Below are 57379 nucleotides of genomic sequence, written 5' to 3' on the forward strand. Positions count from 1 at the left end.
CCACGACGAGCTGCGTCGCTGGCCCGCCGTAGGGGGCCATGAGCACGGGCAGCCTGCCCGCGCCCGGCACGTGCCAGGAGGGGAGCAGCACCGCCGTGCGCAGCTCGCGCTCACCGGCCCGCATCAGCGCGACGCGCGGGGTGAGCAGGGGCTTCTCGGCGAGCGAGGCGATCACGGCGACGCGGCGACCCTCGCGGCGCACGTCCACGAGCACGCCGTCGTGGTCCAGCGACCGTGCGGCCACGACCAGCGTGCCGGCGCCGAGCACGCCCTCGTACACGCCCGGTGACGTGGTGACCCGCCGCAGTCCGCCCTCCGTGGAGTACGTCCACAGGTGGCGCTCGGTCGGCTCGTCGGTCGCGGCGAACAGCACCGTGTCGCCGTCCGTGCTCAGCACCTCGCCGACCTGCAGGCCGGGCGGCGTGACCGGCTCGCCGTCCACGAGCAGGCGCCGGGTGTCCTCGGAGTCCGCCGCCCACACCAGCGCGCCGGAGCCGGTGAGCGCCGGGGTGCCGCGCACGATCTCGACCCAGGCGGGGTCGCGGTCCTCGCGGACCACGGTCGTGGCCCCGGTGCCGGGGTCCACGCGCAGGACGCGCGCGGTGCGCTGGTCGCGGCTCTGCACGGTGACCAGCAGGGACGTCCCCCAGAGCACCGAGACGACGTACTCGAACGCCTCCCGGTCCCACGTGACGGCCACGCGCGAGCCGTCGAGGCCGACCAGCCAGAGGGTGACGTCGGAGTTGGCCTTGCCCGCCTGCGGGTAGGCCATGCGGCGCGGCGGCGCGGCCGGGTCGGCGGGGTCGGAGATGTACCAGCGTTCGAGCTCGGCGTCGTCGACCCGGGCGACGAGCAGGCGCGAGCCGTCCGGCGACCACCAGAAGCCCCGGTCCCGGCCCATCTCCTCGGCGGCGATGTGCTCGGCGAGCCCGTAGACCACCTCGTCGCCGTCGGGCGCGGCCAGCGTCCGCCCGCCCGTGCCGTCCAGCTCGACGACCCGCAGCGCGCCCCCGGCCACGTACGCCACGCGGGTCCCCGACGGGTCGGGGCGGGGGTCCACGACCGGGCCGGGCACGTCGAGCTCGGCGGGCACGGCCGCCGGGTCGTCGAGGGCGACCGTGTACAGCCGTCCGGCCAGCGCGAACGCGGCGACGCGCGCGGCGGCGTCGGTCGCGTACGCCACGATGCCCCCGGACTGCTCCCGGCCGCGTTCCCGGCGGATCTTCTCCTCCTCGGGCACCTCGCCGTCGGCCTCCAGCGTCGCCGGGTCGGCGACGAGCCGTTCCTCGCCGGTCGCGACGTCGAGGATCCACAGCCGCTCGACCGGGTCGTCCCCGGCGCCGGTCCTGATGAACGTCACGGCGCCGCCGCCGGGGGAGACGGCGAACCGGCGCGGGGTGCCGAGCCGGAAGCGGCGGGTGCGGGCGAACTGGCGGGGAAAGCTCGGTTCGGTCATGCCTGGCATGCTCGCAGAGGACATGGACGCAGATCTAATGGATTTCGGGCGTTTTCCCAGGTAGGAGCGGATATCAGCCCCTGGTGAGGACGAAGTCGTCCTCGTCGTCGCCCTCGCCGACCGATCCGACCGCCCAGAGCCGGGACGACCCCGGCACGCGTGCGAGCGCCACCCTGCGGATGTGGTCGCTCTTCTCGTACTGCTGATCCTCGCGCCGCTCGCGCAGCGCGGGCCCGTACGACGGCGTCCACGCGCGGCCGTCGAAGTGCAGGAACAGCGGCCGCTCCGGCAGGGAGGCGTCCACGCCGCCGATCCAGACGTCGCGGGGACCGTACGCCGTGACGTCGAGCAGCTGTCCCCTCGAGACCGGGACGTCCACGTGCCGCCAGGACGAGCCGTCGAAGTGGAGCAGCAGCGGGGTTTCGCCCCCGCCGTCCTCGGCGACCACCTTGCCCACCGCCCACACGTCGGACGGCGTGACCGCGGCGACGGCCTGGAGGTACCCGCCGGTGATCTTGGGCACCTGTGCGCGCTCCCAGGACCGGACTTCCGTGCCGGAGACGGCGGTGCCGTGCCAGATCATCGGCGTTTCCTCGCTGATCCGTCCGGAGGCGCCCGGCGCGTTGGAGCCGACCGCCCACACGTGCCCCGGCGCGGTGGTGAGGGCGGTGAAGACGCCGTCGGCGCGCAGCGCCGTGCGGAACCGCGTCCCCGTCCAGCGCAGGATCTGCCCCTGCGTGCCGTTGCGCGCCGTGAACCAGGCGCCGGCCGGGCCGGTGGAGACCCCGGTGAGGAAGTAGTCCTCGGCGACGCCGAAGGGCTGCGATCCGTGCCACCGTGTCCCGTCCCAGCGCGCCGCGTATGGACTGTCGGCGTTCCCGACGATCCACACGTCGCGCGGGCCGGCCGCGCTCACGCCCACCAGATGCCAGGTGTCCTCACTGGCCACCGCCGACTCCGTCCAGCGGGCGCCGTCCCAGTGCACCAGAGCGGGGGCGCCTTCTCTGTCCTCGGCGCTGCGCTGATAGCCGACCGCCCAGACGTCCCGCGGACCGGTCGCCGCGACGCCGAGCAGCGCCGAGGCCCACTCCAACCGGACGTCGTCGGTGAGCCTCCACTCCGAGGGCGGGAGGGACGGCGAGAGCGTGGGTGTGGGGGTGGGTGTGGGCGAGGCGGACGGCGTGGTGGCCATGGGCGGTCTGGGCGCGGAAGACCCCTCGGCAGGGAGGCCGCCGCCGCTGCACGAGGTCACAAGGGCCAGGCAGGCGAGCGCGACGGGCAGGCTTCTCCTCATGTCATGGCATGCTCGCAGGAAGTGACGCGGCCGCGCCAGCGAAACGGGCACCGGTGACTTCGCAGACCCTGCGGGGGTGAACTGCGGGCGACGTGACGGTGAACCGGCTGATCGCGGATGGGAACGCGTACGGCTCGCGTGGTGGGGCTCACGCGAGCCGTACGGGCATGTGGAGGGGATTCCCGTGGCCGCGTGGACACGGTCGGTGCGATGGTCCCGGGAAATGCGGAAATCCCCTGCGAAATGATCACGAAAACCCCCGGGAAAGCCCCGAGAAGGGCGGCCCCGTCAGCGTCGCATTACGTGCAGGACGCTGGCGATGCGCTCGGCCGCGGTGACGATGTCGGAGGCGTGGCCGATGCGGCCGGCCCACGAGAGCCAGAACCACCATTCGCCGTCGGCGGCGTTGGCGGCCAGGACGTCCTCGGTGACGGTGGGGGCCATGGGGTTGATCACGCGGAGTCGGGGATACAGCCCGGTGCGCGCGGTCAGGCGTACCTGGAAGGCGTGGGCCTCCAATTGCGCGGCGAGTCGTTCCAGGTGGTCGAGGGCCGCGGCGGTCTCGCCTGATTGTGCCGTCTTCATCGTGGTCTCCAGCGAGGGACAAGGTGACCGGATGGGGAACAGCCTGAACCCGGTCCCGCGTGGCGGCAATCCGAGCGAATCCACTGATAAGTGGAATAGCGTCGAAACGACGGGTGGTTTACGTGGAAACCACGCGGATGCCCGTGCATCAGTCCTATAACGCTGTGGGGCCGAAGGTGCCGGGTCGTTAACATCGGGGAAACATAAGGCCAGGACTCCAGTGGCGGAGGCAAGGGTATGGCCCGTGGAGAGCACTCCCCGGCATGCGCCAGGCGCTGGCGGGAACAGGCCGCTACGCAGGGGTGGAGCCTGTGGCAGACGGCCCAGGCCGTTCACGGCTGCTGCGGGGTGAGCCTGCTCAAGGCCCACCGTCTCGCGCGCGGCTGGTCGGCGCGCCAGGCCGTCGAAGAGCTGGAGCGCCTCTGCGAGGTCCACTCCCTCGGCCTGCCCCGGGCGAGCATCGACCTGCTCAACGCCTGGGAGAACAACCGCGCCCGCCCCCGCCCGCAGACCATCGACCAGATCGCGCGGCTCTACTCCGCCAACGCCGTGCGCCTCGGCCTCGCCGCCGACTACTGCGACGACGGCGACTCCCAGAAGGTCGTGGTCGTGGCCGCCCACCACGCCGTCCCCGTCGAGGACGCCTTCGCCCACGTGCCGCGCGGCCCGGCCGCCGAGTCCGACGACGAGGGCGAGCGCCGGGCCCTGTTCCACCAGGCGCTGCTCGGCGCCGGATTCCCCCTGAACGGCCGCCTGCTCGCCGAGGTGGAGCGCACCCGCCAGGACATGGACCGCACGCTGGCGTCCGCCACCGTCAGCGAGGACCAGCTCGACCGCCTGGACGAACAGATCCTGCGCTACCGCCGCGAGTACATCAAGAGCGCGCCGCTGCCCATGCTCTACCGCCTCATGCTGGAGATCGGCGACGTGCGCAGGCTGGTCTCCGCCCGCCAGCCCGCCGTCGTCCAGCGCCGCCTGCTCAACGCCACCACGATGCTCGCCCTGCTGTCGGCCGACGCGCTCATGAAGCTCGGCGACACCCGGCAGGCCCACGCCTGGTACGGCACGGCGCGCGCCGCCTCCGACGACGTGGGGGAGGTGCGGCTGCGCGCGCTCGTCCGGGCGCAGGAGGCCATGCTGCCGTACTACTACGGCGACCTGACCGAGACCGTGCGCCTGGCCCGCGAGGCCCGCATGCTCGCCGGGAACGCGCCGAGCTCGCCCGCGGCGCTCGGCGCGGCGGCCGAGGCGCGCGCCCTGGCCCGCATGGGCGAGCACCAGGCCGCCCGGGCGGCCCTCGCCGAGGCCGAGCGCATCTTCGCGCGCATGCCGCACGAGGACACCGACCACCTGGCGTTCCGCTTCTCCGAGCGGCGGCTGCAGTTCTACCGCATGGGCACCCTCATCGAGCTGGGCGAGGCCGCGCAGGTCCAGGAGTGGATCTCCCGCTCCGCCAGCCCGTACACCATCGACCCGGCGCTGGTCCTGCTCGACCAGGCGGCCCACACCGCCCGGCACGGCGGCTTCGACGAGGCCTGCGGGCTCGCCGAGCAGGCGCTCACGCGGGTGCCCCCCGAGCACCGCACCTCGATCGTCGTCACCCGCGCCCGCGCCCTGCTGTCGATGATCCCGCGCGGCCATCGGCGAACACCCGCGGCGCGGCATCTGCACGACCTGCTGGCCGAGAGCGGCCCGCAGCTCGCCCTGGAACGCCGATGAACATCCTGGCCGACGAGGCCACCGCGATCCTCGCGGACGTGTGCGAGACCGTCGGCCTCGACGCCAGGGACGCCCGGCTCCTGCGCGTGCGCAGCAACGCGGTCTTCAAGCTGCGGGACGCGATCGTGGTCCGCATCGCGACCGCGCCCGACGCGCTGACGCGGCTGCCCGTCGTGCTGGCCGTGGCGCGGTGGCTGGCCGAGCGCGGGTTCCCCGCCGTGCGCCCGGCCGACGAGCTGTGCGCGCAGCCGCTGGTCCACGACGACCGCGTGGTGACCTTCTGGCACTACGTCCCGGCGAGCGGACGTCCCACCACCCGTCAGCTCGGCAAGATCCTCCACAGCCTGCACCGGCTGCCGGTGCCGCCGTTCCCGCTCAAGCGGCTCGCCGACCCGCTGGCCGAGGTGCGCCACTCGGTCGAGCACCGCAAGGAGGTGCTGACGCCGTGCCAGCGGGTCTGGCTGCGCGACCGGGTCGACGAGCTGACCACGCGCTGGGAGTCGCTGCAGACCGGCGCCCCGCCGGTGCTGCTGCACGGCGACGCCTGGATCGACAACCTGCTGCGCTGCCGGGACGGCCACGCCGTGCTGTGCGACTGGGACGGGGTGGCGGTCGGCCCCCGGGAGTGGGACCTGGTGCACACCTACCACGGCGAGCGGCGGTTCGGGCTGACCTCGGCGGACGTCGACGAGTTCGCCGGCGCCTACGGGTCCGACCTGCGCGGCTGGCACGGCTACGCGACCCTGATGGAGATCAGGGACATGTACGCGATCGGCATCCACATCCGCAACGCGACCCGTGACCCGTTCTCCCGCAAGGAGCTGCCCCGCCGGCTGGACTCGCTGACCCGCGGGGACGGCCAGGCGCGCTGGTATCTGGCGGAGCCGGCCTGATCCACGGGGTGTCCCCGGGGGCCCGCGGTTTGCGGGACGACAGAACAGGCACAATGGACACTGGCCTATCAACAGGACACCCCCTGAGCGGTCCGCCGAAGCGAGGAGTGGCATGAGCGAGCGCCCTTCCCCGGATGCGGGGCTGCTGTCCCCTGTGCGCGCGGGGACGGCCGTGGAGGCCGTCACCTCCGACGAGGCGTTCCTGCGCGGCATGCTCGACGCCGAGGCGGCGCTGGCCCGCGCGCAGGCGGGGCTCGGCCTCGTGCCCGCGCCCGCGGCCGAGGCCATCGGGCGGCTGTGCGAGAAGATCGAGCCGGACGTGGTGGAGGTGGCCCGGCGCGCCCGGGGCGCGGGGAACCCGCTGGTGCCCCTGCTGGCCGACCTGCGCGCCGCCGCCGACCCCTCCATAAGCCGATATATCCATCGAGGGGCGACGAGTCAGGACATCGTGGACACGGCGGCCATGCTGGTCGCCGCCCGCGCCCGCGAGATCGTCCTGCGCGACCTCGACCGCGTGCTCGGCGCGCTGGCCGGGCTCGCCGCCGCGCACCGCGACACCCCGATGGCCGGGCGCACACTCGGCCAGCACGCCGTCCCGATCACCTTCGGCCTCAAGGCGGCTGGGTGGCTGCTCGGCGTCCTCGAGGCCAGGACCGCGCTGCGGGAGGCCCGTACGCCCGCCCAGCTCGGCGGCGCGGCCGGCACCCTCGAAGGGCTCGGGCCCGCCGGGCTGATCGACGCCTTCGCCGCCGAGCTCGGCCTCGCGCCCGCCGTACTGCCCTGGCACACGCGCAGGACCCCGGTCACCGCGCTCGGCGCCGCGCTGGCCGCGGTCACCGGAGCGCTCGGGAAGATCGCCCAGGACGTCGTCCTGCTGGCCCAGAACGAGGTCGGCGAGGTCGCCGAGCCGTCGGCCCCCGGGCGCGGCGGGTCCTCCGCCATGGCGCACAAGCGCAACCCCGTGCTGTCCATCATGATCCGCTCGGCCGCCGCGCAGGCGCCCGCCCTCACGGCGATCCTGCACTCCTGCGCCGCGACGGCCGAGCACGAGCGCCCCGCGGGCGGCTGGCACGCCGAGTGGCAGCCGCTGCGCGAGTGCCTGCGCCTCGCCGGAGGGGCGGCCGAGACCGCGGCCGAGCTCTGCGAGGGCCTGGAGGTCTTCCCCGCGCGCATGCGGGAGAACCTGGAGACGACGGGTGAGCTGTCCGGCGGCCTCGGCGCGTCGGCGGACCTCGTCGAGCGCGCCCTGGAGGCCTACCGCCGGGACCGGTGAGCCGGACGGCGGGGGCGGGCGCACGGCCGAGTACAGAAAGCGGAGAGACGGCGTGGAGCTGCGATATCAGGTGACCGGGCCCGAAAACGGGCCGCTGCTGGTGCTGGGGCCCTCCCTGGGCACCACCACCCACATGCTGGAGGCGCAGGCCGCCGACCTGAGCCGGTCGTGGCGGGTCCTGCGCTACGACCATCCCGGCCACGGGAGCTCTCCCGCGGCCAAGAGCCCCTTCACGGTCGAGGACCTGGCGAGGGCCGTGCTCGCGCTGGCGGACGAGGACCGCTTCGCCGTCGGGGGCGTGTCCCTCGGCGGCGCGGTGGCGCTGGCCGTCGCCGCGCTGGCCCCCGAGCGCGTCACCGACCTGGTGCTCTGCTGCACCGCGGCGCGGTTCGGCGAGCCGGGGCCCTGGCGCGAGCGGGCCGCGCGCGTGCGCGCCGAGGGCATGGGCTGGCTGGCGGGCATGGTCACCGCCCGGTGGTTCACGCTGGGCGTGGACCCGGAGGTCGCCGAGCCGGTGCAGTCCACGCTGCTCGGCACCGACCCGGAGTCGTACGCGCTGGCCTGCGAGGCGATCGCGGGGTTCGACCTGCGGGACGCGCTGCGGGACGTCAGGGCCCGCACGCTGGTGATCGCGGGGGACCAGGACCCGGCCACGCCCGTGGAGTACGCCGAGGTGATCGCCGACGGGATCCCCGGCGCCCGCCTGGCGGTGGTCCCCGGCGCGGCGCACCTGGCGAACGTGGAGCAGGCCCCGGTGGTGGGCGGGCTGATGACGCGGTTCCTCGGGAACGGCGTGGGCCTGAAGACCCGCAGGGAGGTGCTCGGCGACGCCCACGTGGACCGGGCGCGCGCGGCCGTCACCGACTTCACCGCCGACTTCCAGGAGTTCATCACCCGCTACGCCTGGGGCGAGATCTGGACGCGGCCCGGCCTGGACCGCAGGACCAGGAGCTGCATCACGCTGGCCGCCCTGGTCGCGCGGGGGCACCTGGAGGAGCTCGCCATGCACGTGCGGGCCGCGCTGCGCAACGGCGTCACGCCCGACGAGATCAAGGAAGTGCTGCTGCACAGCGCGATCTACTGTGGCCTGCCCGCCGCGAACGCGGCGTTCGCGGTCGCCCAGACGGTACTAAACGAGGACATATAACCGTCATCCCGACACGCCCGACATAAACATTTTAAAAATAAACTGTCCGCCCGTTTACCGGGCGATGACCCGCCAACTCGAAGGCGCCCCGCGACACGCCGGGGCGCTTTTGAGTTCCGCGCGGACGGCATGTAAGGTCGGCTGTGTCGTGGCGCAGCCTCGCCACCTCGTGGTCTCCGGGAAAACATCCGACCGTTTGTTTTCCCACCGGCGGTCGTAGCGCTTCTCCCGTGGTTTTCCGTGAATGCGGGGTAAGGTCACGCTATGCAGCCCCGAGTCGCCGGCCCGGCGGCCCGGTGAAGCTCTTACCAGGGAGAAAGCAGTTGTCTGAAGGCACCGTCAAATGGTTCAACGCCGAAAAGGGCTTCGGTTTCATCGCCCCGGACGATGGTGGTGACGACGTGTTCGTCCACTATTCGGCGATCACCTCCGGCGGCTACCGCACATTGGACGAGAACCAGCGCGTCACGTTCGTGACCGTGCAGGGCGCCAAGGGGCCGCAGGCGGAGCAGGTCACCGTCATCTGAGCCCGGCCATTCTCATCCGAGCCCGTACCGCGCCGCCGGTACGGGCCTTCGGTCTTTGAGGCCGCACCATCCGGTCAGATAGTCCGCCGTTCTCCGGGGTAGTCGCGACCGGGTGAGACTCACCAACACCTCTGACCTGTGGTGGAAGAACGCCGTCGTCTACTGCCTGGACGTCGAGACGTACGCCGACGGCAACGGCGACGGTATCGGCGACTTCCGGGGCCTCACCGAGCATGTCGACCACCTCGACCGGCTCGGCGTCACCTGCCTATGGCTGATGCCGTTCTTCCCGACCCCCGACCGGGACGACGGATACGACATCACCGACTTCTACAGCGTGGACCCCAAGCTCGGCACGCTCGGCGAGTTCGTGGAGTTCATGCGGGTCGCGCGCGACCGGGGAATCCGGGTCATCGCCGACCTGGTCGTCAACCACACCTCCGACGAGCATCCGTGGTTCAAGGAGGCGCGCTCCAGCCGCGACTCCCGCTATCGCGACTGGTACATCTGGTCCGACACCCCCGAGCCCGACGACCCCGAGGGCGTGGTCTTCCCCGACAAGGAGGACAGCCTGTGGGAGTTCGACGAGGGCAGCGGGCAGTACTACTACCACCGCTTCTACCGTTTCCAGCCCGACCTCAACGTCGCCAACCCCGAGGTCCGCGACGAGATCGCCAGGATCCTCGGGTTCTGGATGGAGCTCGGCCTCTCCGGCTTCCGCGTCGACGCCGTCCCCTTCCTGGTCGAGGACGTCGGCATGAAGGAGGAGTCCGCCAAGGAGGCCAAGGATGCCAAGGCGGCCGATGAGGGCTCCCGCGACGGGAAGCGGCAGGAGCCCCCGCACGCGGCCGGGGAGTGGCAGGGCGGCCAGGGCGCGGGCGAGCGCCGGGGGCGGTCCGACGACGACGGCGGGCTGCCCGACGTCCACCGCTTCCTGCGCGACATGCGCGCCTTCATGAACCGCAGGAACGGCAGCGCCATGCTGCTCGGCGAGGTCAACCTGCCCTACCCCGACCTGCTGAAGTTCTTCGGCAACGACCTCGGCGACGAGGTCACCATGTGCTTCGACTTCATCGGCATGCAGCGCATGTACCTGGCGCTCGCCCGGGGCGAGGCCACGCCGCTGGCCGAGGCGCTGCGGGAGCGCCCGTACCCGCCCAGCGACTGCCACTGGGCCACGTTCGTCCGCAACCACGACGAGCTGACGCTGGACAAGCTGACCGGCGCCGAGCGTCAGGAGGTCTTCGACGCGTTCGGCCCCGACAAGGACATGCAGATCTTCGGCAGGGGGCTGCGCCGCCGGCTGCCGCCGATGCTCGACGGCGACCCGCGCAAGATCCGCATGGTCTACAGCCTGCTGTTCTCCCTGCCGGGCACGCCCGTGCTGTTCTACGGCGAGGAGATCGGCATGGGCGAGAACCTCAAGGCCGAGGGGCGCCAGGCCGTCCGCACCCCGATGCAGTGGACTCCGCACAAGAACGGAGGCTTCTCCACGGCCGAACCGTCCGAGTTCCGCAACCCGATGACCGAGGGCGAGTACGGGCCCGAGAAGGTCAACGTCAGCGCGCAGCGGCGCGACCCCGACTCGCTGCTGATGTGGATGACCAAGCTCGTCGAGCAGTACCGCGAGTGCCCGGAGCTGGCCTGGGGACGCTACGAGATCCTGGACACCGGCGAGCCGTCGGTGCTGGCCCACCGCGCCGACATCGACGGCGCGACCGTGCTGGCGCTGCACAACTTCTCCGACGAGGAGGTCTCGTTCAGCCTCCGCCTCGACGGCCTGGACGACGGCCAAGTGCTGACCGACCTGCTGGTCGACGGCACCACGAAGATCTCGGCGGACGGCGACGCCGACATCGAGCTCGGCCCGTACGGCTGCCGCTGGCTGCGGGCCTCCGAGCCCGAGCTCGCGCCCGCCGACGCGGCCGACGTCGCCGACTCCGAGGCCCGGCAGGTCCAGGACGCCTGACCCGGGAGCGCCGTCCCCGAGGCGCCCCTGACCCCGTCGGCGCAGGTCACCGGGGCCGGACCCTGATCCGGACCCCGGTGGCGGCACGCTGAGCCCGGGGTCGCCTCGGGGCCGCTCCAGGGCTCCATCCGGCCGATCTCCGATGTCCGCGCAGGTCACGGGGCGGGAGAGTCGACGGCATGAACAGTCGTCTCACCGCCGGGGGGTTCGCGGCCCTCTTCTGCGGCGCGGCCGCGATGGCGGCGCTGCACGTCGTCTCCGACCTCGATCCGCTCCGGGGCATGATCAGCGAGTACGCCTACCACCCGAACGGCTGGCTGCTGCCGGTCTCGCTGACGCTGCTCGCCGTCGGGTCGGCGCTGTTCGCCGTGGACATGGCCAGGCGGAACATGGGACGGCCGGCCGCGCTGCTGCTCGGCGGCTGGAGCGTCTGCATGCTGCTGATCGGGGCGTTCCCGACGGACGCGCCGGGGATGTCGCTGTCGATGTCCGGAGGGATCCACCGCTACGCCGCGTTCGCCGCCTTCGTCTGCATGCCCGCGGCGGGCCTGGTCGTGGCGGCGCGCGGCGGCCGGCACGCCCGCGCCCTGCGCGCGCTGAGCTTCGCGGCGGGCGTCTTCCTGGTCCTCGTGCTGGTCCCCTACGCCATGCGCATGGTCGGGCTCGACCCCGGCGCCGTGCCCGCCGGGCTCACCCAGCGCATGGTCGTGGTGACGGAGGTGGTGATCCTCGCCCTCGTCGGGCTGACGGCCGTCACCGGCCGCGGTCGCCGTCCGGCCGCCGCGCGGGCGGTCGTCCAGGACCGGCCGGTGAACGCCGTCCCGCAGAGGGTGTGACGGGCACCCTAGATGAGGCCGAGTTCGGCGACCGCGTCGCGCTCCTCGCCGAGCTCGCGCACCGAGGCGTCGATGCGCTCGCGCGAGAACGCGTTCACCGGCACGCCCGGCACGATCTCCCAGCGCCCGTTCCTGGACACCGCCGGGAAGGACGAGATCAGGCCCTCGGGCACGCCGTAGGAGCCGTCGGAGGTCAGCGCCACCGAGGTCCAGTCGCCCTCGGGGGTGCCGTTCACCCAGTCGTAGACGTGGTCGATGGCCGCGTTCGCCGCCGAGGCCGCCGAGGACGCGCCGCGGGCCTCGATGATCGCCGCGCCGCGCTTGGCCACGGTCGGGATGAAGGTGTCGCGCAGCCACGCCTCGTCGACCTGCTCGGCGGCGATCTTGCCGTTGACCTCGGCGTTGTAGAGGTCGGGGTACTGCGTGGCCGAGTGGTTGCCCCAGATCGTCATCTTGCTGATGGCGGTCACCGGGACGTTCAGCTTGGCGGCGAGCTGCGACAGCGCCCGGTTGTGGTCCAGGCGGGTCATCGCGGTGAAGCGCTCGGCCGGGACGTCGGGGGCGTTCGAGCGGGCGATGAGCGCGTTGGTGTTGGCGGGGTTTCCCACCACGAGCACCCGTACGTCGTCGGCCGCGTGGTCGTTGATGGCCTTGCCCTGCGGGCCGAAGATGCCGCCGTTGGCCTGCAGGAGGTCGCCGCGCTCCATGCCCGCCGTGCGCGGCCGCGCGCCGACCAGCAGGCCCACGTTGGCGCCGTCGAAGGCGACGTTGGGGTCGTCGCTGATGTCGATGCCGGCGAGCAGCGGGAACGCGCAGTCGTCCAGTTCCATGGCGGTGCCCTCGGCGGCCTTCACGGCCTGCGGGATCTCCAGCAGGCTGAGCCGCACGGGCACGTCCGGGCCGAGCAACTGACCCGAGGCGATGCGGAAGAGCAGCGCGTAGCCGATCTGACCGGCGGCGCCGGTGACGGTGACCTTGACGGGAGCCTGCGTCATGACGTTTCCCTACGTGGACGGTTGACGTTTTCCGAACAGCCGAAGGCTATCCGTTCGCCCAGCACATCCCGCAGGCAGGTGGCGCGGTCGGCCCGGCGCGGGCGCAATCCGTTGACGGTCACCCCCCGGCGATCTACGGTGAGCTCCCCTCCGTTCCTTCGATGGCGAGTTCAGGAGGTTCCATGGCCGTGGTGGAGACCGTGCGCGGGCCGGTGGAGGTCGAGCGGCTGGGCGAGACGCTCATGCACGAGCACGTGTTCGTGCTCGACCCTCAGCACGTGCAGGACTACGGCGAAGGGGCGTGGTGGGACGAGGAGTTCCGGGTCGCCGACGCCATCGCCAAGCTGCGGAAGCTCGTGGCCAGGGGGGTGTCCACCATCGTCGATCCGACGGTGTGGGGCATCGGCCGGTACATTCCGCGCGTCCAGCGGGTGGCCGCCGAGGTGCCCGAGCTCAACATCATCGTGGCCACCGGGCTGTACAGCTTCGCGGACGTGCCGTTCGCGTACGCCAACCAGGGGCCGGGCACGCTGCTCGACATCCCCGAACCGATGGTGGAGGACTTCGCCAAGGACATCACCGACGGCATCGCCGGAACCGGCGTGAAGGCGGCGTTCCTCAAGTGCGCGATCGACGGTCACGGCCTGATGCCGGGCGTGGAGCGCATCCTGCGGGCCGTGGCGCTCACCCACGTCAGGACCGGCGTGCCGATCACCGTGCACACCGACCCCCACACCCAGACCGGCCTCGCCGTGCTCGACGTGTTCACCGAGGAAGGCGTGGACCTTACCAAGGTCGTGCTCGGCCACTCCGGCGACAGCAACGACCTGGACCACCTCATGCGGCTCGCCGACTCCGGGGCGACGCTCGGCATGGACCGCTTCGGGCTGGAGTTCTACAACCCCACCGGCTCCCGGGTGGACACGGTCGTGCGCCTGTGCGAGCGCGGCTACGCCGACCGCATGGTGCTCAGCCACGACTACGCCTGCTTCATGGACACCGTGGGGGAGCACTGGGACGAGGCGCTGCCGCAGGTCGCCCCGCAGTGGCACTACGGCCACATCCACGACGACATCCTGCCCGCCCTGCGCGAGAAGGGCGTCACCGACGCGCAGATCCACCAGATGCTCGTCGAGAACCCCCGCAGGCACTTCTCCTGACGGGCGTGCCGTCCGCCGCCGCGGACGGCACGCCCCTCACAGGCGTTACTTGAGTCCCTTGTCCAGCCCGGCCTTGCGCAACGCCTCGGCCAGCGCGCCGCCGCCCGTGGCGCCGCGGTCCTGGCGGGGCCGGCCGCCCCCGCCGCCCCCGCCGCGCCGGTCGGGCTTGCCGCCGCCGCCCCGGTTGCGGTCCCGGCCGCCGTCCTGCCCGGACTGCCCGGACCGGCCGCGGGTCTCGGTCTCGTCTTCCAGCCGCAGCGTCAGCGAGATGCGCTTGCGGGGGATGTCGACGTCGAGGACCTTGACGCGGACGATGTCGCCGGGCTTCACCACCTCGCGCGGGTCCTTCACGAAGTTCCTGGACATGGCCGACACGTGCACGAGGCCGTCCTGGTGCACGCCGACGTCCACGAACGCGCCGAACGCCGCCACGTTGGTGACCACGCCCTCCAGCAGCATGCCGGGGGACAGGTCCGCCAGCGTCTCGACGCCCTCCTTGAACGTCGCCGCCCGGAAGGCCGGGCGCGGGTCGCGGCCCGGCTTCTCCAGCTCCTTGAGGATGTCGGTGACCGTGGGCAGGCCGAAGGTGTCGTCGGCGAACCGCGCCGGCTCCAGCGTGCGCAGCGCCGCGGTGTTGCCGATGAGCGTCTTGATGTCGGTGCGCGCCGCGTCCAGGATGCGCCGCACCACCGGGTACGCCTCCGGGTGGACGCTGGAGGCGTCCAGCGGGTCGTCCCCGCCGGGGATGCGCAGGAAGCCCGCGCACTGCTCGAACGCCTTCGGGCCGAGCCGGGGGACGTCCTTGAGCGCGCGGCGCGAGCGGAACGGGCCGTTGGCGTCGCGGTGCTGCACGATGTTCTCTGCGAGCCCGGAGCCGATGCCGGACACGCGGGTCAGCAGCGGCGCCGACGCGGTGTTGACGTCCACCCCGACCCCGTTCACGCAGTCCTCCACGACCGCGTCCAGCGACCGCGACAGCTTGGTCTCGGCCACGTCGTGCTGGTACTGGCCCACGCCGATGGACTTGGGGTCGATCTTGACCAGCTCGGCCAGCGGGTCCTGGAGGCGGCGGGCGATCGACACCGCGCCGCGCAGCGACACGTCCAGGCCGGGCAGCTCCTGCGAGGCGTACGCGGAGGCGGAGTAGACCGACGCGCCCGCCTCCGACACCACGACCTTGGTGAGGCCGAGGCCGGGATGGCGCTTGATCAGGTCGCCCGCGAGCTTGTCGGTCTCGCGCGAGGCGGTGCCGTTGCCGATGGCGATCAGCTCGACGCCGTGCGCGCCGGCGAGCCTGGCCAGGACCTCGATCGACTCGTCCCAGCGGCGGCGCGGCTCGTGCGGGTAGATCGTCTCGGTGGCCACGACCTTGCCGGTGGCGTCCACGACGGCGACCTTCACGCCGGTGCGCAGGCCCGGGTCGAGCCCCATGGTCGGGCGGGTGCCCGCGGGGGCGGCGAGCAGCAGGTCGCGCAGGTTGGCGGCGAACACGCGCACCGCCTCGTCCTCGGCTGCCTGCCACAGCCGCATGCGCAGGTCGATGCCGAGGTGGACCAGCACACGGGTGCGCCAGGCCCAGCGCACCGTGTCCAGCAGCCACCGGTCCGCGGGCCTGCCCCGGTCGGCGACGCCGAAGTGCCGGGCGATGCGGACCTCGTACCCGTTCGGGCCGTCCTCGGCCGGAGCCTCCTCGGGCTCCAGCACCAGGGTGAGGACCTCTTCCTTCTCCCCGCGGAACATCGCCAGCACGCGGTGGGAGGGCAGCTTGGTGAACGGCTCGGCGAAGTCGAAGTAGTCGGAGAACTTGGCCCCGGCCTCCTGCTTGTCGTCCCTGACCCGGGAGACCAGCCGGCCCCGCGTCCACATCTGCTCGCGCAGCGAGCCGATCAGGTCGGCGTCCTCGGCGAACCGCTCGATCAGGATGGCGCGCGCCCCCTCGAGCGCGGCGGCGGCGTCCGGCACGCCCTTCTCGGCGTCGGCGTACGGCGCGGCGGACTCGTGCGGGTCGTGTGAGGGGTCGGACAGCAGCAGGTCGGCCAGCGGCTCCAGCCCCGCCTCGCGGGCGATCTGCGCCTTGGTGCGCCGCTTGGGCTTGTACGGGAGGTAGATGTCCTCCAGCCGGGCCTTGGAGTCGGCCGCCATGATCTGCGCTTCGAGCGCGTCGTCCAACTTGCCCTGGGAACGGATCGACTCCAGGATCGCCGCGCGCCGCTCCTCCAGCTCGCGCAGGTAGCGCAACCGGTCTTCGAGCGTGCGCAACTGCGCGTCGTCGAGCATCTCGGTCGCTTCCTTGCGGTAGCGGGCGATGAACGGCACGGTCGCCCCGCCGTCGAGCAGCTCGACGGCGGCCTGCACCTGCCGCTCGCGCACGCCGAGCTCCTCGGCGATCCGCTGGTGAATGGAGATCGTCACGGTGTTGGTCCGCCTTCGGTTCGAGGTACGGGGACGATTGTGCACCCCCGCCCCTCGATTGTCGCGCCCCGCGGGACGCGGTCAGGGCCCCGGGAACGCGAAAGGGGAGCCGCGCCCCGCGCGCGGCTCCCCTTCGTGCCTGGGGCTAGCCCAGGCCGCTCTTCATCGCGGCGATCAGCTCACCGTTGGTGGTGTCTCCGGTCAGCTCCCAGAAGAAGGCGCCGCCGAGCCCCTGGCTCTTGGCCCACTGCATCTTGCTGGTGATCGTCGCCGGAGTGTCGTAGCTCCACCACTGGCCGTTGCAGAACGCGTAGGCCGTACCCGCGATGGTGCCGTTGGACGGGCAGCGGGTCTTGAGGACCTTGTAGTCCTCGATGCCCGCCTCGTAGGTGCCGGGGGCCGCGCCGGTCGCCGTGCCGCCAGGCGTCGCCTGGGTCACGCCGGTCCAGCCACGACCGTAGAAGCCGATGCCGAGCAGGAGCTTGTTGCCGGGGACGCCCTGCGCCTTGAGCTTGGCGATGGCCTCCTCGGTGTTGAAGCCCTCCTGCGGGATGCCCTGGTAGGACGTCAGCGGCGAGTGCGGAGCGGTCGGGCCCTTGTCGGCCCATGCGCCGAAGAAGTCGTACGTCATCACGTTGTACCAGTCGAGGGACTGCGCGGCGCCCGCGTAGTCGGTCTTCTCGATCTTGCCACCGGCGGAGGCGTCGGCGGTGATGGCCGCGGTGATGATGTAGCTCTGGCCGAACTTGGCGCGCAGAGCCTGGGTGAGGCCCTTCAGCGCGTTGGGGCCGCTGGTGTCACAGGTCAGGCCACAGGCGTTCGGGTACTCCCAGTCGATGTCGATGCCGTCGAAGACATCGGCCCAGCGCGGGTCCTCGACCAGGTTGTAGCAGGAGTTCGCGAAGGCGGTCGGGTTCTGCGCCGCCTGCGGGAAGCCGCCGGACCAGGTCCAGCCACCGAAGGAGTAGATGACCTTCAGGCCGGGGTACTTGGCCTTGAGCTTGCGGAGCTGGTTGAAGCTGCCGCGCAGGGCGCCGTTGTCCCAGGTGTCGGCCTGGCCGTCCACGCTCTCGCCGGCCTGGTAGAACCGGTCGTAGTCGGCGTAGCTGTCACCGATGGTGCACTGGCCGTTGGTCACGTTGCCGAACGCGAAGTTGATGTAGCCGAGCTTCGCGGCGGAACCGCTGGTGTCGATGTTCTTGACGTGGTAGCCGCGTCCGTAGACGCCCCAGTCCACGAAGTAGCCCATCAGCTTGTTACCGCCGCCGCCGCCCTTCTGGGTGGTGGCGCTGATCTGGTTGCTCGCGTCCGACAGGTTGTTCGCCGCGTCCTTGGCCTTCACCGTGTAGGTGTAGGTCGTGTCCGCGCTGAGGCCGGTGTCGGTGTAGGTGGTGCCGGTGACCGTGGTGACCAGCGTGCCGCCGCGGTAGACGTTGTAGCCGGTGACGCCCACGTTGTCGGTGGAGGCGTTCCAGGCCAGGATCACGCTGGAGGTCGTCGTGCCGGTGGAGCGCAGGTTGCCGGGCGCGCTCGGCGGGGTCTTGTCGCCGCCGCCATCGGCGTCGGTGGTCACGCTGAGCGTGTTGCTCGCGTCCGACAGGTTGTTGGCGGCGTCGCGGGCCTTCACCGTGTAGCTGTAGGCCGTGCTCGCGGTCAGGCCGCTGTCGGTGAACGTGGTGGTGGCGACCGTGGTGACCAGCGTGCCGCCGCGGTAGACGTTGTAGCCGGTGACGCCCACGTTGTCGGTGGAGGCGTTCCAGGCCAGCGAGACGCTGTTGGCGGACTTCGCGGTCGAGCGCAGGTTGCCGGGCGCGCTCGGCGGGGTCTTGTCGTCGCCACCGGTGTTGTCGGTGGTCACGCTGACGGCGTTGCTCGCGGCCGACTGGTTGTTGGCGGCGTCGCGGGCCTTCACCGTGTAGCTGTAGGCGGTGTTCGCCGTCAGGCCGGTGTCGGTGTAGGTGGTGCCGGTGACCGTGGTGACCAGCGTGCTGCCGCGGTACACCAGGTAGCCGGTGACGCCGACGTTGTCGGTCGAGGCGTTCCAGGCCAGCGAGACGCTGTTGGCCGTCTTGGCGGTCGAGCGCAGGTTGCCGGGGACGCTGGGCGCCGTGGTGTCGGTGCCGCTGCCGCCCGCGAGCGCCCACAGGGCGGGGACGTTCGGCGGCTCCCAGCCGGGGAGCGAGGTGTGGGCCTGCACGCACTTGTAGTCGACGCCGTTGTAGGTGACGATCGTGCCTGCGGTGTACGCCGTGTTCGGGGCCCAGGCCGCGGCCAGGGCGACGCTGCTCGACGCGGTGGAGGTGGCGGATGCGCTGGGGCTGAGCGCCACCGCCGTACCCAGCGGGAGAAGCATCGCTCCCGCTGCGATTAGGAGTTTCGCGGACCTGTATTTCATATGGTGCTCCACGTCCATCGGGCGGATGGGAAGGGGGGGTACAACTGGACGCATGTACGGAGCCGACGTGCCGCCGAAGCCGGGACAGTGACGTCGGCCGGTCGCCGGGTGTGCCGGGCGACAGGAGGAGCCAGGCATGGGTGTGGTGGGGATCGCGGCATACTGCGACCTTCCTACCTTGGGCTAGAGCCCTTACTTTTAGGAAGCTTTCCTTTTAATTAGCTGGAAACCTACCCGCAGGCGCTTGCGCCGTCAATGTCTCTGGCACACCCGAGTCGGGTGCTCTCCCGCCGGGCCCGCTCCCGGCCTTCCGGGGGACGCGGGCGCCCCGGGCCGCGCGCGTCTTCTCACCTGGCCAATTCCCGGCGACGGGACGGACCGGGGACGAGAGCGGGCGCCGCGTCATTCCATAGCGGCACGGGCTCAAACGAGATGATCGTCACACGGCCGCCACGGGTGGGCCCTCTCCGGCGGGCCGCCCCGCGACGCGGTGCGGTGCGGTTACGCTCGGAGGTATGAACGTGGCGGAAAGCCTGACCTACGAGCGGTTCATCGCGGCCGCGGAGGCCGAGACGAGCCGGATGGCCGCCGCCGCGCGGGAGGCGGGCCCCGAGGCCCCGGTGCCCACCTGCCCCGGGTGGAGCGTCACCAAGCTGCTCAAGCACCTCGGCATCGTCCAGCGCTGGGCCGCGCACATCGTGGGCGAGCGCGTCCAGGTGCCGGTCGGCACGCGCCAGGTCCCCGTCGAGCTCCCCGGCGACCCCGGGGACTACCCCGGCTGGCTGGAGGACGGCGGGCGCGCGCTCGCCGCGACGCTGCGCGCGGCCGGCCCCGGCGCGCCGGTGTGGTCCTGGGGGCCTGGCGGGACCGCCGGGTTCTGGGCGCGGCGCATGGCGCACGAGGCGGCCGTCCACCGGGCCGACGCCGAGATCGCCGCCGGCCTCGCCCCGCGGTTCGACGCCCGGCTCGCCGCGGACGGCGTCGACGAGTTCCTCGGCAACCTGGGCATGGTCCCCGCGGTCGCCGAGCGCCTCGCCGCGCTGGGCGAGGAGAGCCGCACGCTGCACTTCCACGCCACCGACCTCGACGGCGCGGGCGAGTGGCTGGTCAGGCTGACGCCGGGCGGGTTCACCTGGGAGCACGGCCACGGCAAGGGCGACGTCGCGGCGCGCGGCACGGCGAGCGACCTGCTGCTGCTCGTCTACGGCCGGTCGGATCCGGCGTCCGGCCGCGTCGAGGTCCTCGGCGACGAAGGCCTGCTGACGCGGTGGCTGGCGGCCACACCGCTCTAGCCCCGGCTTCCGGGCGCGCGGTGCCGTCACGGGCGCGGCGACCCGGAGGGCGCGCCGTTCAGAGGTAGCGGCCGGTCTCGCCCCAGTGGGCGGCGTCCAGCGCCTGGTCCGGCACCTCCTGCGGGCGGTCGGTCGCGACCACTTCCACCATCTCGCCCGGCCGGACGCGCTCGGGCAGCGTTCCGAACCTGACGTACCTCAGGAACGCGTACTCTTCGGGGCTGAACTGCTCCACCGGCGCGTCCTCGTCGTGCATCGCGGCCTCCTCACCCACGACCATTGTCGCCAGCCGGACATCACCCCGCAATCGCCCCGATCACCCTCGCATCTCCTCAATTCAGCCGGATCCATGCAGACGGCGCTTCCAGTCGGGGCCGAGCGCGTCCGCGTACGCCGCGCGCTCGCGGGACAGCTCCGCCCAGTCCTCCGGCCTCTCGGCCACCGCCAGGCAGTCGCTGCCGTGCAGGCCCCACACCTCCGCCTCCACCCAGCACAGGTGCCGGTACTTGCGCGGCGCCGTGGCCTGCGCGCCGAAATCCCAGCCCACCGCCGACACCGCCTTGCCCGAGAACTGCCGGGCCGCCCGGTCGGCGTACGCGCGCCGGGTGAGCGTGTCCGGGTGCAGGAAGGAGAGGTCGAACCCGTTGAGGCCGAGCCCGAACGCCGCGAGGCCGTAGAGGAACGTCGCCCGGATCCCCCGCCGGGCGCAGAAGGCGGTGATCCGCCGTGCCCCGCGCAACGCCCCCGCGTACGACAGGACGTACACCCGCTCCAGCCGGTGCGACTCCAGGTACCGGCCCAGGGCGGCGATGATCGTCGCGCCGGAGGCGACGGTGTCCCCCACCAGCAGCGTGTCGGCGGGCGCCTCGAACTGGGCGTAGGACACCTCGACCCGCGCGGTGTCCGGCGAGACGGCCACCCGGGAGGTCGCGACGAGGTTCAGCGGCAGGTTCTCGCCGCTCTGCCGGACGGCCGCCTCGCCGAGCTGGTAGACGAGGCCCTTGCTCAGGATCGCCAGCTCGGCCGTGCGGCCCGGCTGGTACTCGTCGCCGAGATGGCCGAGGAAGAGCCGGCTCGACTCCAGGCAGGCGCGGCGGAAGTCGGCGCCGATCAGGTTGCGGTCGAACAGCAGCCGTTCCAGCGCGCCGTTGTGCACGACGTACAGACGGGACCCTCGGGTGCCCGCCTCGATGAGCTCCGCGGTGCTGCCTTCCGCGTCGAGGATCACCTGTCTCCTCCTGTTCCGTGGTGGGCGTGCTCTCCGGCGATGACGGTCAGCCGGGCGCGCGGGCCAGACGCTCGGCCACCGCCGCCACGTTCGACACGGCCTGCCCGCAGGTCAGCGCGGGATCGAGCCCGGCGCCCGCGCGCACCACCGCGCACCTGACCGCGTCCGCCGAGCCGCTCCCGTACAGCGTGGAGGTGATGACCCCGAACTCGGGACGGGACCTCAGCAGCACCAGCTCCCGCCACGTCGCCCCGTCATGGACGAACTCGTCGACGCGCAGCCAGCGCAGCGCGAGGTCGAGGCGGCGGTAGGAGAGCACCCGTCCCCGCAGGCCGTCCTCGGTCTCGTCCAGGCCGCACGACAGCGGGGCCAGGGGCAGGTCGGTGAGGAGCGAGGCGTCCAGGTCGCGCACGTAGCAGCGCAGGTACGCGGCCGACACGAACTGCGCGAGACGGCCGCGAGCCTGGTCCGGGACGGGCGCGGGCAGCGTGCGCTCGACGAACCGCCTGACGAACGCCTGCCCGTCCAGCCGGTCCGGCGACGCCGCCATGACGGCCGCCACCTGATCGTACGGACGCCCCCAGGCGCGCGCGAGCGTGCGGACGAGCCCGGAGAGGTCACCGTCCGGGGTCACCGCCCTTTTCCACATTTCGGCGATTCCCGTGGCGGTCGGATCGCCGAAACGGGGATACCAGGCGAGGTCGGGGGCGACGCGGAGCGGGCCCGCGCGGGCGTACGCATTCCCGCGGTCGCCGCGGTACTCGCGCGCCTTTCTTTCGCGGTACGCCGACAACTCCGGAGTGGTCGAGGTATGGCGCACCAAGCCCTCGTGGACGAGCGGCGTCAAATTCCCGAGGAAAACGCCGAACCACGGCAGCTCGAACATGGAGGACGACGGGAACAGCAGATAGGAATCGGTCAGCAGGACGGCGAGCCGCGTCGCGTCCAGCGCCTGCCGCATGGCCGCCTCCGCGTCCCGCCCGGCCGCGTCCCTGCCGTAGCAGGCGAGGATCTCCGGGTTGAGGTACTGGACGAACAGCGGCCTCTCACGACGGTGGGTCCCCTCGCGCGCGGCCTCGGTCCGCCGGGCCGCGGCCGTCCCGTCGGGCGTCACCGGTGTCCCGCCGAGCGTCACGTTCACCGACAGGTCGCGCGCCGCCGTGAACGCGTCCCCGCGGGCCAGCACCCGCTGCCCGGCCATGTGCCCGTGCCGCGCCGCCCACGGGACGGGGCGGCGCGGCGGCCCCGGTCTAGGCTTCATCGGGATCGCGGGGGACGGCGGGGCGCGGGGTGACGTGCAGGTCGCGGGCCGAGGTGTAGGAGTCGCGTCCGGCGTTGATCTGCTGGACCACCGTGAAGGTGTCGCGGGCGGTGGCCTTGCGCGCCTCGTCGACGAACTCCCGCAACTCGGGCGCCGCCTCGCCGTGCCCGCTCAGGAACGCGCCGAGCATCGCCGCCCACCGCCGCCGCTCCTCGGCTGCCGACCCCGGCGAGCCGGCGGCCGCACGCAGATGTCGCTCGGTGACGTCGAGCTGCCCGGCCAGGTCCGGATCGTCCTCGCCGCGATGACGGTTGAAGATCTTGGCCAGACGGGCCTTCGCGGTCTCCCAGGTGTCCCGGGTCACCGCCTGGACGAGGGCGGTGCTCGCGACGCCCGCAAGGGCGGCCATAGTGGGGTCCATCGCGATACTCCTTCGATGCGACGCGTTCCCCACTAACGACTGATCGGCTGGTTGCCCCGCTAGTATGCCTCCGCCGAGTGACGCATTTCCAGGGATTTATAAACGTTCATGTAAACAGCCGGTGATCGTGCGCCGCGCCGGCAATACCGCCTTCCGCGTCACCGTCGTGAAACGTTTCATTCTTTCCCAAACGTTCCCATACCAAGATTCCATAACCCTCCACCATGAGCGAACGCCACCGATTCGGCTAAGAGACCGGCAGGGGGTCCTGCCCGAGGAAACGGTGGCCGTTGGCGGCGGAGCGGCGTACGGCGGCGAAACCGTAGTCGATCATCGCGGTTTCGTACGCGCGGAGCGCCGGCACGATCGGGCCGCCGTCGCGCAGGGCCTTCGCCAGCGTGGCGGCGTCGCGCAGGGCGGTGTTGGCGCCGACCCCGCCGGCCGGGCTCATCGCGTGGACGGCGTCCCCGAGCAGGGTCACGGTGCCGGTGGACCACGGGTCGACGGGCACGCTCGTGCGAAGGACGGCGGGGAAGAGGCCGGCCGTGTCCCAGTGCTCCACGATCCGCCGGATCCGCGGATGCCAGCCGTCGACGAGGTCCAGCACCATGGCGCGCAGGTCCACGCCGGACATCCGGAGCAGATCGGCGTCGGTGCAGGGCAGATGCTCGGGGCGGGCGCCGAAGCCGCAGGTCATGTACGACAGATGCGGGGTCTCCACCGGCGCCACGCCGACGAAGGACCCGTTCGGGCCGATGACCGCGGTGAACACGTTGAACATGTCGGCGGTGAACAGTTCGCGGGTCCGGTCGTCGAGCGGGACGGTGCCGTACAGCTGGCGCAGGCCGGTGTCGACCACCTGGGCGTGCGGCAGCAACCGGCGTCGTATGACGGAGTTGACGCCGTCGGCGCCCACCAGCACGTCACCGGCCGCGCTGGTCCCGTCGGCGAAACGGGCGGTGATCCTGCCGCCGGGTTCGATGGCGTATCCGGTGCAGCGCCGGCCGAAGGCGACCACGTCCTCCAGGCCGGTCAGGAGAATGCGGCGCAGCGTCAGCCGGTCGACCGCCAGCGGCGCCGTCTCCTCGGCGGATTCGACGGTCCATCGATGGCCGAGCCGCTCGTCGAGGAACACCGAGCGAGGGCCGGGCCGTCCGGAGGTGTCCAGGAACGATCGCCACAGCCGGGACGGCAGGGCGTCGCGCAGCGCGCGCTGACCGTCCGCGTTGATGTGCAGGCGGTAGCCCTGGCGGCGGAAGATCGGCGTCGCGTCCCGCTCGTGGACCGAGACGCCGATGCCGTCCTGGCGTAGCCGCTGGGCCAGGCACAGCCCGCCGAGGCCGGCGCCGATGACGAGTACGTGCATGGTCGTGGCTCCCTTCTGTCACGACCAACCCTCGGTGCGGGACACCGCTCGCACCGAGTCGGACCGGGAGTCGTGCGCGGTTTCCGCCGCGGACGACGTTCCCGGCGGCGGTTTCCGTCACCGCAGGACGGCTCCGGCGCGCTTCACCGTCCGGATCAACGGCAGGGTCTCCACATGGCGGACGGCCTTCAACGCCCCGATCCGCTCGGTCAGGTACCGGTACAGGTCACGTGAGTCCCGGCACGCGACCCCGGCGTAGAGGTTGGCCGCGCCGGTCGTGGCCGCCGCCACGGTGACCTCCGGATGAGCGGCGAGGGCCTCGCCCGCGGCGGCGAGCCTGGAGGGCTTCACCGACATCCACAGGTAGGCCTCGGCCTGGTATCCGAGCAGTCCCGGCGCGATGTCGACGTCGAAGTAGAGCGCCCCGCTCTCCCGCAGCCGCGCGAGCCGCCGCCGTACCGTCGACTCCGACCGGCCCGTGACGCCGGCCAGCTCGGCGTGCGAAAGGCGCGCGTCCCTGGCCAGGGCCTCCACCAGGGCGTGGTCCTCGTCCTCCACCACGATCGGCGCTCCGCCGTCCTGAGGCGGGACGGGCGATGGCCGCAGGCGCTCGATCTGCTCGTCGGACAGCGCCCGCAGCCCTGCCCATCCCGTCGGCCCGCCGGTGAACATGTGCAGCATCCGGTGCGCGCTGACCGAGGTCACCTGCCGGGTCCGCGGCAGCTTCTCCAGCAGGAACGCGTCGCGTTCCGCCGCCGTGCGCGCCAGCGTGCCGCAGACGATCTCGGTGCCCCCGGACAGCAGGCTCACCCAGGAGGTGTCGGAACGACGCGCCAGAGCCGTCGCGAGGGCGAGGCCGGCGTCCGGAGCGCATCGCAGCCGGATCGCCCAGGAGGCGTAGCCGAGGCGCAGCCCGTCCACCACGCCGACGACGCGGAGAGCCCCTGCCGAACGCAGCCGCCGGTAGCGGCGGGCGACCGTGTTCTCCGAGACGCCGAGCGCCTCGCCGATCCTGCTGAACGGTGCTCGGCCGTCGAGCTGCAACGCGTGGGCGAGAGCGACGTCCAGCGGATCGAGCGCGACGGATTCCACCCGGCGAGCCTATTGGTGGCGCATCGCTCCTTCCGCCCTCCCCGGCCAGGGTCTTGCGACGGGCGCCGCGGCGGCAGGCCGGCGGCGTGGGGTCAGGCGGACAGGCGGTGCGGAGGCGAAGGCGCGAGCAGGTCGGGGAGCGGGCAGCCCAGGGCCCATTCGGCGAGCTGGGCTCGGGCGATCATGGGAAGCTCGGCGGCCCGGCCCTCGCGTAAGGCGGCCGAGGTGAAGCCGCTGGAGGTCACCAGCAGGCCGGTGTGGCCGGCGTAGGCGTGGGCCAGGGCGCCGAGCAGGTTGCGCACGTGGGGAGAGCCCACGTTGTTCGACCAGCGCTTGCACTGGACGGCGAACAGGCGGCCGTCCGGCGCGACGGCGAGGACGTCCACCCCGCCGTCGCCCGCGCCGCCCGTGACGCGGACCTTGCGGAAGCCGTCCCGCCGGAGCAGCGCCGCCACCAGATGCTCGAACTGCTCGCCGCTCATCTGGTCGATGGTCTCCAGGCGGGCGTTCGCGCGCAGGTAGTGGTCGCGCTGCCGGTGCGACCGGCGGGCGAGGAGCAGCGCCACGGCGGCGACCGCGACGCCCGCCGTGAGGGTGGCCACGAGCAGCCACGGCCCGGACGCGCGCACGAACCCGACGGTCGCGTTGATCAGCGGGACCGCGACGACCAGCCCCACGAGCGCCCACATGATGCCGTCGCCGCTGCGCCTCCCAGCGCGCCGGGCCGGTCGTCGTCGAGCCATCGCGAACCTCCTCGAAGACCCAGGGGGCACCTCGGGACCGAGGTGGCCACACCGAAGAGTGTGAACCCCGCCACCGACAAAATGCGGAAGAGGCGTCTCTGCCGTGGGTGGGGCATCGCTCGCGGAGACCCATGACGTCGGAGCCGTGCGGCGCCGTCCCGCTCACTCGGGCGACCGTCGATGAGGATCACGAGCCGCTGCTCGGCCAGGGAGTCGCGCGGCGAAGACCCGGCGTGCGGGTGCGCTGCCGCCGAGCTCCTAGATCATCCCACGTTCCGCGGGCCGTCGTGACCGGATGCTCCCCGCGTACCTGACGAAACGGCCGTGACGCAGGGGCGGAGCGGGGGAAAAAGGTTTCGGCGCCACGCCCCGCCGCCGGCGCGTGGCCGCCCGGCCGGCGCTCGGATCACTGCGTGGCGGCGGTGCGGAGCGCGTGGAACTGGTCCAGAAGGGCCTGGTCGCCGGTGCGGCGTACGGCCTCGCCGCCGTCGCGGTTCCACAGCCACAGCAGGAGCGGGACGGCGTCCCCGCTGACGAGCGCGTCCCCGTCGAAGCCCGTCCGGGCGTCCTCGACCGCGACGCCGCCGGGCAGCGCCCGCACCGTCCACGCGTGGTGGCTGGTGGAGACCGAGAGGGGACGCTGGTCGGGCGCGTCGAGCAGCGTGCCGAAGTCGTCCTTCCAGCGGGTGCTTCCGTAGCCGACGAACAGCTTCAGGACCTCGTCGATGCCGTCGAGGGCGATGTCACCGGGAATGCCGGACACCGGCCGCCCGGCCGCGAGCTCCGCGTCGACGCGGTGGATCACGGTCTCCTGGGCCATGCGGCGGATCCAGAACCCGACGGTCTGGTCGGGCTCGTACCACGAGGGCGCGGCGTCCCCGGGCTCGTGCGCGGAGAATCGCCCGGTCAGGACCGCGTACGCCGTGTCGAGCGCGGTCAGGGGGTCCGGGTGCTCGTCCGGCAGGGACTCGGGGAAGGCGCCGAGCCTGATGATCTCGGCCTTGTGGAGGTACACGTGGGCGACGTGCCGGGCGAGGTCGGCGGCGGACCAGTCGGGGCAGGACGGCACCCGCGCGGCGGGGTCGGCGGCGGCGACGGCATCGCGGAGCAGGTCGAAGTCTTCCTGAAGACGACCGAGCAGACGAGAGGAATCCATACCTCTCATCGAAGCGCACCCACCGGACCGCCCGAACCTGGTTTTTCCCGCGCCGATGACCGCGAGGGCGTCACGGGACCAGGGCCGAGATCTTCTTCGGCACGCACATGCGCCACGACTCCACCACCAGCTCGCGCATCTCGGCGCGGTCGAGGGCGGCCAGGCGGACGCGGACCCAGTTGTAGCGCTCGTCGGAGGGAAGCGGCATGACGAACTTCTCCGGATTCCCCGCGACCAGCCCCGCCCGTTCCTCCTTGGGGAACCCGAAGCCCATCAGCGTCTCGTCCGGTGAGACGGACAGGTACACGATCTTCCCGATCCGGAACTTCACATGATCGCGAATCAGGTGCTCGGTCGTCCGGGGCAGCGCCGACGCCACCGCACGGATCTCCTCGACGGTGACCATGTGCCCCTCCCACGGGTCCGGCGGCTCCCGCGAACGACCCGGACGGCCGCCCCGTTCCGGCCGATCATATCCACGCCGCGTGGGACGGAGCGCCCGCCGGTTGGAGGCCGTCCGCCGATGCCGGCCCGCCCGCCCCCACCGGCGCGGGCGCCGGCGGGCGCCACCGGTCCGGGGCTCCGAGACGTCCGGAGGCGAGGGACTCCATCGCCCGGACGACCCCGTACGGGCCGGGGGTGTCGCGCAGGAGGGCGCCGAGGCGGCGGGCCCGCTCCGCGGCGGCGGTCGCGGCGAGATGGCCGGCGGCCTCCTTGAGCTCGGCGGACGTCGGCACGCCGCCGAGGACGCGGGCGGCGCCGTGCGCCTCCAGGACCGCGAGGTTGTAGCGGGGCTCGACGTGGTCGCCGGGCACGCCGACGACCGGCACTCCGGCGAGCATCGCCGCCATCAGGCTGTTCTGCCCGCCCCGGGTGACCAGCAGGTCCGCTCCGGCCAGGGCTCGCGTGATGCCGGGCGTCCGCGTCACCGTCACGTTGCCGAAGGTGTGCGGCAGCACGTGGCCGCCCACCCGGTCCTCGCGGGCCGCGACCAGCACGTCGTGGGCGGGCGGCGGGAAGGCGTCCGCGAGCTCGGGGAGCAGGTCCTCGATCGTCACCGTCCCGGCGCTGAGGTAGACCACGACGCGGCGGACGCCGTCCGCGGGCGGCGCGGGGGCGCCGGCCAGTTCGAGCGGGGCGAACAGCAGCGGGCCGGCGTACAGCGTGCCCGGCAGCGTGGCGGGCAGCGGCTCCAGGGCGGGCACGGTGGGCGCGACGTTCAGCGTGCCGCCGCCGTGCAGGAGGCGTTCGACGCAGTCGGGGGCCTCCAGGCCGTGCGCGCGGCACAGCGCGGCGTAGGCGTCCTGGACGTGGCGGAACGCCGTGTCCTCCTCGCCTCCGCCCACCAGGCGGGTGACGTCCGGCGTCGCGATCGTCGCGACCAGCGGCACGCCGGTCAGGCGGGCGGAGACGGCCAGCGTGGCCTGCCACTCGGTGAAGATCACGTCCGGCCGGAACGCCTCGATCGCGGCACGCTCGGCGGTCACCGCCGCGTCCAGGTAGCCGGGTTCCGCCATCCCGCGCACCCACAGGGCCTCGGCGAAGGTGGCGTAGTTGCCGTCGCGGACGGTGGCGGGACGCCGGGGGCGCGGCACCGCGTACGTGGCGCCGAGGGGGTGGTCGCCGAGCATGGGGTATCCGGCGGGCGCGAGGAACGCGACCCGGTGGCCGCGCATGACGGCCTGCTCGGCCACGGCCAGGCACCGCGTCACGGCTCCGACGCCCGCCGCGCCGGCCAGAGGAGCGAAAAGGACACGCATCCGGTTTCTCCTGTCACGAGGGACGGAATGTGCTTGCGGGGGTTGGGCCGTACCGGAGGAGGACCGGCACGCCCGGGGAGGGCCGGGCGACCGCCACGGCCGGGAGGGGCGGTGCGGTGGTCACCGGGCGGGGCGGCGGAGGATCAGGGCGCCGGAGGCCGCGCCCGCCAGTTGGGCGGCGGCGATGGCGAGGAGCAGCGCCACGGTGCCGGTCCCGGTGGCGAGGCCGGCCAGGGCCGCGCCGGCGGCCGCCGCGGTGCTCTTGAGGCCGGCGCCCAAGGTGAAGACCCGCGTGCGGGCCTCCGGCGGCGACTCGCGGTCGCGCACCACCAGCAGGGAGCAGAACAGCGCGCTGTTGAGAAGCCCCACCACGGCGAACAGCGGCAGGGCGGCCCACGCCGACGGCAACGGCGCGATGACCAGGAACGGGACCGTCATCAGGAGCAGGCAGAGCACCACCACGGTCTCCGGCCGGCGCCGCCTGATCGGGAACCTGCTGTACAGCAGGCCCCCGGCCAGTCCGCCCACCGCGATGGCCGACATGATCACGCCGGTCAGCGCGGTGTCGTGCGCCCGCACGGCCAGCAGCGCCGCCAACACCTGCACGGCCCCCATCCCGACCTGCCCGAGGCTGGACCCGACGGTCACCGCGGCGAGGCTCCGGCTCCGCCATATCACCGCCACCGCCCCGAAACCTCTGCCCCGCCGCCCGGCCCTGTCACGCCCCGCGCCGACACCAGGAGGCCCGCCCCTGTCACGTCCCGCGCCCGCACCGGCCCGCGCCGCGGGCGTCGTCACGCGCTCCCGCACGGCGGCGCGGTCGGGGATCGGGAGGGTCCACAGCAGCGCGCCGCCCGCGGCCACCACCGCGCCGAGCACGAAGATCGCGACGGCCGGGCCGAAGACGCCGGCCAGCACGGCCGCGAGCGCGGGCCCGGCGATCCCGGCCATGCTGTACGACGTGGCGTCCAGCCCGAAGGCGCGGGTGAGCCGTCCGGGGACCAGCTCGCCGAGCAGGCTGGTCAGCCCGCCGATCATCAGCGGCGCGAAGCAGCCCGCCAGCACGACCAGCAGGACCACCACGACCCTGGACGCCTCGATCAGCAGGGTGGCGGCGACCAGCGCCGCCGCGTACGCCAGGTAGGCCGTGACGTAGAGCGGCCGGCGGCGGCGCACGGTGTCGGCGACCGCGCCGGCGAGCGGGGCGGCGACGACGTGCGGCACCATCAGCGCGGCCACGAGCAGGCCGCCGTACCCGGCGCCGCCGGCGCGCTCCAGGGCGAGCAGGAGCAACGCCACCCGGGCGCCCTCGTCGGCCAGGCGGAGCAGCACGGCCGTGGTGACGTACCGGGCCAGGACTCCACGCTCGCCCGGCCGATCCCGGGTGGGTTCACGGGCGTCTGCGCCCTGGGCGGCGGCCGGTCTCACGGACATCGCTCACTCCCTGACGGAACGTCGGATCTCACCGCCTACCCACCGTCCGATCCGCCAAGCCGCGCCGGGCCGGTGGTGGCGGCGGCGGTGCGCCGGTAGGGCAGGCCGTTGAGGTGGAGGTGGGCGGTCTCCGGGCCGGTGGAGCGGAACCCGGCGGTGATCGCACGGCTGTCCATGTGCGGCGTCCACGGAGGCGCCGCCAGGCCGGTCCCGGAGTGGGGGGCCGCCCAGACGTCCGGCGCGGCCCTGCGCAGCGGCACGCGATGCCCGCCGCAGGTCGCGAGCAGGTCGTCGGCTCCGGTGGCGTCCACGTCCACCGGAGCCGCGCCGACACGCCAGTACCGGCCCGCCACCGCGGCGGCGGGCAGCCACCCCGTGCCCGGTCGCCGGTCGGGCGGTGCGACGCCGTGCTCCGCCAGGATCGCGTCGATCACCTCGTACCGGGCGGCGCGCAGCTCCGCGCCCCGGTTGTCGGCCCACACGAGTCCTGCGCCGAGCTCCGGGATGGCGAGCAGTTTGCACCACATGCCGGCGTGGAACCCTTCGTGCCCGACCACGCGGAGCCCGCCCCGGCGCGTCAGCAGCGTGCCGAGCCCGTACGCCAGGTCCACCTCGACGGGGATGTCGGCGACGGGCCGGTGCGCCCGGGCGACGCCGCCGATGCCGGACAGCGGGTCGGCGGTGTCGTGGCCGGCCCCCTGGCGCAGGTGCAGCGCGCCGAGCCGGGCCAGGTCGGGGGCGGTGGTGAAGCACAGCGCGGCGGGAACGTGCCGCGCGTGCGCCGCCGGCGGGTCGGACGGCGAGGGCGGGTGGTGCCGAAGGCGGGGTTCCGGTGCGGTGAGGGCGAAGGTGCTGGCGGCCATGCCCAGCGGCGCGAACAGCCGCTCGCGGGCCAGGCCGGCGAAGGGACGGCCCGTCACCCGCTCGGCCACGTGCCCGGCCAGGGACGTCCCGGCGTTGCTGTAGGAGAACACCTCTCCCGGCTCGCCGACGCGCGGCAGCCTGCGCACCTCGGCGAGGGTCGCGCGGCCGAGGTCGCGCGCGCCGCCCCGGGATCCTGCCGCCTCGACGCGGTCGGGCGGCAGGCCGGAGGTGTGGCCGAGCAGGTGGCGCAGAGTGATCGCGCCCGGGTCCGCGCCGTGCCGCAGGCGCAGCTCCGGCAGGTACTCGCCGACCGGGGCCGACAGCTCCAGCGTCCCGTCGGCGGCGAGCGCGCAGATCAGCGTCGCGGTGACCAGCTTCGCCACCGAGTACGCGCGGAAGGCGGTGTCCTCGCGCACCGCGTACGCGGAAGTGCCGGGGAGGCCGGCGCCCAGGCGTCCCGAGGCGACGGTGACCACCGGGCCGGCCCGGTCGAACAGGCAGGCCACGGCCCCCGGAACCCCGTGGCGGCGCCGGAAGGACTCCAGACGCGCCCGCAGCGACGCCTCGTCCACGGCCACGCCCCGTCCACGGTCGGCGACGACGCTCATCGAGGCTCCTCTCTCGTCGTCGGGTGGCTGGAGTTGCGGTGGTGGACGAGGGCCGGGTGGTCCGCGCCGGCGCGGGCCCACCGCACCAGGCCGACGAGCAGGACGTGGTCGTAGACGGGGATGGCCTGGGCGATGTCGCACACCAGGGCCGCCGCCGCGCCGTCCAGCACCGGCACGCCGAGATGGCGGCCGTGGCCGACGCCGTCGAAGCGGCGGCACGTCTCCCCGGTGGCGAAGCGGCGGATCAGCCCGCGCTGCCGCCAGGCCAGCACGTTGACGCCGAACCGTCCCGCCGCGAGGGTGTGCCGGAGCGTGCGGCCCGCGCTCGCGAGGGACACCAGCACGCTCGGAGGTTCCAGGGAGAGCGACAGCACCGCGCTGGCCGTGCACCCGGCGGGCCCGTCCCCGCCCGTGGCGGAGATCACGGTGACGGCCGTGGGGAACTCGGCCATGATCGCGCGGAAGCGGGCGCCGTCCATCTCGGTCGCGGGCCCGCCGAGGAGCGCGCTGGTCGTGGTCACGGCGTGCCTCCGTTCGCGCCTGCGACCGTGCGCGCCAGGGCCCGCCGGTCGATCTTGCCGTTGTCGTTGAGCGGGAGCGCGTCCAGGCGCGTCGCGCTGGACGGCACCATGTACGCGGGCAGCCGGGCGCGCAGCGCCGCGAGCGCGTCCCCGGAGGGAGGCCCGCCCGTGTACGCGGCCACGAGGCTCACCCGCCCGGCGTCGCCGGTGAGGGCGAGGACGACGGCGTCGCGCACCCCGGGCAGGTCACGCAGCGCGGCCTCCACCTCGCCCGGCTCCACGCGGTACCCGTCCACCTGGACCTGCTGGTCCAGCCGTCCGAGGTGGACGAGGCCGTCGCCGGTCGCGCGCACCCGGTCGCCGGTCCGGTACCAGTGCTCCGGCGTGAGGGGCGTCGTGCCGTCGTACGCCGTCGCGGCGCCGGCGGCGTCCACGGTGACGAACCGGCCGGCGTCGTCGGCGGGGTCCAGGTAGCCGGGGAACCGCTGCGGCCCGCGCACCACCAGCTCACCCTCGGCGGCGGGACGGCCCTCGGCGTCCAGGACGAGATGGTCCAGGCCGGGATGGACGTCGCCGACGGGCACGGTGCCGTTCGCCGTGTGGGGCCACCGTGCGGGGTCGGCGGGAAGCGTGTGGGCGCTGCAGGTGACGGTCAGCTCGGTCGGGCCGTAGAGGTTGGCGATCCTGGCGCCCGGCGCGGCCCGCCGCCACGCCTCGGCCTGCGCGAGCGTGAGCTGCTCCCCGGCGAACAGGCTCCACCGCAGGCCGGGCATGCCGCCCGGCGGCAGCTTGCGCAGCCGTCGCGCCAGCGAGATGACCGACGGCACCGAGAACCAGTGGGTGACGCCGCGCTCGGCGACGAACCGGGCCGGGGACATCAGGTCCGCGCGGCCGGGGACCACGAGCGTGGCGCCGGTCGGCCAGGCGGCGAACATGTCGAGCACGGACGGGTCGAAGGTGAGGTCGAACGCCTGCGACAGGCGCGCGCCCGGCCCCGCGCCGTACAACGGGACGACGTGGTCGAGGTACGCGGCGACGTTGCGGTGCGAGATCGGCACCCCCTTGGGAACGCCCGTCGATCCGGACGTGAACAGGACGTAGGCCAGGTCGTCCATCCCGGCGTCCCCCACGGGCGCCACCGCGCCCGGCGATCCATCCCTGGTGTCGCCCACCACGACCGGCACCACCGCACCCTCCGCCTGTATGGCGGGATCGGTTCGCAGGACGGGATCGGCCTCTGCGGCCGGGTCGGCCAGGATGGCGGCCAGGCCCGCGCGGCGCGCGATCGTCGCGGTGCGCGCGGCGGGGAACGCGGGGTTGAGCGGCACGACCGGCCGGCCAAGCCGCTGTATCGCCAGGTACCCGGCGTACGCGATGGGGCTGCGGTTCGCGAGGAGCCCCACCGGCGCGCACGGCTCCCCGGCGGTCGCCCGCGGACCGACGCCGTGCCGCAGCAGCCGCACGGCCAGCGCACCTGCGAGATCGGCCAACTCCGCATAGGAAAGCCGGTATGCCCCGACCTCCAGCGCCACGGCGTCAGGATGATCACGGACACTCGCCGCGAACCGTTCATACAGTGGTGCGGATGCGCTCATGCGCCGTCCTTTCCATCGTCGAATCCGCCACGGACGGCGGAGGACAGGGACACGGGGATGCGCGGGGTCGAGGGCGTACAGGATCGGGAGCCAGTGGCCGAGGACGGATGGGGCGAGGGCTGGGCGGTGGAATGGGCGGCCAGCGGCGAGGGGGCGTGGGGAGGAATGGGCGGCAAGGGGTGAGGGGCGCGGTAAGGGATGGGTGGCAAGGGGTGAGGGGCGCGGTAAGGGATGGGTGGCAAGGGGTGAGGGGCGTGCGGAGGGCCGAGCGCGTAGCTGAGGGGGATGGCGGAGACCGCGCGCAGGCTGGTCCAGCGGTACGGCCCCCAGGCGCCCGTCTCGGCCTCGGGAGGCACCTCGATCCGCCATGGGCGGGCCGCCAGCCCGCGGCCGTCGGCCTTGGCACAGGCCTCCTGCGCCGTCCAGGCCCAGGCCACGGCGGCCTCCTGGTCGGCGGCGGGCAGCTCGCGGACGAGTCCGGCGTGCCGGCCGAAGATCCGGCCGACCATGCGGGAGGACGCCGTCGCCGGCCGTTGCACGTCGACGCCGACCCGCCGGTGCGGGGCCACGGCGGCCGCCACGAGGCCCTGGTCGTGCGACACGCTGACGCCGACCCACGGGTGGCCGGCCAGCATGGGCCGTCCACGCGGCCCGGCCCGCACCTCGGCGTGCCGCACCGCGGGCGCTGCGGCGCCCAGCAGCAGCCGTAGCAGCGCCCGCCCCGCGAGGAACTCCCGGCGACGCCGAGCGTGCATCCCCCCGGCCTGCCGGAGGTCGTCGGCAGTGTGGAACCGCGTGCCCCCGGCCGGCCCGCCTCCCGGTTCCAGGCCGATCACAGCACACGCCACCCAGACCCCAGGCCGCACGACGACCAGATCCGTCGTCACGTCCTCGGTCCTCTTGGGACGGCCCACCGCGCCGGGTGTCAGGCAGGTCGTCGTCGTCACGTTCTCGGTCCTGTTGGGACGGTCCGCCGCGCCGGGTGTCAGGCAGGCCGTTGTCGCATCCTCTTTCCTCTTGGTGCGGGCGGTGGTGGCCAGTGCTGGGCGGGTTGGCGTGGTCATGGCTTCGGTCCTCCCGGTATGGGTTGCCGTGCCGGCTGCTGGGCGAGATGCCGTGGCCTTGTCGGGCGCCGCCGGTGTCGGCCCGGGGATGACGGGACCGTCCAGGGCCGGGGGCGTCGGGTCGGGAGTAGTGGGCGGGGGTGAAGTGGGAGGGAGGTCATGTCGGGCGGATGCGGTTCAGGAGTGCGGGGAGGTTGTCGGCGAGCAGGCCGAGGACGACCTCCGTCGTCCCTCCTCCCACGCCGAACACGCCGGCCTGCGCGCGGAGCGTCTGGGCGCCGTCCTCGGCGAAGCCGTCCGCGCCCTGGAGGTGCGCGCAGTCCGCCAGGACGTGCTCCACGGTCTCGGCCACCGCCGCCTTGAGCAGCGCCGCCGCGACCGTGTCGCCGTCCCGGGCGACGGCCTCGCCGTGGACGCGGCACAGCGCGTCCAGGGCGTGCAGGCGCACCGTGGCGCGCGCGAGCCGGTCGCGGACCACAGGGTGCCGCCCGAGCGTGCCGCCGGCCAGGGCCCGGCCGTCGAGCCGGTCGGCCGTGCCGGCGAGCGCGCGCCGGCAGAGCGCCACTCCCCACAGCGCCCCGGCGAGCCGTTCGGTGGCGATGTGCCGGGCGAAGACGGCCAGCCCGTGGCCCACCCGGCCCGCGACGTGGGACCGGGGCAGCCGGACGCCGTCCAGGTGGACGTGCCCGATCCCGGCCGCGCCGAACAGCGTGGTCCCGGCGGGGCGGATCGTCACGCCGGGCGCGTCGGCGGGGACCAGGACCCAGGTGAAGTCGGTGAAGTGCCCGCCGGGCCGGTGCCGCGCGAGGACCAGCAGGTGTCGGGCCGTGGCGGCGTTGGTGATCCACCGCTTGCGCCCGTTCAGGACGACGTGGTCCGCGCCGATCTCGGCGGTGGTGGCGAGCGCCGTCAGATCCGACCCCGGCCCGGCGTCGGTCGCGGCGAGCGCCACGACGTCCTCGCCGCGCGACACCGCCGGCAGCGCCGCCGCGGCGGGCGGGCAGAGGTCCGCGGCCTGACCGAGCAGCGGCAGGGCCGTGGCGAGCTGGACGCACACGCCGAGGGTGGCGCCGACGGGGAGGCGGTCGTCCAGGGCGGCGAGCAGGCGTCGCAGCGCGGCCGGCTCCACGCGTGGACGTCCGCCGTCCCGGTAGACGCCACAGATCAGCCCCGCCGCGCCCAGCGCCCGCCACACCACGGCCGCGGACGCGTCGACCGGCAGCTCCCGGACGACCGCGGCGACATCTGTGTCGCGCGTCCCTCTGGGGTCGGGCCGGGGGGCGCGTGTCTGTTCACGATGCGGGGAGGTGAGCAGGGGGTTCGGGTTCGTGGATGTGTCAGGCAAGGGTCACCTCCGGGTTGAGGAGGGTGAGGCGGCCGTCGGCGAGGTGGAGGCGGTCGTTGCTGTAGTTGAGCGCGGCCGAGCGGAGGTCGCGCAGGGCCCGTTCCAGGGCGGTCGGAGAGTCCTTGAGGTATCCATGCCGCAGCCCGACCACGTCGATCAGGTCCTCCACCACGGCGTGACACTGCTCCGAGGCGGTGATCTTCAGCGCGTTGAGCAGCAGTTGCACCGAGGGGACCGACAGGTCGCGCGCGGTGGCGACGGTCCCCGCCGTGTGCCGCAGCAGGGCGTGCACCGTGTCCAGGCGCTGCCTGGCCCGGGACAGCCGGGTGAGCAGCAGCTCGGAGCCCAGGTCGTGGCGTCGCCGTCCCTCCGGGTCGCGCAGCAGGCGCAGCACCCGGGCGAGCGCGCCCGACGCCGTGCCGAGCCAGCACGCCGACCAGCCCAGGTGGGCGAGCGGCGCGAACACCGACATCGCGACCGCGCGGAAGTCACCGTGCTCGCCCACCACCTGGTCGGCGGGGACGTGGCCGGACAACCGCAGGGCGACGCTGTGGCTGGCGCGCATGCCGAGCGGCTGCCAGTCGCCGCTCTGGTCCAGGCTGAGCTGCTCGCGGCCCGCGTACACCAGGGAGACCTGGCCGTCGGAGGACGCCCCCGGGCTGCGCATCGTGACGAGGAACCCGTCGGCGTGCGCGCCGCCGGTGACGATGGGCGCGAACCGGTCGATCACCATCGTGTCCCGCTCCTCCAGCAGGCCGGAGGCGGAGCTGAGCAGGTGCCCGCCCTTGCCCGCCTCCGTGGTGACCGAGCCCAGGTACACGTCCCCGGCCGCGATCCGCGGCAGGAGCCGGGCGCGCAGCGAGGGCTTGGCGTACCGGACGACCGCGGCGACCTGCTGGCAGTGCATCGCGAAGATCATCGCGACCGACATGTCCTCCCGGCCCAGGCGTTCGGCGGCGCGCAGCAGCGCGTCCAGGTCACCGCCGAGGCCGCCCTCCCCGGACGGGACCAGCAGGCCGAGCAGGCGCGTCTCGCGCAGCGCAGCCAGCGCCTCGACCGGGAACGCGGCCTCGGCGTCCGTCCGCGCGGCGTGCGCGGCCGTCACCGCCGCGACGTGCTCCAGTCGCTCATCGAGCGTGATCCGGGACTCCTGGCCGGTGGCGTCCGGTCGCGTACGGCCGGAGCCAGGCGGCGGGGCCTGGCGTGCCGTATCCGGAGCGGGAGTGCGTGCCGTCTCCGAGGTGGTGCGGGTGCTCGCGGTGTCCGGGGCGGGTGTCCTGCCCAAGCCGGCGGCGGTGCCTCTGGTCTCCGAGGTGTCGAGGGTGTCGTCGGTGCGGTGGGTGTTGTGGGTGTAGGTCACGCCGCTCACGCCGTGGCCCTCCCGTCGATCGGGCTGCCCTGGCTTTCCGCCGTCCGGCGCACCGCCTCCCACAGCGTCCCGGCGCTGGCGAACGTGGTGGCGTTGAGCTCCTCGTCCGGGAGCGTGACGCCGAGACCGTCCTCCAGGTCGAAGAGCAGGTCGATCGCGTGCATGGAGTCCAGGCCCAGGTCGGCGAGCCGGTCGTCCTCGGTGAGGGGACGGTCGCCGAGGAAGGTCAGGTGCGGGACGAGGACGTCGACGAATCGGTCGTTCATGCGAGGTTCCCTTCGGTCGTGACGCGGCCCAGGTGGAGCCGCGAGTGGTGGATGACGGTGTCGGGGCCCCGGTCGCCGTCCACGACGTACTCGCCGGGCAACGGGTGGCCGAGGAAGGCGACGAGGCTGGCGTTGAGGCCGTACGCGCCGACGTTCGGCACCGCGAGCACGTCGCCGACGCGGAGCGGCGGCAGCGTGGCCGCCCGCGACCAGGTGTCCAGGGGAGTGCAGAGCGGGCCGGCGACCAGCACGTCCCGCTCGGCACACCCGTCGTCGCCAGCCGTGCCGTGGCCGGGGCGGATCAGCTCGGGGGACAGGGGCGGCAGCCGGCGCATCCCGGACATCCCGCCGAGATGGTTGACGCCGGACTCCAGGACCACGACCGTTCGCCCCTGCGACCGCTTGACGTCCAGGACGCGGGTGTAAAGGGTTCCGGCGGTGGCGGTGAGGTAACGGCCGGACTCGAAGACGACGCGCGGGCCGCCGGGCCCCGGGAACACCTCGTCCAGCAGGGTGGTGAGCCGCGGCGCCAGGCCGTCCAGGCAGATGGAGCCGCCGGCACGGGCGAACGGCGCGCCGAATCCGCCGCCGAGGTCCAGGGTCTCCAGGCGCGCGCCGTGCGGGGCGAGCGCCGCGGCCACCCGCGCGGCGGTCCGCGCCGACTGCGCGAACTGGCGGACGAGGTCGTCCACCGTGGCCAGGTTGGTGCCCATGTAGAGGTGCAGGCCGGTCACGTCGGCGTGGTGCCGTGGCGCGAACGCTGCCGGATCGGCGAGTATCCACGCCGCGTCCGCGCCGAACTGCGACGGCACGCCGGTCATGGCCAGCCCCTGGCCCGGGACCGGGCTGTCGTCGTTGACGCGCAGGAGGGCCGAGCAGCGTGCTCCGGCCGCCGCCGCGCACCGGTCGAGCTGGTCCAGCGCCACCGGCGAGTCGACGGAGAAGTGGCGGACGCCGAGCCGCACGGCCCGCGCCACGTCGGCGTCCCTGCGCCCCGGCCCGCCGTACAGGACGTCCGCCGCCGCCCAACCGGCGGCCAGTGCACTGTCCAACTCCCCGGCCGAGCACACCTCGGGAAGCGTCCCGCAGGCCCGCGACTCCTCTAGGACCAAGGGGTGTGCGTTGGCCTTGAGCGAGTAGTACAGTCCGGCCCCCACAGGCAGCCCGTCCCGCAGCAGACGGTGAGCACGCCGCACCTCGGCGAGGTCGTACACGTACGCGGGAGTGGCAATCCGACACGCCATCTCCGCGGACACGGCCGGCGCACCGGCCTCGGGCCCGCGTTCCAAGCTTCCGACGGGCAGGGCGCCGGGTGCGGACTTAACGGGCATTGGCCACCTCCAGGTCGGCGGTCACGTGGGTGGCGAGGGTCTTTCTGTCGACCTTGCCGTTGCGGGTGAGGGGGAGGGCGTCGGTGGTCACGCAGTGGCGGGGGATCTTGAACTCTTCGAGGTGGGGGCGCATGGCGGCCAGCAGGTCGTCCGGGTGCAGGGTCGTCACGGCGACCAGTACGGCCGGCCGTCCCTTCGCCGGGGTCAGCACGGCCGCGGACTCGACGCCCTCGACCTGGCGGGCCGCCGCCTCCACCTCCGTCGCGCTGACACGGAAACCGCGCTCCTTGTAGATGTCGTCACGCCGGCCGTCGAAGTAGAGGTAGCCGTCGTCGTCCAGCCACCCGTAGTCGCCCGTGCGCAGTTCCGGGAAGAGGCCCTCGGCGCGCGGGAACCGGCGCGCGGTCAGCTCGGGGCGCCGCCAGTACCCGGCCATGACGTGCGGGCCTCGCACGACGAACTCGCCCACCTCCCCTGGAGGCAGCCGCCGCCCCTCTGTGTCCACGACGGACACCTCGGTGCCCGGCAGCGGACGGCCGCAGGCCCCAGGACGCCGCAGGTCCTCGTCCGGCGGCATGACGGCCGCCCGCTTGCACTCGGTCAGGCCGAACATGAGCTGGACGCGAAGGCCGGGCACGGCCGCGCGCAGTGCGGCGAGGGTCTCCGGCGGCATGGCGGCGCCGGTGTTGGTGAGCAGGCGCAGCCGCAGGCCCGGCGTGGAAGAACGGCGCAGCAGCCGGGCCAGCCCCTCGGCGAGCGAGGGCACCGCGGGAAGGACGGTCGCGCCCACCCGGGCCAGCGTCCGCGCCAGCAGCGGCCCGGCCTGCGCGGCGTCGCCCAGCACCACGTGGGCGCCGCAGGACGCGGCCAGGAAGAGCTGGTACAGCCCGTAGTCGAACGAGAGCGGCAGGGCGCAGTAGACCACGTCGTCCCGGCGGTAGCCCAGAACGGACCGGATCGCCCCGGTGACGAACCGCGCCTGCCGATGCGTGGTCACGACGGCCTTCGGCCGGCCGGTGGTCCCGGAGGTGTAGATCAGGCAGACCGGATCGACCTCCAGCACACCCGAGCCGGCTTCCCCTGTGAAGCCGCGCCCGTCCGGGGTCCCCGCAGTGGTCGAGACGGTCCCCGGCATGCCGATGTCGTTCGGGGTGGCCAGCGAGACCCCGGGGCCTTGCGGAGTGCGCAGAGGGATGTCCTGATGGTGCGGCGTGGCTAGAGGGACGTCCTGCCGGTGCGGGGCGGCCAGAGGTACGCCCCGGTCGTGCGAGGGGGTCAGAGGAACGACGAGTTCTTGTGGGGTGGCCGAAGGGATGTCGAGGTCGTGGGCGGTTCGCCGGGCCGATGTGCCGGTCGTGATGACGAGGGCCGGTTCGCAGTCGGTGAGGACGTGGCGCAGAGGGTCGCCGTCGGTCTGCTCGTGGAGGACCACGAACACCGCGCCGAGCCGGGAGATCCCGTACAGGCACGCCGCCACCGCGGGCGTCGCCGGAGCGGACACCACGACCCGGTCGCCGCGGCGCACCCCTCGCCGGCGCAGCCGCTCGGCGACCGACAGACCGGCCCAGTACAACTCGGCGTAGGTGAGGGTGTCCGTGCCCGCGGACACCGCGGGCCCGTCAGGCCACCGCCGGGCGGCCTCGTCGACCAGATCGTGCAGCAGCGCGCCCCCTGTCAGATCCGACGCCGAGGTGGCCCCAGGGTCGGTCGTCGACCGCGCATATGTGGGCGTGGGCGGGGGTGTTGTCGTGGTCTTGGGTGTGGTCACAGGGTCTCCGTTCTCGTGGTGTCCGTGGTGCCGGTCGCGTGGGCAGAGGCCGGGGTGTCGTCGCGGGCGCGGCGGGTGGCCCTCGCCAGGCCCTCGATGCTGTGGAGGGTCTCGGGCACGAGGTCGTCGGGGTCGAGTTCGACGCCCAGGTCCGCTTCCAGGCGCTCGACGATCTCGGCCGCGCGGAAGGAGGAGAACCCCGGCAGGCCGGTGAGCGTGTCCGTGGCGGGTGGGGTGCCGAGGACGCCGGTGACGGCGGACACGACGGCCGCCCGGACGTTCACATCCGTCCCGCCGAAGACCTGGGCGTCCACGTCCGTCCCGCCGACGAGCTGGACGTCCGCGTTCGTCCCGCCGAAGACCCGTGTGTCGGCGGCGAGGACGTCCCGTAGACGGTCGAACAGTCCGTCCGGCTCCGGCCTGCCCTGCTGGACGCGGCGTGCGGCGAGGAACGTCCGCTCGCACAGCGCGGCCCAGTCCCGCAGGTGCGCCGCCTCCGCCTCGCCGCCCGCCGTGCGGTACGCGGCGTGCAGGCGGCGGGAGCGGGACAGCAGCCAGGTCTCCAGGGTCAGCCGGTCCAGCGCGGCGGCGCGGTGGGGGTGGTCGCGATAGGCGTCGACGTAGGCGTCGATGACCGCCGCGCCGGCGGCGTCGAAGCGGGCGACCGGCGGCGTCCACGTGTCGTCGGGGCGCGGACGCACGACCCTGGCGCCGCCGGGCAGGACCGCGGCGAGCGCGTCGGGGGCGATGGGGCGGGCCAGTGGGCGGGCCGGACCCCAAGGGGTCTCGTTGTGGTACCCGTCCACGACGGTCAACGTGCCGCCGGTGTCCGCCAGGAGGAATCCGTGTTCCATGTGCCGGTGCCCCGCGTACGGGACCCACGGCAGGAAGAAGGCGTCGGCGATGAGGAGCACGGGACCTCCGGCCGCGTGTCTCGCGACCGTGTCGCCGGGGACCTGCTCGTCGTCGCCGGTCATCGTGAAGCCGAGGGACTCCTCGGCCTCGCGGAGCAGGTCGCGCGCGGGCCGTTCGATCGTCGGTAGGTCGCATGCGGCCCGCTCGATCGTCGGCAGGTCGCATGCGGCCCGCTCGATCGTCGGCAGGTCGCGGGCGGGCCGCTCGATCGTCGGCAGGACGTGCGGCCCAGGTGTGGGCGGGAGCCCGGCCACGGGACGGAACCCGGCGCGGGCGCCGAGCGCGAGGTGCGCGTCTCCGCCGCGCCAGAGGTGTGCCAGCACGGCGAGGTTGACCTGGACGCAGTCGAAGAGGCTCGCGTCCAGCGCGGCCAGGGCCCTGGCCCACGGGACGCCGCCGGCGAGCGCGCCGCCGGGCTCGCCGGTCGAAGCATGCGTGATCGTCATGCCGACGCAGGTGCCCGCGCCCTCTTCATCGCCTGCTACATCGACATTTGAGGTTGTTTACAGTTTCGCCCGCGCCTCCGGCGTGTTCGCCGCTTCGACGGCGTAGGCGCGGGTCCAGGCGTTCATCCGATAGCCGCCGGCCGCGTCGGGCTCGATCAGATGGAGGTCGAGGAGGCGGTCGACGCCGGGCGGCGCGGCCTCGGAATCGGGACGGCCGTGCCCGGCGGCGAGACGGTGCAGCAGCCGCCGCTCGCCGGGGGAGAGCCGCTCCACGCTCGCCCTGAGCCTGGGCCGCAGTGCCAGCTCGCCGTGGTCGAGCTCGTCGAGCGGCCGGGCGCCGTGTAATCGGCGCAGCAGGTCCGACGGGCTCGCCCGGCGGCGCAGGAGCGCGGCGCCGGCCGCGCGCAGCGCCAGGGGAACGCCGTCGCACCATCGGACCACGGCCCGGAAGTGCTCCCACCCGGCCGCCACCTGGTCGGCGCCGACGATCCCGGCGAGGACGTCGAGGCCGTCGCCGAGTCCCAGCGGCGGGCACGCGACCCGCGCCATGCCGCCTAGCCCGGTGAGCAGGGACCGGCTGGTGACGATGACGACGCCGCCGGGCTCGGCGGGCAACCATCGCCGCACGTCGCCCTCGGTCCAGGCGTCGTCCAGGATCAGCAGCATCCGGCGGTCGGCGACCGCGCGGCGGTACAGGTCGAACCCGTCCTCGCCCCCGCCGGGGACCTCGCGTGGCGCGGCGCCGAGCGCCCGCAGCGCGCGCGGCAGGGTGGTCACGCCGCCGTCGGTGAGAGGGACGACCATGTTGCCGTCCTCGAACAGATGCCGCACCCGGTGCGCCACCGCGATGGCGAGCGCCGTCTTGCCGCTGCCGGCTCCGCCGCTGAGCAGGACGACCCGGGGCGCGGCCCGGTCGCCGGGCGGGGTGCGGGCCCATTCGCCGATCAGCTCGACCAGGTGGTCGCGTCTCCCGTCCCGGCCGGCCAGGTCGGCGGTCTCCGGGGGCAACTGGTCGATTCTGTCGCGCTGCCGCGTCACGAGCGGCGAGCGGCGTGGCGCGATGCCGTTGTCGTCGGCGAGGATCTTGTGGTGCAGCCGCTGGAGATCGGGTCCCGGCTCGATGCCGACCTCGTCGATGAGGGTCTGCCGGCCGTCCTGGTAGACGGCGAGGGCCTCGGCCCGGCGCCCGTTGCCGTACATCGCGCGCATGAGCAGTTCTCTGAGCTGTTCGCGCCGCGGGTAGCGGGCGACGAGCATCTGGAGCTGCTCCACGGCCATCGCGTGGTCCCCCGACGCGACCTGGATGTCCATCAGCAGCTCCGTGGCCGCGAGCCGCCGTTCCTCCAGGCGTCGCGCCTCCGCGGTGACCGACGGCGTGGGAGGGATGTCCACCAGGGCGGGGCCGCGCCACAGCCGCAGCGCGGTCGTGAGCGCGTGCGCGGCCTCGGCCGGCCGTCCGCCCGCCAGGTCGTCCTTGGCCTGTTCGACCAGATGGTCGAACGCGTGGCTGTCGATCTCCTCGGGGGGCACGCGCAGCACGTATCCCGCGAGCCCGGTGTCGATCCGTACGGCCGCGCCCGGCCGCTCCCGCAGCGAGCGGCGCAGGTGGAAGACGTACTGGCGCAGCAGGCCCTCCGCCGTCGCCGGCGGGTCGTCGTCCCAGATCTCGGCGGCGAGCCGGTCGAGGGGGACGAACACGTTGGCATTGATCAGGAGCACCGCGAGGGTGCTGCGGCGCTTGGCCGAGCGGAACGCCGGCTGCTCGTGCCCGCCGAGCTTGAGCGGTCCCAGTATTCGGACGTGCAACTTGGACTCCCCCATAAGCAGGTGGTCTCCGTACGAACACATGGCCCTGGACCACTTTCCCCGGCGCCGTTCTCTATGCAGAGATACTTCTTATAAGCCCCATAGGCCGCTATACAGCCACAACCCATTACATGGCGTTATTTGGGCACAGTGAAATGGACAATTCGGAGGCGTCTATTAGTCCGGGTGGCCGGGCCGTCGCCGGAAGGTCAGTCCGAGGCCGGGATGCGGGTCAGGAGGAGGGCTACGTCGTCGTATTGGCGGGGAAGGGCGTCGACGATTGCGGAGCAGGCGGCGTCGAGGGATTTGTGGGGAGCGGTGAGGGAGGTGCGGAGGGTGGCGATGCCGGTGTCGATGTCTTGTTCGCGGCTTTCGACCAAGCCGTCGGTGTAGAAGGCGAGGGTGGCGCCGGGGGGCATCGCGAACTCGGTGGTGGTGAAGGCGCCGGCGAAGTCGGGGTCGCCGAGGCCGAGGGCCAGGCCGGAGGGCAGGTCGAGGACGACGGCGGCGCCGTCGGGGCCGACCAGGATGGGCGGCGGGTGGCCGGCGCGGGAGATCGCGCAGGTGTGGGTGCGCAGGTCGATGATGGCGTACAGGCAGGTCGCGCACTGGATGGAGTGCATGTCGTCGGCCATGCGGTCGAGCCGGCGCAGGACCTCGTCCGGGGTGAGGTCGAACCCCGCGAGCGCGCGCACGGCCGCGCGGAGCTGGCCCATGCCGCCGGCGGCGACGGCGCCGTGCCCCATGGCGTCGCCGATCACCAGGCCGATGCGGTCGCCGGGCAGCGGGAACACGTCGTACCAGTCACCGCCGACGGTCATCGCGCTCGCGGGCAGGTAGCGGTGCGCGAGGTCGAGGCCGGGCGGCACGGTGAGCTTGCGCGGCGCGAGGTTCTGCTGGAACGCCTGCGTGATGCGGTGCTCCTTGGAGTACAGACGGGCGTTGTCGATGCAGATGGCGGCGCGGGCCGCGAGGTCGGCGGCCAGGGTCTCGTCGTGGGCGTCGAACGGGGCGCGCTCGGGGTTGCGGCTCATGGTGATGAACCCGATGACGGTGCCCCGGGCGGTGAGCGGCGCGGTCAGGTAGGAGGCGGAGCCGAGGACGTCGGCGGCGGAGTCGCCGAGCACGCCGCTGATCCTGCGTATCTCTTCCGCGCCGAGCTCGGCCGCGCCGTAGGTGAGGGGGACGCCGGTGTCCATGCAGCGAATGGTCGGGTGGCCGGGGCCGTAGACCACGAGCTCGTTGTCGGGGAAGGTCTTGGCCCAGTCGTGTTCGAGGGAGTGGCGGAAGTCGAGCCGGAAGGCCAGCCGCCGCACCCGCACCGAGCCGTCCGCGCCGTGGTCGGGGTAGGCCTCGTCCCTGAGCAGGCCCTCGATGACCGACACGCTCGCGGTGTCGGCCAGGCGCGGCACGGCGACGTCGATGAAGTCCTCGGCGGCCTGCCGGGGGTCGAGGGTGGCGCCGATGCGCGAGCTGACCTCGTTGAGCAGGGCGAGACGCTCGCCGGCCTCGAAGTCGGCGCGGGTGGGGCGCGGCGCGCGGGTGTCGGCCGCGGTGACCATGACCGTGCCCCAGGGGCCGGGCATGCTCAGGGGCTCCAGCTCGAACCGGACCTCGTGGACGCGGCCGTCGGCGCACTCGGCGGACAGGACGCCGCTCCAGCCGGACCCGGACGCGCAGCCGTCCAGCGCCTGCGTGATCGTCTCACGGCGGGCGCCGAGGAACAGCAGGTCGCAGATGTCCTGGCCGAGCGCCTTCTCGGCCGCGCGGCCGAAGAGGCGTGTCGCCCCGCCGCTCCACTGCGTGACACGGCCGTTCTCGTCGAGCACCAGGGCCGCGAAACGGCCGTTGTGAGTCACTCCCTGGCGTGGACGGCGCCTCCCGTCCGCCCTCGGCGCTTCTGCCCTCGCCGCACGCGCCACCAGTCCTCCTGGCACAGAAATGGGACATCGGGTCCAGACCGCGTGAAGAGGCGCGTGATGGTTCCCCCGGGACTGCGCCTGTGCCGCGGCTACCGTCAGTAAAGTATCATCTACGATTTGCTTTCCATCGTGAAAACTGCTCGAAGCATCCCACCCGGGATGTCTTTCGTTCACCTTGGCGGGCGACGGCACCCGTTTCAAGGGGTTGACGAGGGCGTGCGCACGCCGGAGCGGGCCACCGGAACGACCCCCCGGTCTCGTGCGTGTCCCATATTTCGGATATAACCTACCTGTGATACATGTTTCCCGCCTCAGGAAGGTCTACGGGACGGGGGTCGTCGCGCTCGACGGCGTCGACCTCGACGTGCGCGAGGGAGAGGTCTTCGGCGTGCTCGGGCAGAGCGGCGCCGGGAAGAGCACGCTGCTGCGCTGCGTGAACCTGCTCGAACGCCCCACCGCCGGGACCGTGACGGTCGGGGGACAGGAGCTCACCGCGCTCGGCCCCGCCGCGCTCCGGCGCGCCAGGCGGGGGATCGGCATGATCCACCAGCAGTTCGCCCTGCTCTCCTCGCGAACGGTGGCCGGCAACGTCGCCTTCCCCCTGGAGGTCGCGGGCGTGCCCCGGCGTGAGCGCGCCGCCCGGGTGACGGAACTGCTCGCCGTCGTCGGCCTCGACGGCAAGGCCGCGCACTACCCCGCGCAGCTCTCCGGCGGCCAGAAGCAGCGGGTCGGCATCGCCCGCGCCCTGGCCGCGGGCCCCAAGGTGCTGTTGTCGGACGAGGCCACCAGCGCCCTCGACCCCGGGACCACGCAGTCGATCCTCGCCCTGCTCAAGCGGCTCAACGCCGAGCTCGGCCTGACGATCCTGCTCATCACCCACGAGATGCACGTCATCAAGGCCGTCTGCGACTCGGTCGCCGTCATGCGCGAGGGCAGGGTGGCGGAGTCCGGCCGGGTCGCCGACCTGGTCGCCACGCCCGGGTCGCTGCTGACCCGCGAGATCTTCCCGCTGCCCGAGCCCGCGCCGCCCGGCGCCGTCACGGTGACCTTCGCCGGGCGGCCGGGCGAGGCGATCCTGTCCGGCCTGGTCCGCGAGCACGACGTGGACGTGGACATCCTCGCCGGGTCGGTGGAGGACGTGGGCGGCGTGCCCGCCGGACGGCTGCGGCTGCGGATCGAGGGGGCCGGCCGCGCCGAGGCCCTGGCCGACCTGCGCGGGCGCGGCCTCGTCCAGGAGGAGCCCGCCGCGCGGGAGGAGGCCCGGTGAACGCCGACGAACTGCTGCCCGCCCTGGTCCAGGCCACCGGCGAGACGGCCCAGATGGTGTTCTGGTCGGCGCTGCTCACGCTGGTGCTCGGCCTCCCCCTCGGCGTGCTGCTCGTGGCCACCGACCGGGGCGGCCTGCTGCCCGCCCCCGCCGCCAAGGCCGTGCTCGGCGGCGTCGTCAACGTGGGCCGCTCGCTGCCGTTCATCGTGCTGATGGTCGCGATCCTCCCGTTCACCCGCCTGGTGACGGGCACGACGATCGGCACGGTCGCCGCGATCGTCCCCCTCACCCTGGGCGCCGTCCCCTTCTACGCCCGCCTGGTGGAGACCGCGCTGCGCGGGGTGGAGCGCGAGGTGGTGGAGGCCGCGCAGGCCATGGGGGCCGGACGCGTCCGGGTGGTCGCGCGGGTGCTGCTGCCCGAGGCGCTGCCGGGGCTGGTCGCCGGGCTCACCGTCACGGTGGTGGCGCTCATCGGGTACTCGGCGATGGCCGGGGCGATCGGCGGGGGCGGCCTCGGGGACCTGGCCATCAGGTACGGCTACCAGCGCTTCGACACCGCCGTGATGGTGATCACGGTGGTGCTGCTCGTGGTGGTCGTGCAGCTCGTCCAGAGCCTCGGCGACCTGGTGGCGCGCAGGCTCTCCCACAAGTGAGGCCCGCGGCGGTCGCGGGCCGTCCAGGGTCATTTCCCGATTTATCAGCTGATGTAAGGAGATATGGCGATGCGTAAGTTCATGGGGGCCGTGGCCGCCGCCGCGCTGGCGCTGGCGCTGGCCGCCTGCGGCGGGGAGAGCGCCGCGCCGGGGACGACCACGGGCGCGAGCGCCGCCCAGGACGCGCCGCTCAAGGTGGGCGTGAGCCCCGTCCCGCACGGGGAGATCCTGAAGTTCGTGAAGGACAAGCTGGCCTCCGCGGCCGGGCTGAAGCTGGAGATCGTCGAGTTCACCGACTACGTGCAGCCCAACACCCAGCTCCAGGAGGGGCAGCTCGACGCCAACTACTTCCAGCACCGCCCCTATCTGGACGACTTCCAGAAGTCCAAGGGCGGCAAGGAGATGGTGTTCGTGCAGGCCGTCCATCTGGAGCCGCTCGGCCTGTACTCGCGGAAGGTCAAGAGCGCGGGCGAGCTGGCGAACGGCGCGACGGTGGCCGTCCCCAACGACGCCACCAACCTCGGGCGCGGGCTCAAGCTGCTGGAGGACAACGGCCTCATCAAGCTCAAGCCCGGCGTCGGCACCGCGGCCACCGAGAGGGACGTGGCGGAGAACCCCAAGAACATCCGGTTCAAGCCGCTGGAGGCCGCGCAGCTCCCGCGCTCGCTCGAGGACGTGGACGCCGCCGTCATCAACGGCAACTACGCGCTGGAGGCCGAGCTGAAGCCGGCGTCCGACGCGCTGGTGCTGGAGAAGGCCGAGGGCAACCCGTACGCCAACGGGCTCGTCGTCCTCAAGGGGCAGGAGGGCGACGCGCGGATCAAGAAGCTGGCCGGGCTGCTGGCCGGTCCCGAGGTGAAGAAGTTCATCGAGGACACCTACCAGGGCTCGGTCATCTCGTCGACGACGTGACGTCCTCGGCGGGCCGCCGGCGCAGGCCGTCGAACGCGATCTTGCAGACGGCCTCCGCCAGCGCCGCCGCGCCCATGCCGCCGCGCGGCCTGTACCACTCGGTCACCGAGTTGACCAGCCCGAACAGCAGGCGGCTGACCACGGCGGGGTCCACGTCCGGCCGGATGTCGCCCTCGGCCTCGGCCTGGCGCACCAGCTCGCCCGCCAGATGGTCGAACGCGCGGCGGCGGGCCAGGGCCTGACGTTCCACCTTGGTGTTGCCGCGCACCCGCAGCAGCAGCGTGACGAACGGCAGCCGCTCGACCAGGACGTGGACGCTGCGGCGCACCAGGTGCTCCAGCCGGTCGATCGCCCGGCCATCCACGGCCGCGGCCTCCTCGGCCGCCTCCGACAGCCCGTCGAGGGCCCGGTCCACCGCCAGGCGCAGCAACTCGTCCTTGCCCGAGACGTGGTGGTAGATCGCCGACTTGGTGATGCCGAGCCTGCGGGACAGGTCCTCCATGCTGGTGGCCTCGTAGCCGCGCTCGTTGAACACCTTGACGGCGACCGCGAGCAGCGACTCCAGGTCGTAGCCGGGACGGCCCCGGCGGGCCGGGGTGGCGCGGGCGGTGGCCATCGCGGGTTGCACGCCTGCCTTTCTGCGTCGTCTCTAGTCGCCGGCGTCTCGGTGGTCCACGACCCGGCGCAGCTTGCCCGCCGACCGTTCCAGGGTCTCGGGGTCGAGGACCGCACAGTCGACCGTGACGCCGACGACGCTCCTGACGGCGGCCACCACGGCATCCCCGGCCGCGGCCCGGCGCTCGGCGGAGGACCCCCGGCGGGCCTCGACCCGCACGGTCATGTGGTCCATGCGGCCCCGGCGCGTGAGCAGCAGCTGGAAGTGGGGTGACAGACCGGGCGTGCCGAGGACGACCTCTTCGATCTGGGTGGGGAACACGTTCACGCCCCTGAGGACGATCATATCGTCGTCGCGGCCGGTCACTCTCTCCATCCGGCGGAAGGACGGGCGCGCCGTGCCGGGCAGCAGCCGGGTCAGGTCGCGGGTGCGGTAGCGGACGACCGGCATGCCCTCCTTGGTGAGCGAGGTGAACAGCAGCTCGCCCCTGCGCCCCTGGGGCAGCGGCTCGGCGGTGACCGGGTCGACCACCTCGGGGTAGAAGTGGTCCTCCCAGATGTGCAGGCCGTCCTTGGTCTCCACGCACTCCTGCGAGACGCCGGGGCCCATCACCTCCGACAGGCCGTAGATGTCGACGGCGTCGATGGCGAGCCGCTCCTCGATCTCCTCGCGCATGCGCTCGGTCCAGGGCTCGGCGCCGAAGATCCCGATCTTCAGGGACGTGGCGCGCGGGTCGAGGCCCTGCCGCTCCATCTCGTCCATCAGGGCGAGCATGTAGCTGGGCGTCACCATGATGATCTCGGGGCGCAGGTCGCGGATGAGCGTCACCTGGCGGGCGGTCACGCCTGAGGAGACGGGGACGACCGTGCAGCCGAGCCGCTCGGCCCCGTAGTGCGCGCCGAGGCCACCGGTGAACAGGCCGTACCCGTAGGCGATGTGGACGGTGTGCCCGGGGAGGCCCCCGGCGGCCCTGATGGAGCGGGCCACGACGTCGGCCCAGGTGGACAGGTCACGGTCGGTGTAGCCGACGACAGTGGGACGGCCGGTGGTGCCGCTGGAGGCGTGGATCCGCCGGATCCGCTCCCGGGGGACGGCGAACATGCCGAACGGATAGTCCGCGCGCAGGTCGTCCTTGGTCGTCATGGGGAAGCGCGCGAGGTCCTCCAGGGAGCGGCAGTCCTCGGGGCGGACGCCGGCGGCGTCGAAGGCCCGGCGGTAGAAGGGGACGTTCTCGTAGGCGTGGCGCAGTGTCCACCGCAGGCGTCCGAGCTGGAGGTCGCGCAGCTCGTCCGGGCCCATCTTCTCCGCGGGGTCGAGATCCGGTCCGAGGCTGCTCACGAGGCGGGCTCCGTTTCATCCGGCTGGATCCGGCTTCGTCCGTGCCAACGATTCTGACATTCCCGGGACGATCCGGCACGGGGCCGCCGCGCCGGACCGTACGGGGTACCCGTATCGCACCACCTCGCCACTCTCGTCGCGGGGAGGTGTCGCCGTGCGCGCGGCCGGGGTAGGACGCAGGATGTCCCCCCGCACGCGGATCGCCGGGGCCGTGTGGGGTTACCATCCGAACGTACGGTCAGTAAATGACTCCTCGTGGAGGTCCGCCATGGCCACGCTCCGAAGCTATGTGACCGGTTCCTGGCACACGCCGGGCGAGGAGGGCGCCCCGCTGCACGACGCGGTCACCGGCGAGGAGGTCGTGCGGATCTCCTCGGCCGGCGTCGACTTCCGGGCCGCCCTGGAGTACGGGCGCCGCGCCGGCGGTCCCGCGATCCGCGAGCTGACCTTCCACCAGCGGGCGGCGCTGCTCAAGGCCCTGGCCTCCCATCTGCGGGAACGCCGCGAAGAGCTGTACGCGCTGTCGCTGCGCACCGGCGCCACCCGGGGCGACTCGCGCTTCGACGTCGACGGCGGCATCGGCGCGCTGTTCTCCTACTCCAGCAAGGGCCGCCGCGAGATGCCCAACGACACCGTCTACGTCGAGGGCGCCGTGGAGCCCCTCGGCAAGGGCGGCACGTTCGCCGCGCAGCACATCTGCACGCCCCTGCGCGGCGTCGCGGTGCAGATCAACGCGTTCAACTTCCCCGTCTGGGGCCCGCTGGAGAAGCTCGCGCCCGCGTTCGTCGCCGGCGTGCCGTCCCTGATCAAGCCCGCCGGCCAGACGGCCTACGTCACCGCGCGGCTGGTCGAGATGATCGTCGAGTCCGGCCTGCTGCCCGAGGGGTCGGTGCAGCTCGTCTGCGGCAGCGCGGGCGACCTGTTCGAGCACCTCACCGAGCAGGACCTGGTCGCCTTCACCGGCTCGGCCTCCACCGCGCAGAAGCTGCGCACCCACCCGGTCGTCGCCGCGCGCTCGGTGCGGTTCAACGCCGAGGCCGACTCGCTGAACTGCTCGATCCTCGGCCCGGACGCCGTACCAGGAACCGCGGAGTTCGACCTGTTCGTCGCCCAGCTCGTCAACGAGATGACGGTGAAGGCGGGGCAGAAGTGCACGGCGATCCGGCGGGCGTTCGTCCCCGAGGGCCTGCTCGGCGACGTCGCCGAGGCCACCGCCGCGCGGCTCGCCGCGATCACCGTGGGGAACCCGGCGGACCCGGCGGTCGGCATGGGCGCGCTGGCGAGCCTGGGCCAGCGGGAGGAGGTCCGCCGCGCGCTCAAGGCCCTGACCGCCGCGGGCTCGATCGTCTTCGGCGATCCCGACCGGGTCGACGTGGTCGGCGCCGACGCCGAGCGCGGCGCGTTCGTCTCGCCGGTGCTGCTGCGCGTGGACGAGGCCGACCGGCCGGAGCCGCACGAGGTGGAGGCGTTCGGGCCGGTCAGCGCCCTCATGCCGTACACCTCGGCCGAGCACGTGATCGAGCTGGCCGCCCGGGGCCAGGGGAGCCTGGCGGGGTCCATCGTGACCGGCGACGCCGGGTTCGCCCGGCAGGTGGTGCTCGGCACCGCGCCCTGGCACGGCCGCCTGCTCGTCCTGGACGCGAAGGCCGGCAAGGAGTCCACCGGGCACGGCTCGCCGCTGCCGATGCTCGTGCACGGCGGCCCCGGCCGGGCCGGGGGCGGCGAGGAGATGGGCGGCGTCCGGGGCATCCTGCACCACATGAACCGCACGGCCGTCCAGGGCAGCCCGGACATGCTCACGGCGGTCACCGGCCGTTGGGTGCAGGGCGCGGCGCGGGACACCTCCGGCGTCCACCCCTTCCGCAAGCACCTGGAGGACCTGAGGATCGGAGACTCGGTCGCCGGCGGGCCGCGCCGGGTCGAGCTGGAGGACATCGAGCACTTCGCCGCGTTCACCGGGGACACCTTCTACGCGCACACGGACGAGGAGGCCGCCCGGGCCAACCCGTTCTTCGACGGCAGGGTGGCACACGGCTACCTGATCGTCTCGCTGGCCGCCGGGCTCTTCGTCGACCCCGACCCGGGGCCGGTGCTGGCCAACTACGGCCTGGAGAACCTCCGGTTCCTCACGCCGGTCTACCCGGGCGACGAGCTCACCGTCACGCTGACCGCCAAGCAGATCACCCCGCGCGAGGGGCTGGAGCACGGGGAGGTCCGCTGGGACGCCGACGTCACCAAGCAGGACGGCTCGTCGGTCGCCAAGTACGACGTGCTGACGCTGGTGGCCAAGCGCGAGACGCCCGACTTGCGAGGCGGGCAGGGGTGAGCCAGACTATTAACTGACCGAACGTTCGGTGAAGGTGGCGAGGCATTGGCTGACCTCCAGGAACACTTCGACCGCACGATCGCGCGCGACCAGCGCGTGGAGCCGCGCGACTGGATGCCCGACGGCTACCGCGGCACGATGGTCCGGCAGATCGCCCAGCACGCGCACTCGGAGATCATCGGCATGCAGCCGGAAGGGGCGTGGATCACCCGGGCGCCGTCGCTGCGCCGCAAGGCGATCCTGCTGGCCAAGGTGCAGGACGAGGCCGGGCACGGCCTGTACCTGTACGCGGCCGCCGAGACGCTCGGCGCCGACCGCGCCGAGCTGACCGCCAAGCTCATCGAGGGACGGCAGAAGTACTCCTCGATCTTCAACTACCCGACGCTCTCCTACGCGGACGTGGGCGTGATCGGCTGGCTGGTCGACGGGGCGGCGATCTGCAACCAGGTGCCGCTGTGCCGCAGCTCCTACGGGCCCTACGCCCGGGCGATGATCCGCATCTGCAAGGAGGAGTCCTTCCACCAGCGGCAGGGCTATGAGCTGCTGATGACGATGATGGCGGGCACCCCGGCGCAGCGCGACCTGGTCCAGGACGCGGTGAACCGCTGGTGGTGGCCCTCCCTGATGATGTTCGGCCCCCCTGACCACGCCTCGCCCAACACCGAGCGCTCCATGGCCTGGAAGATCAAGCGGCACACCAACGACGAGCTGCGGCAGCGCTTCGTGGACATGACCGTCCCGCAGGCCGAGGCGCTCGGCGTCACCCTGCCCGACCCCGACCTGCGCTGGAACCCCGAGCGCGGCCACCACGACTTCGGCCCGATCGACTGGTCGGAGCTCCAGCGCGTGATCAAGGGGGACGGGCCGTGCAACGCCGAGCGCGTGGCCGTGCGCCGCGCCGCGCACGAGGACGGCGCCTGGGTCCGCGAGGCCGCCGCCGCGTACGCCCGCAAGACCCGCGACGGGGAGGCGGCATGAGCGAATGGCCCCTGTACGAGGTGTTCGTGCGCGGCAAGCGCGGGCTCAACCACGTCCACGTCGGCTCGCTGCACGCCGCCGACGACGAGACCGCCCTGCGCCACGCCCGCGACCTCTACACGCGCAGGAACGAGGGCGTCAGCATCTGGGTGGTGCGCTCGGAGCACATCGCCGCCACCAGCCCGGACGAGAAGGACCCGTTCTTCGCGCCGAGCGGCGACAAGGTGTACCGGCACCCGACGTTCTACACGATCCCCGACGACGTCCCGCACATGTGAGGCCGCCATGTCTGACATGTCCGACACGCCAGCCGTGCATCCCGACGCGGCGCCCGGCAACGCCTACGAGGCGCTCAACGAGGCCGACGACCCGCGCTGGGCGTTCGGGACCGGCTTCACCGACCCCCTGGCCGGCGTGGACACGAGCCTGCCGCCGGGCGTGGACGGCGCCGACCTGGCCGCGTACTGCCTCATGCTCGGCGACGACGCCCTGATCATGTCCCACCGCCTCCAGGAGTGGTGCACCCACGCGCCCGAGCTGGAGGAGGAGGTCGCGCTCGCCAACATCGCCCTCGACCTGCTCGGTCAGGCACGGCTGCTGCTCGCCCGCGCCGGGACGGCCGACGGGACCGGGCGCGACGAGGACGCGCTGGCGTTCCTGCGCGACCCCGGCGAGTTCCGCAACGTGCGGCTGGCCGAGGCCCCGAACGGCGACTTCGGGCACGCCATGGCCCGGCTGCTCGTCTTCGCCACCTGGCGGCTCGCCCTGCTCGACCGGCTCACCGCCTCCCGCGACCCGGTCCTCGCCGCGGTCGCCGCCAAGGGCGTGAAGGAGCTGGCCTACCACCGCGACTACGCGGCCGGCTGGGTCGTCCGGCTCGGCGACGGCACCGCCTACTCGCGCGAGCGCGTGTACGAGGGACTGTCGGCGGTGTGGCCGCTCGTCCCCGAGCTGTTCGCCGCCGACCCGGTGGAGTCCCGCCTCGCGGACGCGGGCGTGGCGGCCGACCCCGCCGCCCTCCGCGCGGAGTTCGACGCCGTGCTCGACCAGGTGCTGGCCGCGGCCACCCTCACCCGGCCGCCCGTGCCGTCCGAGGGGCCGGCGCTCGGCCGCGGCGGCGCCCACACCGAGGCGCTCACCGTGTTGCTGGAGGAGCTGCAGAGCGTCGCCCGCGCCCACCCGGGGGCACGATGGTGAGCCGGGCGCGGGAACGGGGCCGCGCGGGCGAGGTCGCCGCCGCCGTGGCCGACCCCGAGCTGCCCATGCTCACCCTGGCCGACCTCGGCATCCTGCGCGAGGTCACCGAGACCGGCGACGGCCGCGTGGTCGTCACGATCACGCCGACCTACAGCGGCTGCCCCGCCATGGACGCGATCCGCGCGGACCTGTCCGCCGCCCTGCGCGCCGCCGGGTACGCCGACGTCGAGATCCGCACCGCGCTCACGCCGCCCTGGACCACCGACTGGATCGGCGAGGCCGGCAGGCGCAAGCTCGCCGCGGCGGGCATCTCCCCGCCGGGCCCCGCCGCGCCCCGCGCCCCCGGCCCGGTGCCGGTCGCGCTCGGCCCGGTCCGCAGGCGGCCGGCCTGCCCGAACTGCGGCTCCGGCGAGACCGGGGAGATCTCGCGCTTCGGCGCGACCGCGTGCAGGTCCCTGTGGCGCTGCCAGGCGTGCCACGAGCCGTTCGAGCACGTCAAGGAGATCTGAGATGGCCGGACGCCTCCCTGAGGACCTTCAGGCGAACCCCGGGCCGGGGGAGCCGGGCGGCGCGGTGCGGGTGGCCGAGCGCGCCCGCGGCCGTGCCGCGTTCACGGCGCTGCGCGTCGCCCGGGTCGAACGGATCTGCGAGGACGCCGCCGCGATCACCTTCGACGTGCCGCGGGACCTCGCCGAACGGTTCGCCTTCCTGCCCGGCCAGTCCCTGACCGTCCGCGCCGTCGTGGACGGCCGCGACGAGCGCAGGTCGTACTCGATCTGCTCCCCGGCCGGCGGGCCGCTGCGCATCGGCGTCCGCGAGATCCCGGGCGGCCTGTTCTCCACCTGGCTCGTGCGCCACCTCAGGCCCGGCGACACCCTCGCCGTCCAGCCGCCGGGCGGCGCCTTCACCGCCGACCTGAGCCGCCCCGGCCACCACGTGTTCATCGCCGCCGGGTCCGGCATCACGCCCGTGCTGTCGATCGCCTCGTCCGCGCTCGCCGTCCCCGGCGCCCGGGCGACCATCTTCTACGGCAACCGCACCACGCGGACCGTCATGTTCGCCGAGGAGCTCGCCGATCTGAAGGACTCCGCGCCCGCCCGCGTCGAACTCGTCCACGTGCTGTCCCGGGAGCCGCGCGAACCCGAGCTGTTCACCGGCCGCCTGGACGCCGCCAAGCTGCGGGTCCTGCTCCCCGCCCTCACCGCCGTGCGCGAGGTCGCGCACTGGTGGCTGTGCGGGCCGTACCAGATGGTCGTGGACGCGCGGCGGGTGCTCGCCGAGCTCGGCGTCCCGTCCGAGCGCCTGCACCACGAGCTGTTCTACGTGGACGAGCCGCCGCCCGCGCCCGTCCGGCCCGTGGCGGGCCCGGGGGAGCGGGCGACGGCCGAGGTCACGGTGATCCTGGACGGCCGCGCCACCACCGCCGCGCTGCCCCGCGACGTCACCGTGCTCGAAGGCGCGCAGCGCGTGCGCCCCGACCTGCCGTTCGCCTGCAAGGGCGGCGTCTGCGGCACCTGCCGGGCCCGCGTCGTGGACGGCGAGGCCGACATGCGCAGGAACTTCGCCCTCGAACCCCGCGAGGTCGAGGCCGGGTACGTGCTGACCTGCCAGTCGTTCCCGAGCTCCGCCAGGCTCACCGTCGACTACGACGCCTGACGCCGCCTCATGCGACCTGCCCCGCGACGGGCAGGCGCAGGTGCCAGCGGCGGCCGTCGGAGGTCACCGTCACGTGGCCGAGCGGGGGGACGTCCACGCCCCAGAACGCGCGCGGCGGGGCCGCCATCGCGTGGACCACCGCCGCCCTGACGACCGCCGGGTGGGTGACGGCGAGGACGCGCCCGTCGCCGTGCCGGGCCGC

At 73.5% G+C, this 57379-nt stretch carries 50 protein-coding genes (2 of these 50 cut by a window edge); 18 read left to right on the forward strand and 32 right to left on the reverse strand.

Translation table 11 applies throughout. The annotated features are described in order from the left end of the window. From BJ981_RS19935 to BJ981_RS19945, 3 genes are all read right to left on the reverse strand, one after another. Positions 1-1456 carry the 5' portion of a S9 family peptidase gene (locus tag BJ981_RS19935; protein ID WP_184612818.1) on the reverse strand. Its footprint begins 626 nt before the window's first position, so the window shows 1456 of its 2082 coding nt (coding positions 1-1456); the start codon lies at positions 1454-1456; its stop codon lies off the left edge, out of view. Between the two features lie 73 nt (positions 1457-1529). Then, entirely contained in the window at positions 1530-2750 is a 1221-nt protein-coding gene (locus BJ981_RS19940) for a hypothetical protein (RefSeq protein ID WP_184612819.1), read from the reverse strand. A 288-nt stretch (positions 2751-3038) separates the two neighbouring features. Further along, complete coding sequence (locus tag BJ981_RS19945; protein WP_184612820.1) at positions 3039-3335, reverse strand: hypothetical protein; 297 nt, start codon at positions 3333-3335, stop codon at positions 3039-3041. A gap of 237 nt (positions 3336-3572) precedes the next feature. Between BJ981_RS19945 and BJ981_RS19950 the strand changes: the two genes are divergently transcribed. From BJ981_RS19950 to BJ981_RS19980, 7 genes are all read left to right on the forward strand, one after another. Further along, complete coding sequence (locus BJ981_RS19950) at positions 3573-5054, forward strand: helix-turn-helix domain-containing protein (RefSeq protein WP_184612821.1); 1482 nt, start codon at positions 3573-3575, stop codon at positions 5052-5054. Next, positions 5051-5947 (forward strand): phosphotransferase family protein, encoded by an 897-nt coding sequence (locus BJ981_RS19955; RefSeq protein ID WP_184612822.1) that lies wholly within the window; start codon positions 5051-5053, stop codon positions 5945-5947. Before BJ981_RS19950 ends, BJ981_RS19955 begins: the two co-directional genes overlap by 4 nt. A gap of 112 nt (positions 5948-6059) precedes the next feature. Then, positions 6060-7220 carry a 3-carboxy-cis,cis-muconate cycloisomerase gene (gene pcaB / locus BJ981_RS19960; RefSeq protein WP_184612823.1) on the forward strand — a complete coding sequence of 387 codons (1161 nt, stop codon included), beginning with the start codon at positions 6060-6062 and terminating at the stop codon, positions 7218-7220. Between the two features lie 70 nt (positions 7221-7290). Further along, on the forward strand, positions 7291-8367 hold the full coding sequence (pcaDC, locus tag BJ981_RS19965) for a bifunctional 3-oxoadipate enol-lactonase/4-carboxymuconolactone decarboxylase PcaDC (RefSeq protein WP_239139685.1): 1077 nt from the start codon (positions 7291-7293) through the stop codon (positions 8365-8367). Positions 8368-8690: 323 nt separating this feature from the next. After that, a complete protein-coding gene (locus BJ981_RS19970; RefSeq protein ID WP_184612824.1) occupies positions 8691-8894 on the forward strand; it encodes a cold-shock protein in 204 nt (67 codons plus the stop codon). A gap of 112 nt (positions 8895-9006) precedes the next feature. Further along, positions 9007-10863, forward strand: coding sequence for an alpha-amylase family protein (locus tag BJ981_RS19975; protein WP_239139686.1), 1857 nt, complete (start codon positions 9007-9009; stop codon positions 10861-10863). Positions 10864-11042: 179 nt separating this feature from the next. Further along, positions 11043-11699: a DUF998 domain-containing protein gene (locus BJ981_RS19980; protein WP_184612825.1), complete on the forward strand. Its 657-nt coding sequence runs from the start codon at positions 11043-11045 to the stop codon at positions 11697-11699. A gap of 8 nt (positions 11700-11707) precedes the next feature. Here BJ981_RS19980 and BJ981_RS19985 read toward each other — a convergent pair whose 3' ends face one another. Further along, on the reverse strand, positions 11708-12694 hold the full coding sequence (locus BJ981_RS19985; protein WP_184612826.1) for a malate dehydrogenase: 987 nt from the start codon (positions 12692-12694) through the stop codon (positions 11708-11710). Positions 12695-12876: 182 nt separating this feature from the next. On the opposite strand from BJ981_RS19985, the gene BJ981_RS19990 reads away from it, so the two are divergent. Next, positions 12877-13854 carry a phosphotriesterase family protein gene (locus BJ981_RS19990; protein WP_184612827.1) on the forward strand — a complete coding sequence of 326 codons (978 nt, stop codon included), beginning with the start codon at positions 12877-12879 and terminating at the stop codon, positions 13852-13854. Between the two features lie 45 nt (positions 13855-13899). On the opposite strand, the gene BJ981_RS19995 is transcribed toward BJ981_RS19990, so the two are convergent. Further along, complete coding sequence (locus tag BJ981_RS19995) at positions 13900-16266, reverse strand: Tex family protein (protein ID WP_184612828.1); 2367 nt, start codon at positions 16264-16266, stop codon at positions 13900-13902. A 145-nt stretch (positions 16267-16411) separates the two neighbouring features. Next, complete coding sequence (locus BJ981_RS20000; RefSeq protein ID WP_275422334.1) at positions 16412-18619, reverse strand: glycosyl hydrolase family 18 protein; 2208 nt, start codon at positions 18617-18619, stop codon at positions 16412-16414. Between the two features lie 557 nt (positions 18620-19176). On the opposite strand from BJ981_RS20000, the gene BJ981_RS20005 reads away from it, so the two are divergent. Beyond that, on the forward strand, positions 19177-19953 hold the full coding sequence (locus BJ981_RS20005) for a maleylpyruvate isomerase family mycothiol-dependent enzyme (RefSeq protein WP_184612830.1): 777 nt from the start codon (positions 19177-19179) through the stop codon (positions 19951-19953). Between the two features lie 58 nt (positions 19954-20011). On the opposite strand, the gene BJ981_RS20010 is transcribed toward BJ981_RS20005, so the two are convergent. The 23 genes from BJ981_RS20010 to BJ981_RS20120 all read right to left on the reverse strand — a co-directional run bounded on the left by BJ981_RS20010 (position 20012) and on the right by BJ981_RS20120 (position 46171). Continuing rightward, entirely contained in the window at positions 20012-20209 is a 198-nt protein-coding gene (locus tag BJ981_RS20010) for a hypothetical protein (protein WP_184612831.1), read from the reverse strand. A gap of 81 nt (positions 20210-20290) precedes the next feature. After that, the gene (locus BJ981_RS20015) at positions 20291-21181 is read right to left on the reverse strand and encodes a hypothetical protein (RefSeq protein WP_184612832.1); all 891 of its coding nucleotides are present in this window, start codon (positions 21179-21181) and stop codon (positions 20291-20293) included. 46 nt (positions 21182-21227) lie between these two features. Further along, entirely contained in the window at positions 21228-22442 is a 1215-nt protein-coding gene (locus tag BJ981_RS20020) for a hypothetical protein (protein WP_184612833.1), read from the reverse strand. After that, positions 22432-22863, reverse strand: a complete 432-nt coding sequence (locus BJ981_RS20025; RefSeq protein ID WP_184612834.1) for a hypothetical protein — start codon at positions 22861-22863, stop codon at positions 22432-22434. The genes BJ981_RS20020 and BJ981_RS20025 overlap by 11 nt, the downstream gene beginning before the upstream one ends. A gap of 247 nt (positions 22864-23110) precedes the next feature. Then, positions 23111-24229: an FAD-dependent oxidoreductase gene (locus tag BJ981_RS20030; RefSeq protein WP_184612835.1), complete on the reverse strand. Its 1119-nt coding sequence runs from the start codon at positions 24227-24229 to the stop codon at positions 23111-23113. Between the two features lie 117 nt (positions 24230-24346). After that, on the reverse strand, positions 24347-25321 hold the full coding sequence (locus BJ981_RS20035; RefSeq protein ID WP_184612836.1) for an Lrp/AsnC family transcriptional regulator: 975 nt from the start codon (positions 25319-25321) through the stop codon (positions 24347-24349). Positions 25322-25413: 92 nt separating this feature from the next. Continuing rightward, a complete protein-coding gene (locus BJ981_RS20040; RefSeq protein WP_184612837.1) occupies positions 25414-26064 on the reverse strand; it encodes a restriction endonuclease in 651 nt (216 codons plus the stop codon). Between the two features lie 406 nt (positions 26065-26470). Continuing rightward, positions 26471-27220: a maleylpyruvate isomerase N-terminal domain-containing protein gene (locus BJ981_RS20045; RefSeq protein ID WP_184612838.1), complete on the reverse strand. Its 750-nt coding sequence runs from the start codon at positions 27218-27220 to the stop codon at positions 26471-26473. Between the two features lie 70 nt (positions 27221-27290). Further along, positions 27291-27626, reverse strand: coding sequence for an MmcQ/YjbR family DNA-binding protein (locus tag BJ981_RS20050; protein WP_184612839.1), 336 nt, complete (start codon positions 27624-27626; stop codon positions 27291-27293). Between the two features lie 64 nt (positions 27627-27690). Continuing rightward, on the reverse strand, positions 27691-28980 hold the full coding sequence (locus BJ981_RS20055; RefSeq protein ID WP_184612840.1) for a glycosyltransferase family protein: 1290 nt from the start codon (positions 28978-28980) through the stop codon (positions 27691-27693). 120 nt (positions 28981-29100) lie between these two features. Next, entirely contained in the window at positions 29101-30414 is a 1314-nt protein-coding gene (locus BJ981_RS20060; protein ID WP_184612841.1) for an MFS transporter, read from the reverse strand. Between the two features lie 35 nt (positions 30415-30449). After that, positions 30450-31886 (reverse strand): serine hydrolase domain-containing protein, encoded by a 1437-nt coding sequence (locus BJ981_RS20065; protein WP_184612842.1) that lies wholly within the window; start codon positions 31884-31886, stop codon positions 30450-30452. Then, positions 31883-32407 (reverse strand): flavin reductase family protein, encoded by a 525-nt coding sequence (locus BJ981_RS20070; protein ID WP_204070674.1) that lies wholly within the window; start codon positions 32405-32407, stop codon positions 31883-31885. Before BJ981_RS20070 ends, BJ981_RS20065 begins: the two co-directional genes overlap by 4 nt. Further along, on the reverse strand, positions 32404-34002 hold the full coding sequence (locus BJ981_RS20075; RefSeq protein ID WP_184612843.1) for an amino acid adenylation domain-containing protein: 1599 nt from the start codon (positions 34000-34002) through the stop codon (positions 32404-32406). The genes BJ981_RS20070 and BJ981_RS20075 overlap by 4 nt, the downstream gene beginning before the upstream one ends. Then, positions 33999-35066, reverse strand: coding sequence for a 4'-phosphopantetheinyl transferase family protein (locus tag BJ981_RS20080; RefSeq protein ID WP_184612844.1), 1068 nt, complete (start codon positions 35064-35066; stop codon positions 33999-34001). The genes BJ981_RS20075 and BJ981_RS20080 overlap by 4 nt, the downstream gene beginning before the upstream one ends. A 157-nt stretch (positions 35067-35223) precedes the next feature. After that, complete coding sequence (locus BJ981_RS20085) at positions 35224-36411, reverse strand: acyl-CoA dehydrogenase family protein (protein WP_204070675.1); 1188 nt, start codon at positions 36409-36411, stop codon at positions 35224-35226. Further along, positions 36404-37780, reverse strand: coding sequence for an acyl-CoA dehydrogenase family protein (locus BJ981_RS20090; RefSeq protein WP_204070676.1), 1377 nt, complete (start codon positions 37778-37780; stop codon positions 36404-36406). The genes BJ981_RS20085 and BJ981_RS20090 overlap by 8 nt, the downstream gene beginning before the upstream one ends. Beyond that, positions 37777-38046 (reverse strand): acyl carrier protein, encoded by a 270-nt coding sequence (locus tag BJ981_RS20095; protein ID WP_184612845.1) that lies wholly within the window; start codon positions 38044-38046, stop codon positions 37777-37779. Before BJ981_RS20095 ends, BJ981_RS20090 begins: the two co-directional genes overlap by 4 nt. Beyond that, a complete protein-coding gene (locus BJ981_RS20100; RefSeq protein ID WP_184612846.1) occupies positions 38043-39290 on the reverse strand; it encodes a type III PLP-dependent enzyme domain-containing protein in 1248 nt (415 codons plus the stop codon). Before BJ981_RS20100 ends, BJ981_RS20095 begins: the two co-directional genes overlap by 4 nt. Before the next feature lie 76 nt (positions 39291-39366). Next, on the reverse strand, positions 39367-41145 hold the full coding sequence (locus BJ981_RS38290) for a class I adenylate-forming enzyme family protein (protein ID WP_239139687.1): 1779 nt from the start codon (positions 41143-41145) through the stop codon (positions 39367-39369). Further along, positions 41142-42506 carry an acyl carrier protein gene (locus BJ981_RS20110; RefSeq protein ID WP_184612847.1) on the reverse strand — a complete coding sequence of 455 codons (1365 nt, stop codon included), beginning with the start codon at positions 42504-42506 and terminating at the stop codon, positions 41142-41144. Before BJ981_RS20110 ends, BJ981_RS38290 begins: the two co-directional genes overlap by 4 nt. 57 nt (positions 42507-42563) lie before the next feature. Next, positions 42564-44312 (reverse strand): AfsR/SARP family transcriptional regulator, encoded by a 1749-nt coding sequence (locus BJ981_RS20115; RefSeq protein ID WP_184612848.1) that lies wholly within the window; start codon positions 44310-44312, stop codon positions 42564-42566. 209 nt (positions 44313-44521) lie between these two features. Continuing rightward, positions 44522-46171: a SpoIIE family protein phosphatase gene (locus tag BJ981_RS20120; protein WP_184612849.1), complete on the reverse strand. Its 1650-nt coding sequence runs from the start codon at positions 46169-46171 to the stop codon at positions 44522-44524. A gap of 355 nt (positions 46172-46526) precedes the next feature. Here BJ981_RS20120 and BJ981_RS20125 point away from each other — a divergent pair, with 355 nt between their 5' ends. From BJ981_RS20125 to BJ981_RS20135, 3 genes are all read left to right on the forward strand, one after another. After that, complete coding sequence (locus BJ981_RS20125; RefSeq protein ID WP_184612850.1) at positions 46527-47501, forward strand: methionine ABC transporter ATP-binding protein; 975 nt, start codon at positions 46527-46529, stop codon at positions 47499-47501. Further along, entirely contained in the window at positions 47498-48154 is a 657-nt protein-coding gene (locus BJ981_RS20130) for a methionine ABC transporter permease (RefSeq protein WP_184612851.1), read from the forward strand. Before BJ981_RS20125 ends, BJ981_RS20130 begins: the two co-directional genes overlap by 4 nt. A 69-nt stretch (positions 48155-48223) precedes the next feature. Then, the gene (locus BJ981_RS20135) at positions 48224-49066 is read left to right on the forward strand and encodes a MetQ/NlpA family ABC transporter substrate-binding protein (protein WP_184612852.1); all 843 of its coding nucleotides are present in this window, start codon (positions 48224-48226) and stop codon (positions 49064-49066) included. Here BJ981_RS20135 and BJ981_RS20140 read toward each other — a convergent pair. Together BJ981_RS20140 and paaK are read right to left on the reverse strand one after the other, a co-directional pair. After that, positions 49047-49694 (reverse strand): TetR/AcrR family transcriptional regulator, encoded by a 648-nt coding sequence (locus BJ981_RS20140; RefSeq protein ID WP_504747979.1) that lies wholly within the window; start codon positions 49692-49694, stop codon positions 49047-49049. The genes BJ981_RS20135 and BJ981_RS20140 overlap by 20 nt on opposite strands. A 21-nt stretch (positions 49695-49715) precedes the next feature. After that, the gene (gene paaK / locus BJ981_RS20145; protein ID WP_184616260.1) at positions 49716-50981 is read right to left on the reverse strand and encodes a phenylacetate--CoA ligase PaaK; all 1266 of its coding nucleotides are present in this window, start codon (positions 50979-50981) and stop codon (positions 49716-49718) included. 307 nt (positions 50982-51288) lie between these two features. On the opposite strand from paaK, the gene paaZ reads away from it, so the two are divergent. The 6 genes from paaZ to paaE are packed head-to-tail and all read left to right on the forward strand — an operon-like array spanning position 51289 to position 57177. Beyond that, positions 51289-53346, forward strand: a complete 2058-nt coding sequence (paaZ, locus tag BJ981_RS20150; protein ID WP_184612853.1) for a phenylacetic acid degradation bifunctional protein PaaZ — start codon at positions 51289-51291, stop codon at positions 53344-53346. A gap of 45 nt (positions 53347-53391) precedes the next feature. Then, on the forward strand, positions 53392-54324 hold the full coding sequence (gene paaA, locus BJ981_RS20155; RefSeq protein ID WP_184612854.1) for a 1,2-phenylacetyl-CoA epoxidase subunit PaaA: 933 nt from the start codon (positions 53392-53394) through the stop codon (positions 54322-54324). Continuing rightward, positions 54321-54602: a 1,2-phenylacetyl-CoA epoxidase subunit PaaB gene (gene paaB / locus BJ981_RS20160; RefSeq protein ID WP_184612855.1), complete on the forward strand. Its 282-nt coding sequence runs from the start codon at positions 54321-54323 to the stop codon at positions 54600-54602. The genes paaA and paaB overlap by 4 nt, the downstream gene beginning before the upstream one ends. Before the next feature lie 16 nt (positions 54603-54618). Continuing rightward, entirely contained in the window at positions 54619-55521 is a 903-nt protein-coding gene (gene paaC, locus BJ981_RS20165; protein WP_184612856.1) for a 1,2-phenylacetyl-CoA epoxidase subunit PaaC, read from the forward strand. Further along, positions 55515-56030: a 1,2-phenylacetyl-CoA epoxidase subunit PaaD gene (gene paaD, locus BJ981_RS20170; protein WP_184612857.1), complete on the forward strand. Its 516-nt coding sequence runs from the start codon at positions 55515-55517 to the stop codon at positions 56028-56030. The genes paaC and paaD overlap by 7 nt, the downstream gene beginning before the upstream one ends. Position 56031: 1 nt before the next feature. Continuing rightward, positions 56032-57177 (forward strand): 1,2-phenylacetyl-CoA epoxidase subunit PaaE, encoded by a 1146-nt coding sequence (gene paaE, locus BJ981_RS20175; protein WP_184612858.1) that lies wholly within the window; start codon positions 56032-56034, stop codon positions 57175-57177. Between the two features lie 7 nt (positions 57178-57184). Here the strand turns inward: paaE and BJ981_RS20180 are convergent, their stop codons facing one another. Beyond that, positions 57185-57379 carry the final stretch of a histidine phosphatase family protein gene (locus tag BJ981_RS20180; protein ID WP_184612859.1) on the reverse strand. Its footprint extends 378 nt past the window's final position, so the window shows 195 of its 573 coding nt (coding positions 379-573); its start codon lies off the right edge, out of view; its stop codon occupies positions 57185-57187.

Source organism: Sphaerisporangium krabiense (assembly GCF_014200435.1).
GTDB classification, from domain to species: Bacteria; Actinomycetota; Actinomycetes; order Streptosporangiales; family Streptosporangiaceae; genus Sphaerisporangium; species Sphaerisporangium krabiense.

Bases quoted from the DNA above. Each gene is read 5' to 3' on its own strand.
- BJ981_RS19940 (WP_184612819.1), bottom strand. From the start codon at position 2,750: ATGAGGAGAAGCCTGCCCGTCGCGCTCGCCTGCCTGGCCCTTGTGACC.
- BJ981_RS19945 (WP_184612820.1), bottom strand. From the start codon at position 3,335: ATGAAGACGGCACAATCAGGCGAGACCGCCGCGGCCCTCGACCACCTG.
- BJ981_RS19950 (WP_184612821.1), top strand. From the start codon at position 3,573: ATGGCCCGTGGAGAGCACTCCCCGGCATGCGCCAGGCGCTGGCGGGAA.
- BJ981_RS19955 (WP_184612822.1), top strand. From the start codon at position 5,051: ATGAACATCCTGGCCGACGAGGCCACCGCGATCCTCGCGGACGTGTGC.
- pcaB (WP_184612823.1), top strand. From the start codon at position 6,060: ATGAGCGAGCGCCCTTCCCCGGATGCGGGGCTGCTGTCCCCTGTGCGC.
- BJ981_RS19980 (WP_184612825.1), top strand. From the start codon at position 11,043: ATGAACAGTCGTCTCACCGCCGGGGGGTTCGCGGCCCTCTTCTGCGGC.
- BJ981_RS19985 (WP_184612826.1), bottom strand. From the start codon at position 12,694: ATGACGCAGGCTCCCGTCAAGGTCACCGTCACCGGCGCCGCCGGTCAG.
- BJ981_RS19990 (WP_184612827.1), top strand. From the start codon at position 12,877: ATGGCCGTGGTGGAGACCGTGCGCGGGCCGGTGGAGGTCGAGCGGCTG.
- BJ981_RS20000 (WP_275422334.1), bottom strand. From the start codon at position 18,619: ATGCTTCTCCCGCTGGGTACGGCGGTGGCGCTCAGCCCCAGCGCATCC.
- BJ981_RS20005 (WP_184612830.1), top strand. From the start codon at position 19,177: ATGAACGTGGCGGAAAGCCTGACCTACGAGCGGTTCATCGCGGCCGCG.
- BJ981_RS20010 (WP_184612831.1), bottom strand. From the start codon at position 20,209: ATGCACGACGAGGACGCGCCGGTGGAGCAGTTCAGCCCCGAAGAGTAC.
- BJ981_RS20020 (WP_184612833.1), bottom strand. From the start codon at position 22,442: ATGAAGCCTAGACCGGGGCCGCCGCGCCGCCCCGTCCCGTGGGCGGCG.
- BJ981_RS20025 (WP_184612834.1), bottom strand. From the start codon at position 22,863: ATGGACCCCACTATGGCCGCCCTTGCGGGCGTCGCGAGCACCGCCCTC.
- BJ981_RS20030 (WP_184612835.1), bottom strand. From the start codon at position 24,229: ATGCACGTACTCGTCATCGGCGCCGGCCTCGGCGGGCTGTGCCTGGCC.
- BJ981_RS20040 (WP_184612837.1), bottom strand. From the start codon at position 26,064: ATGGCTCGACGACGACCGGCCCGGCGCGCTGGGAGGCGCAGCGGCGAC.
- BJ981_RS20045 (WP_184612838.1), bottom strand. From the start codon at position 27,220: ATGGATTCCTCTCGTCTGCTCGGTCGTCTTCAGGAAGACTTCGACCTG.
- BJ981_RS20050 (WP_184612839.1), bottom strand. From the start codon at position 27,626: ATGGTCACCGTCGAGGAGATCCGTGCGGTGGCGTCGGCGCTGCCCCGG.
- BJ981_RS20055 (WP_184612840.1), bottom strand. From the start codon at position 28,980: ATGCGTGTCCTTTTCGCTCCTCTGGCCGGCGCGGCGGGCGTCGGAGCC.
- BJ981_RS20060 (WP_184612841.1), bottom strand. From the start codon at position 30,414: ATGTCCGTGAGACCGGCCGCCGCCCAGGGCGCAGACGCCCGTGAACCC.
- BJ981_RS20065 (WP_184612842.1), bottom strand. From the start codon at position 31,886: ATGAGCGTCGTCGCCGACCGTGGACGGGGCGTGGCCGTGGACGAGGCG.
- BJ981_RS20075 (WP_184612843.1), bottom strand. From the start codon at position 34,002: ATGAGCGCATCCGCACCACTGTATGAACGGTTCGCGGCGAGTGTCCGT.
- BJ981_RS20080 (WP_184612844.1), bottom strand. From the start codon at position 35,066: ATGACCACGCCAACCCGCCCAGCACTGGCCACCACCGCCCGCACCAAG.
- BJ981_RS20095 (WP_184612845.1), bottom strand. From the start codon at position 38,046: ATGAACGACCGATTCGTCGACGTCCTCGTCCCGCACCTGACCTTCCTC.
- BJ981_RS20100 (WP_184612846.1), bottom strand. From the start codon at position 39,290: ATGGCGTGTCGGATTGCCACTCCCGCGTACGTGTACGACCTCGCCGAG.
- BJ981_RS20110 (WP_184612847.1), bottom strand. From the start codon at position 42,506: ATGACGATCACGCATGCTTCGACCGGCGAGCCCGGCGGCGCGCTCGCC.
- BJ981_RS20135 (WP_184612852.1), top strand. From the start codon at position 48,224: ATGCGTAAGTTCATGGGGGCCGTGGCCGCCGCCGCGCTGGCGCTGGCG.
- paaK (WP_184616260.1), bottom strand. From the start codon at position 50,981: ATGGGCCCGGACGAGCTGCGCGACCTCCAGCTCGGACGCCTGCGGTGG.
- paaZ (WP_184612853.1), top strand. From the start codon at position 51,289: ATGGCCACGCTCCGAAGCTATGTGACCGGTTCCTGGCACACGCCGGGC.
- paaB (WP_184612855.1), top strand. From the start codon at position 54,321: ATGAGCGAATGGCCCCTGTACGAGGTGTTCGTGCGCGGCAAGCGCGGG.
- paaC (WP_184612856.1), top strand. From the start codon at position 54,619: ATGTCCGACACGCCAGCCGTGCATCCCGACGCGGCGCCCGGCAACGCC.
- paaD (WP_184612857.1), top strand. From the start codon at position 55,515: ATGGTGAGCCGGGCGCGGGAACGGGGCCGCGCGGGCGAGGTCGCCGCC.
- paaE (WP_184612858.1), top strand. From the start codon at position 56,032: ATGGCCGGACGCCTCCCTGAGGACCTTCAGGCGAACCCCGGGCCGGGG.